This window comes from Nocardia niigatensis NBRC 100131 (assembly GCF_000308655.1).
In the GTDB taxonomy this organism is placed as follows: Bacteria; Actinomycetota; Actinomycetes; order Mycobacteriales; family Mycobacteriaceae; genus Nocardia; species Nocardia niigatensis.
Window position 1 is genome coordinate 56681 of record NZ_BAGC01000048.1, and the last position, 56871, is coordinate 113551.

At 68.3% G+C, this 56871-nt stretch carries 56 protein-coding genes and 1 tRNA gene (2 of these 57 only partly in view); 20 read left to right on the forward strand and 37 right to left on the reverse strand.

Annotated features, from left to right (window positions below; translation table 11 throughout):
• Together ON33_RS39895 and ON33_RS44470 are read left to right on the forward strand one after the other, a co-directional pair.
• Positions 1–143 carry the 3' portion of a DUF3117 domain-containing protein gene (locus ON33_RS39895; RefSeq protein WP_083869218.1) on the forward strand. The gene continues 25 nt to the left of window position 1, outside the view, so 143 of the gene's 168 nt are visible here — the last part of the coding sequence; its start codon lies off the left edge, out of view; its stop codon occupies positions 141–143.
• Between the two features lie 107 nt (positions 144–250).
• Positions 251–1477, forward strand: a complete 1227-nt coding sequence (locus ON33_RS44470) for a putative RNA methyltransferase (protein WP_051152672.1) — start codon at positions 251–253, stop codon at positions 1475–1477.
• 60 nt (positions 1478–1537) lie between these two features.
• On the opposite strand, the gene ON33_RS23120 is transcribed toward ON33_RS44470, so the two are convergent.
• Positions 1538–2443 carry a LysR family transcriptional regulator gene (locus ON33_RS23120; RefSeq protein WP_051152673.1) on the reverse strand — a complete coding sequence of 302 codons (906 nt, stop codon included), beginning with the start codon at positions 2441–2443 and terminating at the stop codon, positions 1538–1540.
• 69 nt (positions 2444–2512) lie between these two features.
• Between ON33_RS23120 and ON33_RS23125 the strand changes: the two genes are divergently transcribed.
• Positions 2513–3022, forward strand: a complete 510-nt coding sequence (locus ON33_RS23125; RefSeq protein WP_218001498.1) for a GNAT family N-acetyltransferase — start codon at positions 2513–2515, stop codon at positions 3020–3022.
• Positions 3023–3034: 12 nt separating this feature from the next.
• Here the strand turns inward: ON33_RS23125 and glgA are convergent, their stop codons facing one another.
• The gene (gene glgA / locus ON33_RS23130) at positions 3035–4204 is read right to left on the reverse strand and encodes a glycogen synthase (protein WP_040861222.1); all 1170 of its coding nucleotides are present in this window, start codon (positions 4202–4204) and stop codon (positions 3035–3037) included.
• Positions 4205–4351: 147 nt separating this feature from the next.
• Between glgA and glgC the strand changes: the two genes are divergently transcribed.
• Both glgC and ON33_RS23140 read left to right on the forward strand, forming a co-directional pair.
• The gene (gene glgC, locus ON33_RS23135) at positions 4352–5566 is read left to right on the forward strand and encodes a glucose-1-phosphate adenylyltransferase (protein ID WP_040861146.1); all 1215 of its coding nucleotides are present in this window, start codon (positions 4352–4354) and stop codon (positions 5564–5566) included.
• Positions 5567–5694: 128 nt separating this feature from the next.
• On the forward strand, positions 5695–6879 hold the full coding sequence (locus ON33_RS23140; RefSeq protein WP_040861147.1) for a DUF7373 family lipoprotein: 1185 nt from the start codon (positions 5695–5697) through the stop codon (positions 6877–6879).
• 18 nt (positions 6880–6897) lie between these two features.
• On the opposite strand, the gene ON33_RS23145 is transcribed toward ON33_RS23140, so the two are convergent.
• The 6 genes from ON33_RS23145 to ON33_RS23170 form a co-directional block, all read right to left on the reverse strand.
• Positions 6898–7374: a hypothetical protein gene (locus tag ON33_RS23145; RefSeq protein ID WP_157184682.1), complete on the reverse strand. Its 477-nt coding sequence runs from the start codon at positions 7372–7374 to the stop codon at positions 6898–6900.
• A 60-nt stretch (positions 7375–7434) separates the two neighbouring features.
• Complete coding sequence (locus tag ON33_RS23150; RefSeq protein ID WP_040861149.1) at positions 7435–7653, reverse strand: hypothetical protein; 219 nt, start codon at positions 7651–7653, stop codon at positions 7435–7437.
• Between the two features lie 213 nt (positions 7654–7866).
• Complete coding sequence (locus ON33_RS23155; protein WP_040861150.1) at positions 7867–9528, reverse strand: ABC transporter permease; 1662 nt, start codon at positions 9526–9528, stop codon at positions 7867–7869.
• Positions 9525–10466 (reverse strand): ABC transporter ATP-binding protein, encoded by a 942-nt coding sequence (locus ON33_RS23160; RefSeq protein ID WP_040861151.1) that lies wholly within the window; start codon positions 10464–10466, stop codon positions 9525–9527. Before ON33_RS23160 ends, ON33_RS23155 begins: the two co-directional genes overlap by 4 nt.
• Before the next feature lie 34 nt (positions 10467–10500).
• Positions 10501–11136 (reverse strand): TetR/AcrR family transcriptional regulator, encoded by a 636-nt coding sequence (locus ON33_RS23165; protein ID WP_040861152.1) that lies wholly within the window; start codon positions 11134–11136, stop codon positions 10501–10503.
• Between the two features lie 229 nt (positions 11137–11365).
• A complete protein-coding gene (locus tag ON33_RS23170; RefSeq protein ID WP_169336835.1) occupies positions 11366–12013 on the reverse strand; it encodes an O-methyltransferase in 648 nt (215 codons plus the stop codon).
• 233 nt (positions 12014–12246) lie between these two features.
• Between ON33_RS23170 and sigE the strand changes: the two genes are divergently transcribed.
• From sigE to ON33_RS23195, 5 genes are all read left to right on the forward strand, one after another.
• Positions 12247–12939, forward strand: coding sequence for an RNA polymerase sigma factor SigE (sigE, locus tag ON33_RS23175; RefSeq protein WP_040861153.1), 693 nt, complete (start codon positions 12247–12249; stop codon positions 12937–12939).
• A gap of 92 nt (positions 12940–13031) precedes the next feature.
• Positions 13032–13436: a hypothetical protein gene (locus ON33_RS23180; RefSeq protein WP_040861154.1), complete on the forward strand. Its 405-nt coding sequence runs from the start codon at positions 13032–13034 to the stop codon at positions 13434–13436.
• A 10-nt stretch (positions 13437–13446) separates the two neighbouring features.
• A complete protein-coding gene (locus ON33_RS23185; protein WP_051152675.1) occupies positions 13447–14994 on the forward strand; it encodes a S1C family serine protease in 1548 nt (515 codons plus the stop codon).
• 151 nt (positions 14995–15145) lie between these two features.
• Entirely contained in the window at positions 15146–15583 is a 438-nt protein-coding gene (gene tatB, locus ON33_RS23190) for a Sec-independent protein translocase protein TatB (RefSeq protein WP_040861155.1), read from the forward strand.
• Between the two features lie 59 nt (positions 15584–15642).
• A complete protein-coding gene (locus tag ON33_RS23195; RefSeq protein WP_040861156.1) occupies positions 15643–16479 on the forward strand; it encodes a hypothetical protein in 837 nt (278 codons plus the stop codon).
• A 7-nt stretch (positions 16480–16486) separates the two neighbouring features.
• On the opposite strand, the gene ON33_RS23200 is transcribed toward ON33_RS23195, so the two are convergent.
• The 6 genes from ON33_RS23200 to dapE form a co-directional block, all read right to left on the reverse strand.
• The gene (locus tag ON33_RS23200; protein WP_040861157.1) at positions 16487–17410 is read right to left on the reverse strand and encodes a glucosyl-3-phosphoglycerate synthase; all 924 of its coding nucleotides are present in this window, start codon (positions 17408–17410) and stop codon (positions 16487–16489) included.
• Positions 17407–18279 (reverse strand): dihydropteroate synthase, encoded by an 873-nt coding sequence (folP, locus tag ON33_RS23205; RefSeq protein ID WP_040861158.1) that lies wholly within the window; start codon positions 18277–18279, stop codon positions 17407–17409. Before folP ends, ON33_RS23200 begins: the two co-directional genes overlap by 4 nt.
• A 74-nt stretch (positions 18280–18353) precedes the next feature.
• Positions 18354–20123 carry a long-chain-acyl-CoA synthetase gene (locus ON33_RS23210; protein WP_040861159.1) on the reverse strand — a complete coding sequence of 590 codons (1770 nt, stop codon included), beginning with the start codon at positions 20121–20123 and terminating at the stop codon, positions 18354–18356.
• Positions 20124–20233: 110 nt separating this feature from the next.
• Positions 20234–20782: an LOG family protein gene (locus ON33_RS23215; protein WP_444543765.1), complete on the reverse strand. Its 549-nt coding sequence runs from the start codon at positions 20780–20782 to the stop codon at positions 20234–20236.
• Positions 20779–21582, reverse strand: coding sequence for an LOG family protein (locus ON33_RS23220; protein WP_040861161.1), 804 nt, complete (start codon positions 21580–21582; stop codon positions 20779–20781). The genes ON33_RS23215 and ON33_RS23220 overlap by 4 nt, the downstream gene beginning before the upstream one ends.
• A gap of 141 nt (positions 21583–21723) precedes the next feature.
• Entirely contained in the window at positions 21724–22827 is a 1104-nt protein-coding gene (gene dapE / locus ON33_RS23225; protein WP_245550675.1) for a succinyl-diaminopimelate desuccinylase, read from the reverse strand.
• A gap of 109 nt (positions 22828–22936) precedes the next feature.
• Between dapE and dapD the strand changes: the two genes are divergently transcribed.
• Complete coding sequence (dapD, locus tag ON33_RS23230) at positions 22937–23899, forward strand: 2,3,4,5-tetrahydropyridine-2,6-dicarboxylate N-succinyltransferase (RefSeq protein WP_040861163.1); 963 nt, start codon at positions 22937–22939, stop codon at positions 23897–23899.
• 60 nt (positions 23900–23959) lie between these two features.
• On the opposite strand, the gene ON33_RS23235 is transcribed toward dapD, so the two are convergent.
• The 3 genes from ON33_RS23235 to ON33_RS23245 form a co-directional block, all read right to left on the reverse strand.
• Positions 23960–24274, reverse strand: a complete 315-nt coding sequence (locus ON33_RS23235; RefSeq protein WP_040861164.1) for a hypothetical protein — start codon at positions 24272–24274, stop codon at positions 23960–23962.
• 103 nt (positions 24275–24377) lie between these two features.
• Positions 24378–24746: a PPOX class F420-dependent oxidoreductase gene (locus ON33_RS23240; RefSeq protein WP_040861225.1), complete on the reverse strand. Its 369-nt coding sequence runs from the start codon at positions 24744–24746 to the stop codon at positions 24378–24380.
• Positions 24747–24780: 34 nt separating this feature from the next.
• Entirely contained in the window at positions 24781–26190 is a 1410-nt protein-coding gene (locus ON33_RS23245; protein WP_040861226.1) for an acyl-CoA synthetase, read from the reverse strand.
• A 135-nt stretch (positions 26191–26325) separates the two neighbouring features.
• Here ON33_RS23245 and ON33_RS23250 point away from each other — a divergent pair, with 135 nt between their 5' ends.
• Positions 26326–27180 carry an oxygenase MpaB family protein gene (locus ON33_RS23250; protein WP_040861165.1) on the forward strand — a complete coding sequence of 285 codons (855 nt, stop codon included), beginning with the start codon at positions 26326–26328 and terminating at the stop codon, positions 27178–27180.
• Positions 27181–27193: 13 nt separating this feature from the next.
• Here the strand turns inward: ON33_RS23250 and ON33_RS23255 are convergent, their stop codons facing one another.
• Positions 27194–27826 carry a TetR/AcrR family transcriptional regulator gene (locus ON33_RS23255; protein ID WP_051152676.1) on the reverse strand — a complete coding sequence of 211 codons (633 nt, stop codon included), beginning with the start codon at positions 27824–27826 and terminating at the stop codon, positions 27194–27196.
• Positions 27827–27972: 146 nt separating this feature from the next.
• Here ON33_RS23255 and ON33_RS23260 point away from each other — a divergent pair, with 146 nt between their 5' ends.
• A complete protein-coding gene (locus ON33_RS23260) occupies positions 27973–28836 on the forward strand; it encodes an oxygenase MpaB family protein (protein ID WP_040861166.1) in 864 nt (287 codons plus the stop codon).
• A gap of 13 nt (positions 28837–28849) precedes the next feature.
• Here the strand turns inward: ON33_RS23260 and ON33_RS23265 are convergent, their stop codons facing one another.
• The 7 genes from ON33_RS23265 to ON33_RS23295 all read right to left on the reverse strand — a co-directional run bounded on the left by ON33_RS23265 (position 28850) and on the right by ON33_RS23295 (position 37967).
• Positions 28850–29809 carry a proline dehydrogenase family protein gene (locus tag ON33_RS23265; protein ID WP_040861167.1) on the reverse strand — a complete coding sequence of 320 codons (960 nt, stop codon included), beginning with the start codon at positions 29807–29809 and terminating at the stop codon, positions 28850–28852.
• A complete protein-coding gene (gene pruA, locus ON33_RS23270; protein WP_040861168.1) occupies positions 29806–31443 on the reverse strand; it encodes an L-glutamate gamma-semialdehyde dehydrogenase in 1638 nt (545 codons plus the stop codon). Before pruA ends, ON33_RS23265 begins: the two co-directional genes overlap by 4 nt.
• Before the next feature lie 150 nt (positions 31444–31593).
• Positions 31594–33081, reverse strand: a complete 1488-nt coding sequence (locus ON33_RS23275; RefSeq protein ID WP_040861169.1) for a GMC oxidoreductase — start codon at positions 33079–33081, stop codon at positions 31594–31596.
• A gap of 402 nt (positions 33082–33483) precedes the next feature.
• A tRNA-Asp gene (locus ON33_RS23280) sits at positions 33484–33557 on the reverse strand.
• A gap of 70 nt (positions 33558–33627) precedes the next feature.
• A complete protein-coding gene (dapC, locus tag ON33_RS23285; protein WP_040861170.1) occupies positions 33628–34734 on the reverse strand; it encodes a succinyldiaminopimelate transaminase in 1107 nt (368 codons plus the stop codon).
• 8 nt (positions 34735–34742) lie between these two features.
• Positions 34743–35066: a ferredoxin gene (gene fdxA / locus ON33_RS42845; protein ID WP_040812194.1), complete on the reverse strand. Its 324-nt coding sequence runs from the start codon at positions 35064–35066 to the stop codon at positions 34743–34745.
• Between the two features lie 240 nt (positions 35067–35306).
• Positions 35307–37967 carry a bifunctional FO biosynthesis protein CofGH gene (locus ON33_RS23295; protein ID WP_040861228.1) on the reverse strand — a complete coding sequence of 887 codons (2661 nt, stop codon included), beginning with the start codon at positions 37965–37967 and terminating at the stop codon, positions 35307–35309.
• Between the two features lie 194 nt (positions 37968–38161).
• Here ON33_RS23295 and ON33_RS23300 point away from each other — a divergent pair, with 194 nt between their 5' ends.
• From ON33_RS23300 to ON33_RS23310, 3 genes are all read left to right on the forward strand, one after another.
• Positions 38162–39646, forward strand: coding sequence for a hypothetical protein (locus ON33_RS23300; RefSeq protein WP_245550676.1), 1485 nt, complete (start codon positions 38162–38164; stop codon positions 39644–39646).
• A gap of 184 nt (positions 39647–39830) precedes the next feature.
• The gene (locus ON33_RS23305) at positions 39831–40337 is read left to right on the forward strand and encodes a PH domain-containing protein (protein WP_040861171.1); all 507 of its coding nucleotides are present in this window, start codon (positions 39831–39833) and stop codon (positions 40335–40337) included.
• Entirely contained in the window at positions 40334–42112 is a 1779-nt protein-coding gene (locus ON33_RS23310) for a PH domain-containing protein (RefSeq protein ID WP_083869220.1), read from the forward strand. The genes ON33_RS23305 and ON33_RS23310 overlap by 4 nt, the downstream gene beginning before the upstream one ends.
• A 56-nt stretch (positions 42113–42168) precedes the next feature.
• On the opposite strand, the gene ON33_RS23315 is transcribed toward ON33_RS23310, so the two are convergent.
• The 6 genes from ON33_RS23315 to typA form a co-directional block, all read right to left on the reverse strand.
• Positions 42169–43473 carry an FAD-binding oxidoreductase gene (locus ON33_RS23315; RefSeq protein WP_040861172.1) on the reverse strand — a complete coding sequence of 435 codons (1305 nt, stop codon included), beginning with the start codon at positions 43471–43473 and terminating at the stop codon, positions 42169–42171.
• A gap of 94 nt (positions 43474–43567) precedes the next feature.
• Positions 43568–44065 carry a hypothetical protein gene (locus ON33_RS23320; protein WP_051152677.1) on the reverse strand — a complete coding sequence of 166 codons (498 nt, stop codon included), beginning with the start codon at positions 44063–44065 and terminating at the stop codon, positions 43568–43570.
• On the reverse strand, positions 44062–44220 hold the full coding sequence (locus tag ON33_RS42320) for a hypothetical protein (RefSeq protein ID WP_169336837.1): 159 nt from the start codon (positions 44218–44220) through the stop codon (positions 44062–44064). Before ON33_RS42320 ends, ON33_RS23320 begins: the two co-directional genes overlap by 4 nt.
• Before the next feature lie 12 nt (positions 44221–44232).
• Positions 44233–45126, reverse strand: coding sequence for an N-acetyl-1-D-myo-inositol-2-amino-2-deoxy-alpha-D-glucopyranoside deacetylase (mshB, locus tag ON33_RS23325; RefSeq protein WP_040861173.1), 894 nt, complete (start codon positions 45124–45126; stop codon positions 44233–44235).
• Positions 45123–46868, reverse strand: coding sequence for an ABC transporter family substrate-binding protein (locus tag ON33_RS23330; protein ID WP_040861174.1), 1746 nt, complete (start codon positions 46866–46868; stop codon positions 45123–45125). The genes mshB and ON33_RS23330 overlap by 4 nt, the downstream gene beginning before the upstream one ends.
• A gap of 251 nt (positions 46869–47119) precedes the next feature.
• Complete coding sequence (gene typA / locus ON33_RS23335; protein ID WP_040861175.1) at positions 47120–49018, reverse strand: translational GTPase TypA; 1899 nt, start codon at positions 49016–49018, stop codon at positions 47120–47122.
• A 169-nt stretch (positions 49019–49187) separates the two neighbouring features.
• Here typA and ON33_RS42325 point away from each other — a divergent pair, with 169 nt between their 5' ends.
• Both ON33_RS42325 and ON33_RS23340 read left to right on the forward strand, forming a co-directional pair.
• Positions 49188–49364, forward strand: coding sequence for a hypothetical protein (locus ON33_RS42325; protein WP_085996833.1), 177 nt, complete (start codon positions 49188–49190; stop codon positions 49362–49364).
• 20 nt (positions 49365–49384) lie between these two features.
• Positions 49385–49678 carry a 4a-hydroxytetrahydrobiopterin dehydratase gene (locus ON33_RS23340; protein ID WP_040861176.1) on the forward strand — a complete coding sequence of 98 codons (294 nt, stop codon included), beginning with the start codon at positions 49385–49387 and terminating at the stop codon, positions 49676–49678.
• On the opposite strand, the gene ON33_RS23345 is transcribed toward ON33_RS23340, so the two are convergent.
• Together ON33_RS23345 and ON33_RS23350 are read right to left on the reverse strand one after the other, a co-directional pair.
• Positions 49669–50355: a glycosyltransferase 87 family protein gene (locus tag ON33_RS23345; protein ID WP_051152678.1), complete on the reverse strand. Its 687-nt coding sequence runs from the start codon at positions 50353–50355 to the stop codon at positions 49669–49671. The genes ON33_RS23340 and ON33_RS23345 overlap by 10 nt on opposite strands.
• Positions 50356–50603: 248 nt before the next feature.
• Positions 50604–51836, reverse strand: coding sequence for a mannosyltransferase (locus ON33_RS23350; RefSeq protein ID WP_373281057.1), 1233 nt, complete (start codon positions 51834–51836; stop codon positions 50604–50606).
• Positions 51837–52177: 341 nt separating this feature from the next.
• Here ON33_RS23350 and ON33_RS23355 point away from each other — a divergent pair, with 341 nt between their 5' ends.
• Together ON33_RS23355 and ON33_RS23360 are read left to right on the forward strand one after the other, a co-directional pair.
• Positions 52178–52930: an Rv1157c family protein gene (locus ON33_RS23355; protein ID WP_051152680.1), complete on the forward strand. Its 753-nt coding sequence runs from the start codon at positions 52178–52180 to the stop codon at positions 52928–52930.
• A gap of 177 nt (positions 52931–53107) precedes the next feature.
• Positions 53108–53476 (forward strand): hypothetical protein, encoded by a 369-nt coding sequence (locus ON33_RS23360; RefSeq protein ID WP_040861178.1) that lies wholly within the window; start codon positions 53108–53110, stop codon positions 53474–53476.
• A gap of 23 nt (positions 53477–53499) precedes the next feature.
• On the opposite strand, the gene ON33_RS23365 is transcribed toward ON33_RS23360, so the two are convergent.
• The 4 genes from ON33_RS23365 to ON33_RS38455 form a co-directional block, all read right to left on the reverse strand.
• A complete protein-coding gene (locus ON33_RS23365) occupies positions 53500–54225 on the reverse strand; it encodes a DUF1906 domain-containing protein (RefSeq protein WP_040861179.1) in 726 nt (241 codons plus the stop codon).
• A gap of 295 nt (positions 54226–54520) precedes the next feature.
• A complete protein-coding gene (locus ON33_RS23370; protein ID WP_040861180.1) occupies positions 54521–55741 on the reverse strand; it encodes a hypothetical protein in 1221 nt (406 codons plus the stop codon).
• A 160-nt stretch (positions 55742–55901) separates the two neighbouring features.
• Entirely contained in the window at positions 55902–56555 is a 654-nt protein-coding gene (locus ON33_RS23375; protein WP_373281058.1) for a CHAP domain-containing protein, read from the reverse strand.
• Positions 56556–56631: 76 nt separating this feature from the next.
• Positions 56632–56871 carry the 3' portion of an ATP-binding protein gene (locus ON33_RS38455; protein WP_051152682.1) on the reverse strand. It continues 3507 nt past the right edge of the window, so the window shows 240 of its 3747 coding nt (coding positions 3508–3747); its start codon lies off the right edge, out of view; the stop codon is at positions 56632–56634.

A 56871-nucleotide genomic window follows, 5' to 3' on the forward strand; every position in this document is an offset into this window, starting at 1 on the left:
GGGACGGTCCCCTCGAGGCAACCAAGGAAGGGCGTGGAATCGTGATGCGGGTTCCACTCGAGGGTGGCGGGCGTCTGGTCGTCGAGCTCACGCCGGATGAAGCCGCGGCGCTCGGTGACGAACTCGTCAAAGTCACCAGCTGATCGATCGACTCGCCGGTGCCGGTGAGCCCTACTCCCGGGACTCTCAGGGGCTTCGCCCCCGAAACCCCTCGAGAATCCCGGGGGCTCCCAGGCTCACCGGTACCACGGTGAACAACAGCTCATATCCCCCCGAAGTCGGCACTGCCGAGCCATCCTCCGCGGATCGGCTCCTGGCCTGTGCCGACCTGCTGGCCTGCCCACAGTGCGGCGGGCCCCTCACGGCCCCCGTCGCGGGCGACCCCATCGCCCGCGCTCTGCGCTGCCCGGACGGCCACAGCTTCGATCTGGCCAAGCAGGGCTACGTCAGCCTCCTCACCGGCGCGTCCACCAAGATGACCGGCGACACCCCGGCCATGCTCGACGCCCGCACCGCCTTTCAGGCCGCCGGCCATTTCGCTCCGATTGCCGCCGCTCTCGCCGCGGCCGTCGCAGCAGGCATCCCCGGTATCGGCCGTGAACTCCACCCCGCGGCCCCACCCGAACCCCCCATCACCACTCCGCACCCCGTAACCGACGCCGACACACCAGTATTCGGAGCGGAGTCCCCGGCGGCTGCCACCCCCGCGGCCCTACCGCGGGCCGATGCGGTCGCGAATCGGACGAGCTCCCATCACCCACGCGAAACCGGCTCAGCCGCGTCGGCTCGTGCCGAGCGCCATCGTCCCGGAAGCACCGCGCCCGGAAGGTCCGTCGCCGCGTCCTCCGCAGCCCGGCTCGCCGCCACCCTCCTGTCAGCGCCCGCCGCACCCGCATCCGGGCACGCACCTTCGGCGGTGCTCGAGATCGGGGCGGGGACCGGGTATTACCTGGGTGCGGTGCTGGATGCGGTGGCCGGGGCGCGGGGGGTGGCGCTGGACGTGTCGAAGGCGGCGGCTCGGCGGGCGGCGAGAGCGCATGGGCGGGCGGGGTCGGTGCTGGCGGACGCGTGGCGGGGGTTGCCGGTGCGGGACGGGGTGATGGGGGCGGTGGTATCGGTGTTCGCGCCGCGGAATGCCGAGGAGGTGGCGCGGGTGCTGGCGGCGCAGGGGCGGTTCGTTGTGGTGACGCCTACCGCGCGACATCTGGGTGAGCTGATCGAGCCGCTCGGAATGGTGAGTGTGGATGCGGCCAAGGAGAATCGGCTGGCCGAGTCGCTCGGGGAGCGGTTCGAGCTGGTGGGGCGGGACGCGGTCGAGTACGAGATGGCGCTGTCGCACGAGGATGTGGCGAATGTGGCGGCCATGGGGCCGTCGGCGTTCCATCTGGCCGAGGGGCGCGCGGAACGGATTGCGGCCCTGCCCGATCCGATGCCGGTGACCGCCTCGGTGACGATCTCGGTGTATCGCCTTCGCTGAATCCGAAACTCTCCCAACGTCGTTCGTGGAGCGATACCCGGCGGCGGTCTCGGGACGCGGTTATCTTGGCGGTGACTGCGGACGGTTCGGGAGCAGGCCGAGCAGGTTGTGGACCAGGGGGCGGTCGTCGCCCGCCCGGGTGGCGATGTAGATCGTTGTGGCCGCGCCGGTTTCGGCGAGCGGGATGATGCGGACCGAATCGGGGGCGGTGAAGGTGGCGCTGCGCGGGGCGATGGTGACGCCGAGGCCGGCGGCGACCAGGTACAGGATGATGGTCCAGTTGGTGGCCTCCTGGACGATGCGCGGGCGGCGGCCGGATTCCAGCAGCGGCGCGAGGTTCTTCTCGTAGGCGAGTCCGCCCGCGACGCGCGGGAAGAAGACGAGCGGGTGGCCCGCGAGTTCGGCGCCGGTGATCACGGCGCGCCCGGCGTCGGGATGGTCAGCGGGAAGGACGGCCACGAACGGCTCGGTGATGAGCGGGACGGTCACCGTGCCGGGCCGGTCGTCGGGGTCGCGGACGATGGCCATGTCGAGGGTGCCGCTGGCGAGACGTTCCATCAGGTGGCTGGTGAAGCCTTCGACCAGATCGACCTGCACGAGCGGGAAGCGTTCCCGGAATTCACGGACCCCGCGCAGCGGTTCGAGCGGCAGCACCGAGGGGACGAAGCCCAGATAGAGCGTGCCCTGACTGCCCTGCCCGACGCGGGTGACCTCGGCCAGGTCGCGTTCGGCGTGGCCGAGCAGGGCGGCGGCGCGCTCGCGCAGCACGAGGCCGGCGGGGGTGAGGGCGACGGTGCGTGAGGTGCGGTCGAAGAGCCGGGTTCCGAGCAGGGTTTCCAGGCGCTGGATCTGCTGGGTGAGGGCGGGCTGGGCGATGTGCAAGCGGGCGGCGGCCCGGCCGAAGTGCAGTTCGTCGGCGACCGCCTGGAAGTAGCGCAGGTGCCGCAGCTCCACACCGGGGTTCATAAGCTGATCATATCGATCGCAGCTATCAAGTATTGGACGTTATGGTTCGACGTTCGACATGCTTTCGTGGTGACCCAGCAGCCGGAAGCCCGCGCCCCCGAACTCGATTCGATCGTGGTCGCGCCGATGTCCTCGCCCGCCGACGCCCGCGCCTTCAAGGACCTGAACCTGGAGTGGATCGAGACCATCTTCTCGGTCGAGCCCGCCGACCTGGCCACCCTCGACAATCCGCGGGCCATCGTCGAGCACGGCGGCGAGGTGCTGATCGCACGGCTGGACGGTGAGGCCGTCGGTTGTGTCGCCCTGGTCCAGGAGGAGCCGGGCGTGTTCGAGCTGTCGAAAATGGCGGTGTCGCCGCGTTTCCGGGGCCGCGGCATCGGCCGCGTGGTGCTGGCCACCGCCATCGAGCGGGTGCGCGAGCTGGGTGCGACGGAGTTCTTCCTGGCCAGCAATGCCCGGCTGGCCAGTGCCGTGCACCTGTACGAGGACATGGGTTTCGTGCACGTGCCGCCCTCGGAACTGCCGCCGAGTCCTTATGACCGTGCCGATGTGTTCATGCGGTATCCCCTGACCGCCTGACCCGGCGCCCAGCTACCCCTTGCGGACCTGGTCGTAGATGCGCGCGGTGCGCGCCGCGATCCGGTTCCAGTCGAAGGCGCCGATCGCCCGGTCGCGGCCGGCCACCCCCATCGCGGCGGCCATGACCGGGTCCGCCGCAACGGTGTTGACGGCGCGGGCCAGTCCGCGTTCGTAGTCGTGGGGCGCGGTCTCGTCGTAATGGACCAGCCGCCCGGTCTCACCGGGCACCACGACCTCGGGAATCCCGCCCACATCGGAGGCGACGACCGCGGTTCCGCAGGCCATGGCCTCCAGATTGACGATGCCCAGCGGTTCGTAGACCGACGGGCACACGAAGACCGTTGCGGCCGCGAGCACCTGCCGCACCAGCTCGGTGGGCAGCATCTCCTTGATCCAGAACACGCCGTCGCGGTCGCGCCGCAACGCGCGCACCGACTCCGCGACCTCGGCCTCCATGGCGGGCGTGTCGGCGGCACCGGCCAGCAGCACCAGCTGAATGTCCGGATCGAGGTGCCGGGCCGCGGCCAGGAGGTGCGGGACGCCCTTCTGCCGGGTGATGCGCCCGACGAACGCGGCGATGGGCCGCTCCTGCGACACGCCGAGTTCGGTGAGCACGTCGCGCGAGCCGGCCGCGGGTCCGCCCGGATGCCAGACGTCGGCGTCGATGCCGTTGTGCACCACGTGGACTTTGGCGGGATCGATGTCCGGGTAGGCGGCGAGCACATCCTCGCGCATCCCCGCGCTCACCGCGATGACCGCGTCGGCGTGGGTGATGGCATTGTGTTCCGACCACGAGGACAGCCGGTAGCCCCCGCCGAGTTGCTCGGCCTTCCACGGCCGCCGCGGTTCCAGCGAATGCGCGGTCAGCACATGCGGAATCCCGTACAGCTGCCCGGCCAGATGCGCCGCGAGTCCGGTGTACCAGGTGTGCGAGTGCACCACGTCGGCGAAGTTCGCCGCGTCGGCCATGCGCAGCTGCGCGGACATCATCTGCAGCGCGGAGTTGGCGGCGTACAGCATCGGATCCGGTTGGTGCACCACGGCATCCGTGCGCGGCACCCCCATGCAGTGCACGGTGACATCACACAGCTCCCGCAATCGCGGTACGAGTTCGGTGACGTGCACCCCCGCCCCGCCGTACACCTCGGGCGGGTATTCGCGGGTCATCATGGCCACTCGCAGTCCGCGAGCGCCGTCCGCGCGGTAACTCACGGGTCCAAACTAGACGTTAGCTCGGGGGCTAACCAATCGACGCGGCCCGCAAGATCGCGATGAACACGGCACATGCTGGACATTCGGTGTTCGGTCGCACGCGGTAGTTTCAGGGGTGTGAGGAGCCAGCCGCACGTACTCGGGATCGTGCTCGCCGGTGGCGAGGGCAAGCGACTCTTTCCGCTCACCAAGGACCGCGCCAAGCCCGCGGTTCCCTTCGGGGGCGCGTACCGGCTCATCGATTTCGTACTGTCGAATCTGGTGAATGCGGGTTACCTGCGTATTTGCGTACTGACGCAGTACAAGTCGCATTCACTGGACCGGCACATCTCGCAGACCTGGCGGCTGTCGGGCTTCGGCGGTGAGTACATCACCCCGGTGCCGGCGCAGCAGCGGCTGGGCCCGCGCTGGTACACCGGCAGCGCGGACGCGATCATGCAGTCGCTGAACCTGATCTATGACGAGGACCCCGAGTACATCGTGGTCTTCGGCGCGGACCACGTGTACCGGATGGATCCGGAGCAGATGGTGCAGGCGCACATCGACTCGGGCGCGGGCGTGACGGTGGCGGGGATCCGGGTGCCGCGCAGCACGGCGAGCGCGTTCGGCTGCATCGATTCCGACGAATCCGGCCGCATCATCGGCTTTCTGGAGAAGCCGGTGCATCCGCCGGGCACCCCGGACGATCCGAACGTCACCTACGCCTCCATGGGCAACTACGTGTTCACCACCAAGGTGCTGGTGGACGCGATCCGCGCGGACGCCGACGACAACGACTCCGACCACGACATGGGCGGTGACATCATTCCGAGCCTGGTGCGGTCGGGCGCGGCCGCGGTCTACGACTTCTCCACCAATGTGGTGCCGGGCGCGACCGAGCGCAGTCGCGGCTACTGGCGTGATGTCGGGACCATCGACGCCTTCTACGAGGCGCACATGGATCTGGTGTCGGTGGATCCGGTCTTCGACCTCTACAACAAGCACTGGCCGATTCGTGGTGCGGCCGAGAATCTTCCGCCCGCCAAGTTCGGGCGCGGCGGCCTGGCCCAGGAGTCGATCGTGGGTGCGGGCAGCATTCTGTCGGCGGCGACGGTGCGCAATTCGGTGCTGTTCTCGAATGTGCTGGTGGAGGACGGCGCGACGGTGGAGGGCAGTGTGCTCATGCCGGGCGCGCGCATCGGCCGGGGCGCGGTGGTGCGGCACGCGATTCTGGACAAGAACGTGGTGGTGTCGGAGGGCGAGATCATCGGCGTGGATCTGGACCGGGATCGGGACCGTTTCGCGGTGAGCAATGGCGGTGTGGTGACCGTCGGCAAGGGTATCTGGGTCTGACTACCAGGTGTATCAACTCGTCCGGGCGCACGGGCGACACGGATAAGAGTGGACAGTCGGACGACTGTGGTCCGAAAATCTGTGCATATGGAGCGCCGCCGCCGACGGGCCGCGCGGGAGGGATCATCATGCGCCGTCCGGCACGTGTCGTCACTGCCATCACCTGTCTCGCCTTGACCGCCTTGTTGTCCGGATGCGGTAAGTCCGGCACCGCGGTCGCGGGTGAGCTGGATGTTCGCACCCTGGACACCGGGACCTATCCGGTGAACCACTACACCTACGACCGCAACAACGGCGGCAAGGGCAACACCCTCGAGGGCATCCGCATGACCGCGGCCGTCGCCCCGGCGGTCAAGATCGACTCGAAACTCAATATCGGCCGCGGCGGCGTGGTGCTGTCCTCGGTCGACGACGTGGTCAACGTCAGCCACCTGTCCTCCGCGGTGAAGAGCGTGCTCAACAACCGCGGCTTCGTGGCCGGCTTCGCGGCCAGCGGCTCGGACCGGGAGGACGTCGACGACAATCCGGATCCGAACGGCACCACCATCACCACCCGCGTGCTGCGCTTCCCGACCGCCGACAGCGCCAAGCTGGCCGCCCGCGAACTCGAGGACGCCGACTTCAATGTCGCGCTGAACGCGAACCAGAAGCTCACCCTCCCCGACTATCCCGACGCCTACGCGCACTGGCGGCCGGGCGTGCCGAACATGGGATTGACCATGGCGCGCAAGGACTTCGTGATCTCGCTGTTCATCCTGCGGCCCAGCGCCGACCAGAAGGATCTGCTGTCCTGGGCCAAGAAGACCCTCGACGCCCAGGTCCCGACGCTGGACGCCTTCCAGGAGACCCCGAACGACCAGATCTCGCAGCTGCCGGTCGATCCCGATCGCCTGCTGGCCCGCACCCTGGTGACCGACCGCGACAAGAAGACCGTCGACGCCGACAATTTCGCGGTGTTCCCGGCCAATTGGCTCATCCTGCCCTCCGACGACATGACCTACTGGACCAAGCTGGTCGCCGATTTCGGCGCGGACGAAATGTCCAGCGCCGACGGCAATTTCGTGATCCGGCTGCGAGATGCCATGGCGGCCCCGGATTTCGTGACCGGCATGATCAGCAATCTGCAGGAGACCGCGACCAGCGGCCCGGACAAGGTGCCGGACACCAAGTGCGTGCACCGTAACTCGGACAAGACGCCGAGCCGCTGCTATGTCCGCTACAAGCAGTACGTGGGCGTGGTCAACGGGACCAATGATTCCGACGCCCAGAAGAAGGCAGCCGCACAGTACGCGCTGCTGGCCAACAGCCTGTAGCGGAGCCGTTGCGGCGCTTCAGAACCGGAGGATGCCCGCGTCCAGCGAACGCCACGCGGCGGGCCTGGACGCGGACCTGGAGGCCCGCTCCCCGGCGCACCGGCGGCACTCCGGTTCCGCTGCCGCGCAGTCGTTCTCACAGCCGTCGGGGCGCGCCGGGGCGACGCTGCGCGAGACGGCATGCCCGGTGCGGGTGAGCCCGCTGCGCGGTGAGCTGTCGTCGCGGAACCAGTAGTCGCGAAAGCCGAACGGCTGCAGCAGGGCTCGCAGGAAGGCCGCGCCGTCCTCGGGCAGCACGGTGCGGTTTTCGCCGAGGAGGTCGACGCCCTGGTGGTACCAGACGCGGGCGACCAGCCCCTCGACCGGGTCCACCGCCCGGAAGGTGGCGCGCCCATCCGCGGCGAGCCGGAATTCGGCGATGCGCCGCCACTGCCCGGCCTCGCGGAAGTACAACCCGACCACGGCCGGGATCCGCTGCCCCATGGGTACCCCCACTCGTCGAACTATTCCCGTGGAGTATCCGCGGCGACGGTCCGGAAACCTCTACGCGACCGTTCAGTTCGGATAGCCGGGTACCGGCGTGCGCGCCCCGCAGAACGGTTCACACGTGCTGGTCGTGGTGGGCACGTAGCGCGACGCGTGGTCGTCGAAACGGGCGCCGCTGATCAGGAGCAGTACCAGCAGCCCCACGAACAGGATGCCGCCGAAGAAAACCAGTGCGGGCCAGAGCCATCCCGTTGGCAGGTGTACCCCGAGGGCCAGTCCCTCGAACATATCCCCCACCTCCTAGCAGAAAATCGATCCCCTACTGCGTACCACCGCGTCACCGCCCGAATCCAGACCTCAGCACTGCCCCTGCACCGCCCACCCTGCCCGATCGCCGTACCCACACCGGCAACCGACGATTCGCTGTCGGACGGCCATGATGGCGGATGTGCGAACGGCCGCCCCCGATACCCGGGACGGCCGTTCGCGGAGGCTTCGCCCTCAGGCGGAGTGGAGATCTCGGCGGCGGAACGCGATCAGCCCCACCGTGAGCAATGCCACGTCCACCAGGAGCAGAATGACCAGCGGGGTGCCGGTGAACGGTTCGCCGGGCAACTTCGGCGCGTGCTCGAAGGGGTTGAGATCGCGGAACCATTGCGGCGCACCGGCCAGTGAGCCGAGCAGGAAGACGGCGATCGCGGCGGTCAGGAAACCCCAGACGACCGTGGTGAAGCGCGGCAGCAGGCCGAACAACGCGACGGTGAGCCCGACGAAGCTCCATACCGCGGGCACCTGCACCAGCGCGGCCCCCATCGTCCACCCCACCTTGCCGCCGACATCACCCGCGGCACGACCGTAGATCAGGCCCGCGAGCAGACCCGAGACCGCCAGCGCCAACACCGGGCCGAGCAGCGCGAAGGTCAGATGCGAAGCCACCCAACGGGTTCGGGAGACCTGGCCGGTGAGTACAGCTTCCGCGTGCGCGGTGCTCTCCTCGGCGTGCAGCCGCAGGGCCGCCGACACCGCGTAGGCGGCCGCACCCACCGCGACCATGGTGAAGGCATAGCTGATCAGGGACTTCTCCAGCGATTCCGAACCGCCCATGCGGGTGATCAGATCTCGGATGGTCTGACTGCTGCCCAGCTGATCGCCGACGCCGTGGGTAATGCTGCCGATCATCAACCCGTACAACCCGAGTCCGACCGTCCAGGACAACAGCGTCCCGCGCTGCAGCCGCCAGGCCAGTCCCAGCGGACCGGCCAGCGCGGGCCCGGCCACCAGCGGTCCGGGCCGTTCGGCGATCAGACCCGCACCGGTATCGCGGTGTGCCAGAAGGTAATACGCGATGACGGTCAGCACGACCGCGGTGAGCACGTGCAGCCCCAGCACCGCGAAGTGGTCGCCTGCGAACGGCCGCACCTGCAGCGACCAGCCCTGCGGCGCCATCCAGGTGAGCGGGCTGGTCGGCCCGGCCGCGGAGCGCACGTCACCGATGGCACGCAGTGTGAACGTCACGCCCAGCACCGCGAAAGCGATGCCCCGCGCGGTCCGCGCGCCGGCGGACAGCTGGGCGGCGACCGCCGCCACCGAGGCGAACACGATGCCCGACCCGGCCAGCGCCAGCCCGAAGGCCAACGATCCCGACTTCGGCACGGACGTGCTCGCGATGCTGGCGTATCCGATCAATCCGGCGAGCAGGGCCCCGCCGTAGGCCACGATCAGCGCGGCGGTCAGTCCGGCGAATCGCCCGACCCGAGTGGAAGCCAGCAGCTCGGTGCGCCCGGTCTCCTCGTCGGCGCGAGTGTGCCGGATGACGGTCAGGATGGTTGCCACGGCGATGAGCGTGTAGAACATCCCCGCCTTCCAGATGCCCGCCGCACCCAGGCTGCTGTCGTTGTATATCGGCCCGTACATGGCCAGCTCGGCCGGGTTGGACAGGACGCCGTTGGCGAAATCGTGGAAGTCGGAGGGCTGGTGGTAGAGCTTCTGGATACTCTTGACGTACACGCTGCCCAGCGGCAGCGACAGCAGCAGAATCCACAGCGGCAACACGATCCGGTCGCGCCGCAGATACAGCCGCAGCAGCTTCCCGGTCCCGGTGAAATCCGCCGCGAATGCCGGTGTTTCGAAGGTGCGCGGTGCGGCGGCGGTGACGGCGGTCATTTCGACACCTTCTCAGGTTCGCGCTCGTCGGCCGCGCCCCGATCGTCGAGCGAATAGTGGCGCAGGAACAGTTCTTCCAGCGTCGGCGGCTGGCTGACCAGGCTGCGCACCCCGGCGTCGCCGAGCACCCGGATGAGCTCGCCGAGGTGCTCGCTGTCCACCTGGCAGTGCAGGGTGTGGTCCTCGATGCTGATGTCCTCGACGCCGGGAATGCGACTGAGATCCCCGGGGCTGCCGATCATTTCGGCGGTGATGGAGGTGCGCGACAGATGCCGCATCTCTGCCAGCGTGCCGGTTTCGACGGTCTTGCCCGCTCGGATGATGGTGACCCGTTCACACAGTCTCTCCACCTCGGACAGGATGTGGCTGGACAGCAGCACCGTGGTGCCGCGCGCGACCGCCTCGGCCACACACTCGTTGAACACCTGCTCCATCAGCGGGTCCAAGCCGGAGGTCGGCTCGTCCAGCAGGAGCAGCCGCGCATTCGACGAAAAGGCCGATACCAGAGCGACTTTCTGCCGATTGCCCTTGGAATAGGCGCGCGCCTTCTTGCTCGGATCCAGCTCGAACCGCTGGATGAGCTCGGCCCGGCGCTGCTGATCGATACCGCCGCGCATGCGCGCCAGCAGGTCGATGGTCTCGCCGCCCGACAGCGACGGCCACAACGTGACATCGCCTGGCACATAGGCGATGTCGCGATGCAGCGAGACCGCGTCGGTCCACGGGTCCCGCCCCAGCACCACGGCCTCGCCGGAGGTGCGGGTCAGAATACCGAGCAGGACGCGGATGGTGGTGGACTTGCCCGACCCGTTCGGGCCGAGGAAGCCGTGCACCTCGCCCTCGGTGACCTCGAGGTCGAGGCCGTCCAGGGCGCGCACCCGCCCGAAGTGCTTGTGCAGATCCCGGACTTCGATCACCGGGGCAGCAGAGACGTTCATCGAATCTCCTTGCAGGAAAACGACGTTGATGGGGTTATTGCTCGGCGTGAGTGGTCAGTGCGTCCAGCGCCGTGGAATCGGTGAGCATGCCGTGGGTGTAGATCTCCAACGCGGGCAGCATCATGCGGTCGGCGTATTCGCGCAGTGCCTTGCGGAAATCGATGGGCCCCGGCTGCTCGGCCGCGTAGAGCTGCAGGAACATCATCATGCCGCCGCCGTTGTTGGTGGCGACATAACGGGCCGTGGCCCGCACGTCGCGCAGCGGTTTGATGGACCCGCCCGCGATGCCCGCGCGCAGGTACTGCTCGGTGTCCTCGACCATGTGCTCGAAGAACGTCGTCATCAGCGACCCGCCCGCCTGGAAGCTGCGCATCAGGTACGCCATGCCCGAGGCGAACTCCTCGATCTCGGCCAGCTGCCGCATGAGCCCGCCGGGCGAGGGATTCTCGATGTACTCCATCTTGGCTGCCCGGATCGTCTCCCGGACCCACTCGTCGCACGCCTCCCGCAGCCCGTCCTTGGACCCGAAATGGTGATTGACCAGCCCGGGAGAGACTCCCGCCGCAGCCGCGATGGCCCGCACGCCGACCCCGAACCCTTGCTCCCCGAACACGGTGATCGCGGCGTCGCGAATCCGTGCCCGGGTTGTCAGATCGTCGGTTGAACGCATGTTTAATAGATTAAACACGTGTTCAAGACGAGGGCAAGGGCCTTTCGGCTCGAGTCGCGAGGATTTACGAAATCCAGACGCCCGGGCACTTCGTCACCGGAGAATTTCCGCGCCGGGAAAGCTCTCCGGCTGCAGTTATTGCCACGCGGACTATCGTCGCGCGGAACGCCACGGCGGAATCGAATTCGACACCGGGCATTGAGTTTTCACCCGCACGAGGCGCTGAATCTCACCCGCGCGAAGCGCAGAGCAGCCCGTCACCGACCGGGATCAGCACACTCGTCAGATCCGGGTCCTCGGCGATGGCACGGGTCGCCGCCCGCACGGCCATGGTCTGCGGATCACGCTGGGCGGGATCCGGCACCCGCCCGCCGAGCAGGGCATTGTGCAGCAGGATCGCGCCGCCCTCCCGCAGCAGCCGCACCGCCTGCTCCACATACTGCGGATGCTCGAGCGGCGCGGCATCGATGAAGACGAGGTCGTAGGCCCCGTCTGCCAAGCGCGGCAGCACATCCAGGGCCCGTCCGTTGATGAGCCGGGTGCGCGCCGGCGCGATCTCGGCCGACCGGAACGCCTCGCGGGCCGCGCGCTGATGCTCGGGCTCGGAGTCGATGGTGGTCAGGGTGCCGTCCTCGCGCATGCCGTCCAGCAGCCACAGGCCGCTCACCCCGGCCCCGGTGCCGACCTCGACCACGGCCCGCGCCCCGAGCAACTGGGAGTACATGCTGAGCAGCGCGCCGACCGCCGGGGCGACCGGGGCCGCACCGAGTTCGAGGGCGCGCTCGCGCGCACCGACGAGGATGTCGTCCTCGGCGACGGATTCCTCCACGTAGGCGAGGTTGCGCTGCAGGTTCTGTGCCGCGGGAGTCTGGCTCACGCAGTAGAGGCTAATGGCGATACACCGGTAAGGCGTGGCGGTGACCGGCCGGTGTGGCGATTTTTCTCAGGTGTCCCTCAGCCTCTGCATACAGCGGCCACATCACGACCGACCAGAGTAATGCTCACGCCAGGCCAGCGACCGCGGGCTCGGCATCGGGAACAGCTGATCCAGCCGATGGGTTGTCCTCGATACCAGGTTCACGGTCCCGAGTAGGAGGTAACCCCATCCACATGGTCGACGCGGCGCGTGAACACGCCAACACTCTGCACCCGCAGATCAAGCCGCTGGACAGCGAAACCCCGCTGGACGGCGAATTCCTTCTATCCCCCGCCGACGACGAGGCCGCCCTGTCCGGGACCGCCGCCTTCGACGCCACCGGCGATCGTTCCGTCATGCCGACCTGGGACGAACTGGTCCGCGAGCACGCCGACCGCGTGTATCGACTGGCCTACCGTCTCACCGGTGACCCGCAGGACGCCGAGGACCTGACCCAGGAAACCTTCATCCGGGTCTTCCGCTCCCTGCAGAACTACCAGCCCGGCACCTTCGAGGGCTGGCTGCACCGCATCACCACCAACCTGTTCCTGGACATGGTCCGCCGTCGCAACCGCATCCGCATGGAGGCGCTGCCCGAGGACTACGACCGGGTTCCCTCCGAGGGCCCGGGTCCCGAGCAGGCCTATCACGATGCCAACCTGGACCCGGATCTGCAGTCCGCGCTGGATTCGCTGGCCCCGGAGTTCCGTGCCGCGGTCGTGCTCTGTGACATCGAGGGCCTGTCGTACGAGGAGATCGGCGCGACGCTCGGCGTCAAGCTGGGCACCGTGCGCAGCCGCATCCACCGAGGACGTCAGGCACTGCGCGAACACCTCGAGCATAATGGGATTGAGCGGCGATTCGCCGCCACCGAAAAGGTCGGGTGAGCCGCGGGTACTGCGCCCGCGCTTCCTGGGCACCGTCCGTCCGGGCTGGTGCCGCCCGAACAGCTCGAGTCGTCCGGAAGGGTGTGCAGCGTATGAGTGGCGAGGACCGACCGCATCGTCGTCCCCCGCGTTTCGCCCCCACCGAGCATCTGGCCAGTGAGGCCATCGCCGCCTACGTGGACGGCGAACTGCGGATGAACGCGTATCTGCGTGCCGCCCACCATATTTCCGTGTGCCGCGAGTGCGCGGCCGAGGTGGATGCCCAGCAGCAGGCCCGGATCGCGCTGCGGCAGTCCTCGGATCAGATCTCCGCCCCGCTGAGCCTGCACGACACGCTGAGCCGAATTCCGCGGGCGCTGCTGCAGGAGTGCGGCAATCATCAGGCGCCCGATCCCGCCGAACGCGATCGGGGCCCGCTGGCGCGCGGCATGAGTTCCTTCGGCCTGCGCCAAGATTCGTTCGACAGCAGGCGGTGGACCTCGTGGTGGCGCAAGTAGAGTCCATAGCGTGACCACCGAATCGAAGAACACGGGCTCGGGGCCCGAGCGGGATGCGGCTTCCGATTCGGCGGCCAATCGGGGGAACCTGAGGCCGTCGGACGCACCGGTGCTGGGGCCACGGCCGGTCATGCGGCCGCATGTGGACAAACACACCGCGCGCGCCTTCCGCCGCCCGGACGGTCAGCGCGGCTCGTTCGCCGCCCGCGCGGCGAGTGCCGCGGCGGCCGCGGCGCCGGCGGATACCGAGATTCGGAATCGCCCGCCGGACGCGGTGCTGGCGGAGGCGTTCGGTCGCCCGGAGGGTTCGACCGACCTGTTGCAGCGGGACCCGGAGGCCACGACAGAGGCGACCGCCCCGGCCGCGCCCGCCGATCCGTGGCGCGACCCGAATTCGGCTGCGCGCCTGGGCACTCCGGCCGTGGCCCAGGCGCAGCCGCGGCCGTTGACGCCCGGTTCCAAGCTGGGTGCGCGGGAGGTGCTGTTCGGTGGCCGGGTGGCCTGGCAGGCGCTGGCGCTGCTCGCGGTCGTCGCCGCGTTCATCGGGTTGCTCGGCGGGTTCGTCGGGGCGTTCACCGGCTCGTCGGCCTCCGCGCTGACCTCGCGCAAGGTGGCGCTGCAGTCCGCGCCGGCCGGCAGCGAATCGCACAATCAGATCACCAAGGTAGTCAATGCCGTCATGCCCGCGGTGGTCACCGTGCGCGCGTGGCTGGGCGACACCGGGTCCACGGGATCGGGCGTGGTGATCGACGGGGCCGGCTACATCGTCACCAACAACCACGTGATCTCGCTGGCCGCCAATGACAAGTCGGGCAAGGCCAAGCTGGATGTGGTGTTCTCGGACGGCTCGCGGGTGCCGACCCAGATCGTGGGCCGCGACACCAAGTCGGACCTGGCGGTGCTCAAGGTCGACGTGAAGAACCTGGCGGTGATCCAGCTCGGCAATTCCAGCGACGTGCAGGTCGGTGACGACGTGCTGGCGCTGGGTTCGCCACTGGGACTCGAGAAGACGGTCACCTCCGGCATCGTGTCGGCGCTGCACCGGCCGGTGAAGGTGGGCGGTGAGGGCACCGACACCGACGCCACCCTGGACGCCGTGCAGACCGACGCGGCCATCAACCACGGCAACTCCGGCGGTGCGCTGGTGGACATGCAGGGCCGGCTGATCGGCATCAACTCGGCGATCAAGTCCGAGAGCGGCGGTTCGGTGGGCCTGGGTTTCGCGATCCCGGTGGATCAGGTCAAGCGCATCTCGCAGGCGCTGATCCGGGACGGCTCGGTGCACCACCCGCGGCTGGGCGTGAGCGCCAAGACCAAGATCGTCGCCAATGACGTGATGAGCGGTGCGGCGGTGGCCGATGTGCAGGCCGGGAGCCCGGCGGCCAAGGCGGGCATCGTCGAGGGCGACGTGATCGTGAAGGTCGGCGACCGGGATGTGTCGGGTCCGGAGGAACTGACCGTTGCGGTGCAGCAGCACGAGATCGGCCAGACCGTGACGGTGCGCCTGATTCGTGACGGCCGTGAAGTCGACGTCCCGGTCACCTTGGAATCCGACTGACGGTAAGCAACATGAACATGAAGTTCGCGGCCCGTCTCGATTCTGGACTGAGCGGAGCGGAGGAGCGCAGCGGGGGAGCGGAGGGAGGGAAGAATCGAGACCTCGGGGGCCGCGAACCGCCCGTAGCGAAGCGAAGGGCAAAATAGACACCGTGTTCAGCAATATCGGCTGGGGCGAGATGCTCATCCTGCTCGTCGCCGCACTTGTGATTCTGGGCCCGGAGCGACTGCCCGGCGCCGTTCGCTGGACCGCGCACGCCCTGAAGCAGGCCCGCGATTACGCCACCGGCGCAACTCAGCAATTGCGCAATGAGCTCGGTCCGGAATTCGACGAGATCCGGAAACCATTGGAGCAGTTGAACGAACTGCGCAGTATGAATCCTCGGTCGATGGTCACCAAACACCTGCTCGACGGGGACGATTCGATCCTGAACAGCTTCAATGACCTGACCAGTTTCGACAAGCCGGTCAGCTCCCCGAACAGCGGAAACGGTTCCACCAATAGCGGATCCGGCCCGATTTCGATGCCGAAGGAACAAAAACCGCTGGAGCGCAACGAACGTCCGCCGGTGGACCCGGACGCCACCTGAGATCAAATATGTCGAGCGGACTTGACGCATGATGCTGTCCAGCTATCTAGACTGCGCACATGTCGGCCGACGAGGTGGCCCGGGTATTCGCGATCGAGGACAAGGTCGAACGCCTGAAAGCCGCCACCGAAGGCGTGGCAGCCGCGCAGCAGCAGATCAATGAGCTGACTCGCATCCGCCGCGCCGTTATCCGCGAACTGCATGCCGAGGGCTGGACGTTCGCGAGAATAGGTGCGGCCGCGGGGCTTTCCCGCGCCCGCATCCATCAGGTGAGCACGCAAGGGCCGGTACCCGAAGGTTTGTTCTTCGGGCACGGTCCGCTCACCATCCTGACCCCGGATGTCCGCAGCACCACGCGCGCCATGGCGCTCGTGGGCGCGCCGGATGCCGCGGCCCCGCACCGGCTCGTCGAGCTGCTGAGGGAACTCGGCTTCACCGCCACTGTGCAGCGCTTCCTGCCGGGCCGCCCGCTCGACCTCGACCGGGACGGCCTGATCGTGCTCGGCGGGCCCGAATTGTCGCCCAGTCTGCGGTATCTGGTAGCCGCCGACCCGCGCCTGCGCCGCACGGTGGCGCGCGCCGGGCGGGTGCGCCGGGGCATCGAGGACCGGGCCGCGCGGCGCGTCTACCGCCCGGGCGGCACCGAGCCCTACGACATCGCCTATCTGGCCCGCCTCCCGCGCCCGGACGGCAAGGGCAGCGTGCTGGTCATCGACGGCCTGCACCCGCCCGCCTCGCTGGGCGCGATCCGGTTGCTGGCAACCAGACTCGCGACCCTGCACGAGCGCGCGAGCACCCACCCGTTCTCGGCCGTGGTGGGCGTCCGCTACGACCGTTCCACGGGCGAGCCCATCGAGGCGGACCTGCTCACCCCGATCTACCGGCACGACCGGTGAAATCACCTCAGGCGGCGGCCTCTTCGGGGCGCAGCGTGTTCATGGGCGGGCGGTCGGCCAGCGACACCTCGGTCGCGTGCGCGATGAATTCGCCTGCGACCATGGGGAACTGGGTCAGCGCCGCGCCGGAGTCCTGAATTCCGCTGCGGCCCAGGACCGTGCCCAGGATCTGGCGGCTCATGACGCCCAGGTCGGCCAGCGGGCGGTTGCGGTGCTGGCGGACACCGAGATTGACCTGCCCGATGCTGGACAGGCCCAGCAGGTCGTAGGTGTCGAGCAGCAGGCCGATCTCGACGCCGTAGCCGGGCGCGAACGGCACCGAGGCGAGCAGCTCGCGGGTGCCGGCGTACTCGCCGCCCAAGGGCTGCAGCACATTCGACAGTTCCGGGCGCAGCGCGGCCAGCAGCGGGCGGGCCACCAGTTCGGTGACGCGGCCGCCGCCGTGGTGGTCCACCGACTCGCCGGTGCGCAGCGGGCGGCGGTAGTACGCCTTGACCAGGTGCATGCCGTCGACGGTGAGCAGCGGGCCCAGCAGCTTCGGGACGAAGTTCGGGTCCGGGTCGATGAGGTCGGAGTCGACGAAGGCGATGAGGTCGCCGCTGGTGACCGCCAGCGAGCGCCACAGGCATTCGCCCTTGCCGGGGACGGGGTCGAGTTCGGGGACGGCCTGTTCCCGGGTCACCACGGTCGCTCCGGCGGCCTGTGCGCGGGCGGCGGTGGCGTCGGTGGACCCGGAGTCCAGGACGACGAGTTCGTCCACCAGCGTGCCGAGCAGGGGCCGGATGCTGGCCACCACGGCGGCCACGGTGGCTTCCTCGTTGAGGGCGGGCAGCACCACCGAGACGGTGCGGTCACCCTTCGCGGCGATGAGTTCAGGGACCGTCCAGTCCGGGCGGTCGAAGGTGTTGGTGTTCACCCAGTCTGTTTTCATGCGAGACCTCGCAGCGTACGGGCGGGTGGGCGGTGACCCTGGATGGCGGCGATCATGTCCACCACCCGGCGGGTGTGAGCCACCTCGTGCACTCGAAAGACGCGAGCACCCGCTGCGGCCGACCAAGCAGTCGCTGCCAATGTGCCCTCCAATCGTTCGGACAGCTCGACACCAAGAGTCTCTCCGATGAAATCCTTATTGCTCAGCGCCATCAAGACGGGCCATCCGGTTTTCACAAGAACGTCTATCGCACGCAACAATTCGAGCCCGTGATAGGTGTTTTTGCCGAAATCATGGGTCGGATCGATCAAAATCGAGTCCTTGGCCACCCCTGCCGCCGCAGCATTTTCGGCCGCGGCCACCACCGTCTCGGTGACCTGGGTCACCACATCCGCGTACCGGACCCGGTGCGGACGGGTCCGCGGAATGGCGCCCCCGGTATGTGAGCACACGATTCCCGCGCCCAGTTCGGCCGCGACGCCGACCAGATCCGGGTCCGCCCCCGCCCAGGTGTCGTTGATCAGATCCGCGCCCTCGGCGACCGCGGCCCGGGCCACGCCGGCACGCCAGGTGTCCACACTGATGAGCAGCTCCGGGTAGCGCTCGCGAATGGCCGCCACGAACGGCACCACCCGGCGGGCTTCCTCGGCGGCGTCCACCTCGGAGCCGGGCCCGGCCTTCACCCCGCCGATGTCGACCAGGTCCGCACCCTCGGCGACGGCCTTGTCGACGGCCCGCATGGCGGCCTCGTCGGTGAACGTCGCGCCCTGGTCATAGAAGGAGTCCGGCGTCCGGTTCACGATCGCCATGACAAGCGCCCGATCCGTCGCCACCGGCTTCCCGCACAATGTCGGCAACGGCGCACACATGCCCCCGACTGTACCGAGGGCCGTGACGCCACTGCTGGGCAGCCGACCGGAATCGGGCCCCGACCGGCTGCTGTTCAGTTGCCGGGCGCGCGGCCCGCGGCGACGTCGGCAGCATATTCGGGGTACGCGGGAACGTAGCCCTCGGTACGCCCGGCGAGGACGTAGAGGACGGTCTCACCGTCGGGGGTATAGCCCTGCTTGCGAAGTTCGACCTTCCGGTTCTTGAAGGTGGAGGTCTGCTCCAGCTGCGGCACCACGCGGATGAACAGCGGCACGGCGTAGGTCGGCAGCCGGTCGTAGAGCACCTTGGCGGCGACCTTGCCGTCGAAGTGCCCGCCCTCGTGCAGCGTCACCGCGGCCATGCCGGCCTTGCCGTCGGTGCCGGGGATGTCGACGCCGAAAACGACTGCCTGCGTGACCGAGTCGATGCCGTCGAAGGCGCCCTCGACCTCGGTGGTGGCCACGTTCTCGCCCTTCCAGCGGAAGGTGTCGCCGAGCCGGTCCACGAACGCGATATGACTCCAGCGCTGATCGCGCACCAGGTCGCCGGTGTCGAACCAGCAGTCGCCCGCCTCGAAACCGTCACGCACCAGCTTGGATTCGGTGGCCGAGGCGTCGGTGTAGCCGTCGAAGGGCGAGCGGTCGGTGACCTTGGCGAGCAGCAGGCCGACCCCGCCCGCGGGCACCCGGCGCAGGCGGCCGTCCGGGTGGCGCAGCGCCTTGCCAGTGGCGTCGTCGTATTCGACGACCGCGAAGGGCAACGGCGTGAAACCGGCGGTCCGGGCCACGGAGAAGGCGTTGATGAAGGCGATGTTTCCCTCACTGGCGCCGTAGAACTCGACGATCCGCTTGATGCCGAAGCGCCGCTGGAATTCGTCCCAGATCTCGGGGCGCAGGCCGTTGCCGACGCAGAGCCGGACGGTGTGCGCGCGGTCGGCGGGCTTGGCGGGCTGGTTGAGCAGGTAGCGGCACAGCTCTCCGATGTAGATGAAGGCGGTGGCCTGGTTGGCGATGGCCTCGTCCCAGAAGCGGCCGGCCGAGAACTTGCGGCCCAATGCGAAGGTCGCGCCGCCCGCGATGACCGAGGACAGGGCCACCGTCAGCGCGTTGTTGTGGTACAGCGGCAGGCAGCAGTAGAGGGTGTCGCCGCCGTCGAGCCGGACGCCGAGCCCGCCGATGCCGGCCATGGATTTGGTCCAGCGCAGGTGGGTCATGATGCTGGCCTTGGGCAGGCCGGTGGTGCCGGAGGTGAAGATCAGGAAGGCGCGCTCCTTCGCCGTGATCTGTTCGGTCACACTGGGATTCGAGGCGTCGGCGGTGCGGGCCTCGGTGGCCAGCTGCTCGGACCAGAGCAGCGCGGGCCGGGCCTCGGCGAGGGTGTCGAGGGCGTCGGCGCATTCCTCGCCGATCACGTCGAGCACCGAGTTCAGCAGCCCGAAGCTGTGCTGCAGCACCACATCTCGCTGATTGTGGTTGAGCAGGCCGGCGGTGGCGCCGAGCTTCACGGTGGCGAGCACGGTGAACAGCGCTTCGGCGCGGTTGGCCATCAGGATGCCGACCACGTCGCCGCGGTCGACGCCGTGCGCGGCGAGGACCTTGGCGTACCGGTTGACCTCGGCGTTGGTCTCGCCCCAGGTGTACACGCGCCCTTCGAATTTCAGGAAGGGCCGGTCAGGATGCCGGGCCGCGCCGCGCTGGAAGAACAGCCCGATGGATGCCCTGTCACCGGATTTCACCAGCATGTGCCCGATATTGCGGAGCATACCGGGGGCCTGCATCGCCATGCCGGGCAGACTGCGGGCCAGATCGATCAGGCTCACGGTCGAACGGGCATCCGTAGTCACTTCGCTGTGCTCCTCACCCGGGCGCGGTCACGCCCTGAGCCCAGCCTTACCGATTCGCCCGATCTTGTCGAGTGGAACCAGACGGTTTCGATATCGGATTCACCGGCGGCTCAGCGGCTCGGCCGCAGGGCGGCGAAGGCGGCGTCGAAGTCCTTGGTCACCAGCACTCGTTTCAGCGCGTCCCGGCCCGCGTACCCCCGCAGCCGCAGCTCCTCGATCCAGGTGAACAGGCCCGCGTAGTGGTCCTGCGGATCGAGCACCACCACCGGCTTGGCGTGCACGCCCAGGTAGGCCCCGGTCCAGGTCTCGAAGAACTCCTCGAGCGTGCCGATGCCGCCGGGCAGGGTGAGGAAGGCGTCGGCACGGTCGTCCATGACCTGCTTGCGTTCGCGCATGGTATCGGTAACGACCAACTCGTCGGCATCGGTGTCGGCGACCTCGCGGTGCACCAGCTTCTTCGGGATCACCCCGACGGTCCGGGCGCCCGCGGCGCGCGCGGCCTGCGCGACCGCGCCCATCATCGACACATTGCCGCCGCCGGACACCAATTGCCAACCGCGACGGCCGATCTCGTCGCCCACCCGGGTGGCCAGGTCCAGCGCCACCGGATCGTCCACACTGGCCGAGCAGTACACACAGACGGCGTAGGCCGTACTCACCACTGATCCTCCACGCCCGCCTCGGCCAATTCCTGGCGCGCCTGCGCAGCCTCCACCACGATACGCACCACCTCGTCCACGCTGTCGGTGACGTGCAGCAGCCCCAGGTCGCCGGGGGCGATCTTGGCCGAGCCGAGCAGCGAGTCGCGCATCCAATCCATCAGTCCCGACCAGTGTTCGGTGCCGAACAGGATGATCGGGAAGCGGGTGATCTTGCGGGTCTGCACCAGGGTCAGCGCCTCGAACAGCTCGTCGAGGGTGCCGAACCCGCCGGGCAGGCAGACGAACGCCTGGGCGTACTTCACGAACATGGTCTTGCGCGCGAAGAAGTACCGGAAGTTGATGCCGAGGTCGACCCACTCGTTGAGGTGCTGTTCGAAGGGCAGCTCGATGCCGAGGCCGATGGAATACCCGCCCGCCTCCGACGCGCCCCGGTTGGCCGCCTCCATGGTGCCCGGCCCGCCGCCGGTGATGACCGCGAAACCGGCTCGGGCCAAAGCGCTTCCGATGGCCGTGCCGGCCTGGAATTCGGCCGATTCGGCGGGGGTGCGGGCCGAGCCGAAGACCGCCACCGCGGCCGGCACCTCCGCCAAAGCGCCGAAGCCCTCGACGAATTCGGCCTGGATGCGCAGCACGCGCCAGGGGTCGGCGTGCACCCATTCGGCCCGGCCGCGCTCGTCGAGCAGATGCTGATCGGTGGTTCCTATCCCCTTCTTGCGATCCCGCCGCAACATGATCGGCCCGCGGAACCGTGGCGTCTTCGGCGAACGCACACCCTCGTACTCGGCGTCAGGAGACATGCAGGCAGTATCCAATTTGCCCTCCGCTCCGCTACGGGCGGGGTTCGCGGCGCTGGAGGTCTCGATTCTTCACTCACTCCGCTCCCCCGCTCCAGAATCGAGACGCGCCGCGAACCTTCGGGGCTTCCAGCTGCTGGTTCGTCAGCCTTTGGCGCCGGTGAGGTAGCTGCGCAGCATCGACGTCACCTGGGTGATCTGGTCGACGGGCAGGTGCTCGTCGCGCTTGTGCGCCAGGTTCGGGTCGCCCGGGCCGAAGTTCACGGCCGGGATGCCGCGGGCGGCGAACCGTGAGACATCGGTCCAGCCGTACTTGGCGCGGACGCCGCCGCTGCCGTACGCGTGCACGATCTCGATGAGGTCCTTGGCGGCCGGATTGGACAGGCCGGGCAGGGCGCCGGGCGCGCCGTCGGTGCGCTCGAAATCCAGTTCCAGACCGGCGAACACCTCGCGCACATGCTCGGTGGCCTGGTCCAGGGTGCGGTCGGGGGCGAAGCGGAAGTTCACGTCCACGCTGGCCACATCCGGCACCACATTGCCGGCGACGCCGCTCTCCACGCGGACCGCGGACAGGCCCTCGCGGTAGGTGCAGCCGTCGATCTCGACCGCGCGCGCCTCGTAGTGGGCCAGCCGCTCCAGGATCGGGGCGAGACGGTGAATGGCGTTGTCCCCCAGCCAGGCTCGCGCGGTGTGCGCCCGCACGCCGGAGGTGGTCAGGCGCACCCGCAGGGTGCCCTGGCAGCCCGCCTCAATCCAGCCGCCGGAGGGCTCGCCGAGAATGGCGAGATCGCCGTCGAGCCAGGCGGGCAGTTCGCGTTCGATGCGGCCCAGGCCGTTGAACTCGGCCGCGATCTCCTCGCCGTCGTAGAAGATGAGGGTCAGGTCGTGTACCGGCTCGGCCACCGTGGCGGCCAGGTGCAGGAAGACCGCGTCACCGGATTTCATATCGACGCTGCCGCAGCCCCACAGCTGCCGTTCACCGTCCGCCGTGGTCGTGAAGTGGCCGGGGACATTGTCGGCGATCGGCACGGTGTCCAGATGCCCGGCGAGGATGACGCGGGTGGGCAGGCCCCGATTGGTGCGCGCCAGCACGGTATTGCCGTGCCGCAGGATTTCGAATCCGGTGGTCTGTTCGTGCAGCGCTTTTTCGACGATGTCGGCGATGACCTTCTCGTTCTGAGACACGCTCGGAATGTCCACGAGCGCGGCGGTGAGTGAAATGGGGTCGGCACTCAGATCGATGGTCACTTGATCCACCATAAAGGAGGAATAACCTCCGTTCTTCGCACGGTCGCTGCGATGGCACAAATCGGCACCGCATGAGGTATGAATTCACAGCCCGGTAACGTACGGGGGCGTGAGTACACAGGGAGCATCTGCAGTCGGCCTAGCCACCATCACCGTCAACGGCACAGTCCTGGACACCTGGTACCCGTATCCCAGCCTCGGGACCTTCTCCGCGGACGAGGTCGGCACGGTCCGGCTGGACGCCTCCGATCCGGAATTCGCGAAGCTCGCCGCCTCGGCCGGTCCGGACGAGGACCGCCGGGTCGAGATCGTGGTGGTGCGCACCGTGATCGCCGATCTGGACGCCGCGCCGATCGACACCCACGACGTATACCTACGGCTGCACCTGCTCTCGCACCGGCTGGTCCGTCCGCACGGCGTGAATCTGGACGGGCAGTTCGGCCTGCTCGCCAATGTGGTGTGGACCAACTACGGGCCGTGCTCGGGCGAGGAGTTCGAGCTCACCCGCACGAAGCTGCGCGCCCGCGGCCCGGTGACCGTGTACGGCGTGGACAAGTTCCCGCGCATGGTCGACTACGTGCTGCCGTCGGGCGTGCGCATCGCCGACGCCGACCGCGTGCGCCTGGGCGCGCACCTGGCCTCCGGCACCACGGTCATGCACGAGGGCTTCGTCAACTTCAATGCCGGCACGCTCGGCAATTCCATGGTGGAGGGCCGGATCTCGGCCGGTGTCGTGGTCGGCGACGGCTCCGATGTCGGCGGCGGCGCGTCCATCATGGGCACCCTGTCCGGCGGCGGCAAGCAGGTCATCTCGCTCGGCGAACGCTGCCTGCTCGGCGCGAACTCGGGCCTGGGCATCTCGCTCGGCGACGACTGCGTGGTGGAGGCGGGCCTGTACATCACCGCAGGCACCAAGGTCGCGCTGCCGGACGGCCAGATCATGAAAGCCGGTGAGCTGTCGGGCAAGTCGAACCTGCTGTTCATCCGCAACTCGGTGACCGGCGCGGTCGAGGTCCGGCCTCGCAAAGGCACCGGCATCGAGCTGAACGCGGAACTGCACGCCAACGACTGATCCTGAGCACGCGAAAACCCCTGTCGACTGCGAGCGACAGGGGTTTTCGTCATTTCGCGCTCAGTGGTACAGGCCGCACCAGGGCGCCGCGGAACCGTCCATGACGGGGAACGGAATGGCGCCGGAGTTGCACTGGCCCGAGCCGGTCTGGAAGGCCTTGATCAGGTTCGACGAGCCGGTGGGCGACGGGTCGAACGAGCCGGTGCCGGTGGGTCCGGTGTTCACCGAACCGGTGAAGCTGGGGCCGCCGGCGATCTGCTCGGTGGGCTGCGCGGGGGTGAGGGGCAGCGCGTCGGCGGCCGCCACGGCGGCGGGGGCGAGTAGGCCGGCGAAGACCGCGGTAGCCGCGACGGTGGTGCGCAGAGGGAGGTGCATCGGGCGAATCTCCTTGGGATCTTTGATCTTTCGATTCCAGAAACTAGATGTTCGCGCTCGGGCCCGACGAGACCCCGAAAACTCCGGCACCGGAACTCAGGTGTCAGATGCCGAAGGCGATGACACGTTCGGGTGTGATGCGGATCAGCTCCGGGGACAGCCCCGGATACCACGGTTCCGCGTCCCGCACGGCTTGTGCGGTGCCGCGGATTTCGAGGCACCGCACCGTCCACGGGTCGACCGAGGGCACGTCGTCGACGACGAAGGCGACCCGCTCCTCCTTCAGGAGATTGCGGAACTTCTGGCTGGCGCCCAGGTCCCGGCCGCCGATGTCGATGGTGCCCAGGGCCGCGTTCCAGCGGAAGCCCACCGGATTGTTCTGCGGTGAGCCGTCGGGGCGGATGGTGGCCAGCCGCCCCAGTCGCTGGCTGTTCAGGTACTCGATCTCGGCAGGCGACAGTGATGCGGTCATGCCGGTCACGCTATGACCTCGAGTGCACTCGAGGTCAAGACAGCAGTTTCTTCTGAACCTTGCCCATGGCATTGCGCGGCAGGCCGTCCACCACCCGGACCTCACGCGGCCGCTTGTGCGCCGAAAGTTCGCCCGCCACATGGGCGATGAGCTCGTCGGCGATCGAGTCGCCCGCCCCGTCACGGAGCACGACGTAGGCGACGATGCGCTGGCCCAGATCGTCGTCCGGGACGCCGACGACCGCGGCCTCGGCCACGGCCGGATGCCCCAGCAGCGCGGTCTCGATCTCGCCCGCGCCGATGCGGTAGCCGCCCGACTTGATGAGGTCCACCGATTCCCGGCCCACGATGCGGTGGAAGCCGTCGGCGTCGATCACCGCCACGTCGCCGGTCTTGAACCAGCCGTCGCCGGTGAAGTGCTCGGCGGTGACCTCGGGCTTGTTCAGATAGCCGTCGAAGAGCATGGGGCCGCGCACCTGGAGTCCGCCGACGCTCTCCCCATCGTGCGGTACCGGATCGCCGGCCTCGTCGCGCAGGCGGGTCTCGACGCCCGCGACCGGGATGCCGACCCAGCCCGGGCGGCGTTCACCGTCGGGCCGGGTGGAGAGGGTGATCATGGTTTCGCTCATGCCGTAGCGCTCGATCGGGGCGTGACCGGTGAGCTCGGCGAGCCGTTCGAACACCGGCACGGGCAGCGGCGCGCTGCCGGAGATCAGGATCCGCGCCTTCACCAATTCCCGTGCGGCGTCGGGGTCTTCGGCGATCCGGGACCACACGGTCGGCACGCCGAAGTACATGCTGCCGTGCGCGTCGGCGTACGCCTTCGGGGTGGGCTTGCCGGTGTGGATCAGCGGGCTGCCCGCCCGCAGCGGGCCCAGCACGCCGAGGATCAGGCCGTGCACGTGGAACAGCGGAAGACCGTGCACCAGCACGTCTTTCGAGGTCCAGCCCCAGGCCTGGATCAGTGCGTCCAGACCCGCCGCGATGGCGTCGCGGCTGAGCATCACACCCTTGGGCGCGCCGGTGGTGCCCGAGGTGTAGAGGATGAAAGCCGTTGCCTTACCGGCGGGTTCGGCGTATCGATGCCAGGAGCGCGCGTGCTTGCGCACCGGGATGACCGGCAGGTCGGAGTCCGCGGGCGCATTGCCCAGCCAGGCCTGGGCGCCCGAGTCCCGCAGGATGTGCGCCAGTTCCGCGCTGCCGGAGTCCGGCGGCACCGGCACCACGGTCACGCCCGCGATCAGGCAACCCACCACGGCCAGCACGGTGACGACGGTCGGTTCGGCCAGCACGGCCACCCGGCGCGCCTGGGCGACCCGTTCGGCGACGGAGGTGGCCGCACCGAGCAGATCACTGCGCGACAACGTCTCCCCGTCGATGGTGACGGCATCCGGGATATCGGCTCCGGCGGCGATGGCGGCCGGGTTCAGCGAGCTCAGCAACAGCGGCGACACGGGCCCACGCTACCGGAGCCGCGCTCGGCAACGAATCGCTTGCGAAGCCGCCCAGTCGGTTGACAGGTAACCCGAGTGGGTAAGACAGTTTCTGTATAACCTTCTCACCAGAGGATGTGGTCAACGATGACCAGGCCGCTTCACGACCGTGTCGAATCCGCAGCCCCCACACCGGAGATCGATGTCCGCCGCTACCTCGACGGCGCGGCCGGCTTCTTCGGCGCCGCGGCGAACGTGATCATGCAACTCTCCAACCCACCGGTCGGCTACGGCGTGGTGGAGAGCCCGGTGGAATCCGGGAACGTCATGATCCATCCCTTCAAACGGCTGCGCACCACCCTCACCTACCTGGCCGTCGCCCTGCTGGGCACCGAGGCGGACCGCGCGGCCTACCGGGAGGCCGTCGACTCCGTGCACAAGCACGTCCGGTCCCGCGCGGACAGCACCGTCAAATACAACGCCTTCGATCCCCGGTTGCAGCTGTGGGTCGCGGCCTGCCTGTACTGGGGCGCGCGCGATCTCTACGAGCGCATGCACGGGCCGATGGACGAGTACGACGCCGAAGCCTTCTACCTCTACGCCGCCCGGCTCGGCACCACCCTGCAGGTGCGCCCGGACATGTGGCCCGCCGACCGCGCCGCCTTCGACCGCTACTGGGACGAGAACCTCGCACGGACCCGTATCGACCCCAAGATCAAGGCGTACTTCGAGGACCTCATCGACCTGAAGATGCTGCCCCGCCCGTTCCAGCCGGCCTTCGGCGGCGTGCACCGCTTCTTCGTGACCGGTCTGCTGCCGCAACATCTCCGGGACGAGATGGGCATGACCTGGACGCCGCGCCAGGATCGCGCGCTGGCCCGGATGATGCGACTGGCCGGTGCGGCGGAGTCGGTGGTGCCGGCGCCGCTGCGTGCCTTCCCGCTCAACGTCTATCTCACGGATATGCGGTTGCGCCGGAAGCTGGGGCTGCGGCTGGTGTGAAAGCCGTTGCCGGTCAGACGATCCGGAAGCCGGGGACGATGTGGTCGCGGGCGAACTGCCGCAGCGCGTCGGGATCGTCGAGCGGGATGACCGTCTGCGGAGTCAGCGCCAGTGACAGCGCGGCGCGGGCGATCATCTCGGCCAGCGGCAGCGGATCGTACTGCGGCAGTTTGCCTTCCGCCTGCAGCCGGGCCATGAACTCGGCCAGGTAGTCGCGGCCCAGTTCGATGACCGGCGCGCCCTGCACGGTCAGATACGGCAGCACGATCTCGGGTTCGGTCTTGAGCAGCCGGCCCAGCAGCTGGTTGCCGCGCAGGCCCTCGATGAAGGCCACGAAAAGCGCGATGATCTGGTCCTCGGCGCTCTCGTCACGTTCGATCGGCCCCTGCACGGCGGCGTCGACCTCGTCGACGAGTTGGCGGGCCTGCCGTAGCCCGACGGCCTGGATGAGATCGTTCTTGCCGGCGAAGCGTCGGTACAGCGTGGCCAGGGACAGGCCGCCGCGGCGGGCGACCTCGACCATGCTCGTGCGTTTGATACCGAAGTCCAGGAAGGCCATGAGCGCGGCGTCGAGGACTTTGGCCTGGTTGTGATCCTCGGGGCCGGATCCACGCACGAGCGGCAGCAGTTTGGCCAGTTTGGCCATGGTCCGGGCCCTTTCCAGTCGCAAAGAAACGGTGAGGCACTAATCTTCGCACATTGACACGACCACCCCACGGTGAGAAGGTGAGGACAAATATTTCTCACACTCTCCTCATGGGTGAGGAGTGACGACGAGGAGCCGTGTCAACGATGACCGCACCCCTGCGCAAGTTCGACGAGTTCCCCTCGGCCTACGAGCCGATGACCCCCGAATCCGTGCGTGAGCACATCGACGGTGTCGCGGCCTTCCTCGGCGGCGCTGCCAATGTCGTGATGCAGCTGTCGCTGAAGCCGGTCGCCTACGGCGTCATGGAAAGCGACGTCGACAGCGGCAAGGTGACGCTGCACCCGTTCAAGCGGCTGCGCACCACCCTCACCTATCTCGCGGTCGCACTGCTCGGCGATGACGACGACCGCCGCGACTATCGCGAAGCCGTGAACCGGTCGCACCGCAGCATCCACTCCAAGCCCGGCAGCGCGGTCAAGTACAACGCCTTCGACCCCACGCTGCAGCTGTGGGTGGCGGCCTGCCTCTACTGGGGCGTCGACGACCTCTACCACCGCCTGCGCGGCCCCATGGAACCCGAACTGGCGGAAGCTTTTTACCAGTACTGCGCCCGTCTGGGCACCACCCTGCAGATGCGCCCCGAAATGTGGCCCGCCACCCGAGACGACTTCTACGTCTACTGGGAGGAGAACCTCGCCACCAAGTCCATCGACGCCCCCACCCGCAAATACTTCAACGACCTCACCGACCTCAAAATGCTCCCCTGGCCCCTGCAGTTCGCCTTCGGCGGCCTCCACCGCTTCACCGTCACCGCCCTGCTCCCCCAGCACCTCCGCGACGAAATGTCCATGACCTGGTCCGCGCGAGACGAGCGAATCTTCACCACCCTGCTCCGCCTCATCTCATCGGTCTGGACCCACCTCCCCACCCCGCTCCGGCTCTTCCCCTACAACTTCTATCTGGCCGACATGCGCCTCCGCCGCCGCCTCGGCCGTCCTCTGGTCTGAGCCGCAACGGCTTTCAGCCGCGGTCGGCCAGCGCGCGGAGGAAGAACGCCACATTGGCGGGGCGTTCGGCCAGCCGGCGCATGAGGTAGCCGTACCACTGGGTGCCGTAGGGGATGTAGACGCGGAGGGCGTGACCTTCGGCGACGAGGCGGCGTTGTTCGGCGTCTCGGATGCCGTAGAGCATCTGGAATTCGAAATCGCCGGGGGTGCGGTTGTTTTCGGCGGCGAGGATGTGGGCGGCAGTGATCATCGCGGGGTCGTGGGTGGCGATCATGGGGTACCAGGCGGTGCGGAGGAGGACGTCCAGGCAGCGGAGGTAGGAGGCGTCCACCTCGGCTCGGCGCCGATAGGCGACCGTGGGTGGTTCCTGGTAGGCGCCCTTGCAGAGGCGGACCCGGGTGCCGTCGGCGGCCAGGTCGCGGGCGCGGTCTTCGGCCTGGCGGAGGTAGGTCTGGAGAGCTACTGCCAGCCAGGGGAATTCGATGCGGGCCTGACGGACTGCCTGCAGGGTATCGGCGGTGGTGGTGTGGTCCTCGGCGTCGACGGTCACCCAGACGTGGCGTTCGGCGGCCTTGGCGCACAGCTTGTGCAGATTCTCCGCCGCGATGGCGGGGCCGTCCTGGCCCAGGGACCGACCGAGGGCGGACAGTTTGAGCGAGACCTCGACGCGGGGGATGTCGGAGTTCCCGCCGGGCACGATCCGGTCGGCCTCGGCGAGGTCGTCGATGAGCGAAAGATATTCCGCCACCGCGGCATTGGCTTGGGTGTGGTCGGTAGTGTACTCACCGAGGAAGTCGACGCTCACCGAACGGCCGGTGGCCAGCAGTTCCCGTGCCACGGGTACCAGCTCGGCGCGGGTCTCCCCGGCCACGAAGCGCCGGACCACCGCGGCGGTGACCGGCACCCGGGTGATCGCCTGCTTCATCCGCGCCGATCCGGCCGCGGCGAGGATCGCGGGCCGCAGCGGGTTCATCGCGCCTCCATATGGGGGTAGCGGTAATCGGTTGGCGGAACGAAGGTTTCCTTCAGGGCACGGGGCGCGACCCAGCGGAGCAGATTGAGGTAGGAGCCGGCCTTGTCGTCGGTGCCGGAGTTGCGGGCCCCGCCGAAGGGCTGCTGACCGACGACCGCGCCGGTGGGCTTGTCGTTGATATAGAAGTTGCCGGCGGCGAATCGCAGTGCTTCAGAAGCGGATTCGACGGCCTTGCGGTCGCGGGCGAAGATCGCGCCGGTGAGGGCATAGGGCGAGGTTCCGTCCACGACCTCCAGGATCTCGGCGAACGAGTCGGGGACGCTGTCGTCGTAGACGTACACCGACAGGATGGGCCCGAAGTACTCGGTGGCGAAGGCCTCGTCGCCGGGATCGTCGCCCAGCAGCACGGTCGGCCGGACGAACCAGCCCTCACTGTCGTCGTAGCCGCCGCCCGCGGCGACCGCGGAACCCCGGTCCTTCGCCTTCATGATGGCGGCCACGCACTTGTCGTAGGCGCGGTCATCGATTACGGCCCCACCGAAATTCGACAGATCGGCGACATCGCCGTAGGTCAGCGAGTCCACCTCGGCCAGGAAGTCCTGTCCCATCCGCTGCCATACCGACCTGGCGACATAGGCGCGCGACGCGGCCGAGCACTTCTGCCCCTGATACTCGTAGGCCCCGCGAATCATGGCTGTACGCAGCGCATCCGGATCGGCGGACGGGTGGGCGAGGATGAAATCCTTCCCGCCCGTCTCCCCCACCAGCCGCGGATACCCGTGGTAGTGGCCGATATTCGAGCCGACGCTCTGCCACAGGTACCGGAAGGTGCGAGTGGAACCGGTGAAATGGATCCCCGCCAGCCGCGGGTCGGTCAACGCCACCTCCGACAGCTGCGCCCCGTCCCCGGTCACCATATTGATGACCCCGGGCGGCAACCCCGCCTCCTCCAGCAGCTTCAACGTGAAGTACGCCGAAAGTGTCTGCGCCGGTGCGGGCTTCCAGATCACCGTATTGCCCATGAGCGCGGGCGCGGTGGGCAGGTTCCCGGCGATGGCGGTGAAGTTGAACGGTGTGATGGCGTAGACGAAGCCCTCCAGGGGCCGGTAGTCCATCCGATTCCACACGCCCGCCGCGGATTCCGGCTGGTCCGCGAGAATCTGCCGGGCGAACGCGACATTGAATCGCCAGAAATCGACCAGTTCGCAGGGTGCGTCGATTTCGGCCTGCTGCACCGTTTTCGACTGTCCGATCATGGTGGCGGCCGCCACGGTCTCCCGCCAGGGCCCGGCCAGCAGATCGGCGGCCCGCAGCAGGATGGCGGCCCGCTCCTCGAAGGGCATGGCCCGCCAGCCGGGCGCCGCGGCCGTCGCCGCCGCGATGGCGGCGCGGGCTTCGTCGTGAGTGGTGTTGGAGTAGGTCCCGAGCACATGGCGATGCCGGTGCGGCATCACGATATTGTGCCGTTCCCCGCCACCCGGCTGATGCTTGCCGCCGATGACCAGCGGCACCATGGTGACTTCGGCGGAGATTTCGGCGAGCCGGCCGGCCAGCAGCTCGCGTTCGCGGCTGCCGGGGGCATAGGAGTGCACCGGTTCATTGCCAGGAGTAGGGACAACCGTGACAGCGTCCATACCCAAGGCTAGCCCGCCTCGCCGCATATTCAGCGGACGGCTGAGCGGCGTTTACCGCCGGCAACCCGTGCCGGCGGTAAACGCCGAACCTATTGCGGACGTCCCCGGTGAGTTACCCGCACCTGGCGAAACCGGTCGTCACGTTCGGATTCAGTGGAAATCCTGCGCGATGATCGTCTCGATATTGCGCTCCGCCAAGGCCGTGATGGTGACGAACGGGTTGACGGTGGTGAGGCCCGGAATCAGCGAGCCGTCGATGACGTACAGACCCGGGTACTGGGTGAGCCGCCCGTAGTTGTCGGTGGACACGTTCAGCACGCAGCCGCCGAGCGGGTGGTAGGCGAAATCATCACCCCAGGTCTTGTATTCGCCGAACAGGTCGGTCCGGTAGATGGTGCCTTCCTTGCTGTTGATCTTGTCGAAGATCCGCTTGGCACAGTCGATGCTGGGCTGGTTCCAGGCGGTCTGCCAGTTCAGGTCCACGCCGCCGGATCCCGAGTTGTAGGTGAAGGTGCCGCGATTGGGGTTCTTGGTGATGGCGAGGTACAGGCTGGCGAAGGTCTCGATGCCGGCCGGGAAGGGCGACACCTCAGCGAAGGCCGGACCGCCGCTGTCGGCCCAGTTGTCGATGCCGACGCACGGGATACAGGACTGCAGGCTGCCGGTAGCGTCCCAGGCCTGGTTCTGCCGGGCCACCATCACATTGCCGTTGTTGCCCCAGCCGGCGCCGATCGAGTCCGGCAGATTGGGCAGCTTGCCGGTGGCCTTCTGCGTAACCAGCAGCTTGCTGGTGCCGACACTACCGGCGGCGAAGAAGACCTTTTGCGCCGTAACGGTTTTCGCCTTGACGGTGTTGCCGCTGGTGTCGATCTGGTTCATCGACACCGAGTAGCCGCCGCCATTGGCCGGCGCCACGGTGGTGACCGCGTGCTGCGGCACGATGGTCACCTTGCCGGTGCCTGACGCTGCCGCCAGATAGGTCTTGTCCAGCGAGTTCTTCCCGTAGTTGTTGCCGTAGATGACCTCGGCGTTGAGCGCCGACCGCGGGGCGGTGCTGGCCTGTTCCTGCTTCATGTAGTTGAAGTCGTAGACGTTCGGCACGAAGGTGTACGCGAACCCGGACCGCTGCGCCTGCTTGATGCCGACCCGCGCGAACTGATAGCAGTCCGCGCCCTGGAACCAGGTCTGGTCGATGTTGTTGACCTTGAGCGCGGCATTGGCGCGCGGGTAGTAGGTGCTGTACATCGAGCCGGCGTCCACCGACGGCAGGATGCTCGCGAAGTTCTCCTGCTTTGGCGTCACCGCCATACCGCCGTTGACCAGCGAGCCACCGCCCACGCCGCGGCCCTGGTAGATCCGGATCCCGCTGAACTGCTCGGAATCCAGCACGCCGGTGTAGCTGGAGATGGACTTGTTGTAGGGCGCGCCCATGAAGTGGTTGACCGGCTGGTCGGTCTCGGTGCGCAGCCAGAACGACCGGCCGTCCGGGTTGAGCATGTTGCAGAAGACCTTGCCGTCGGACCCGGGCTGGGTCCAGGACATGCCCTTCTCGACCATGATCACGTTCTGCCCGGCCTGCGCGAGCCGCAGCGCCGCGACCGCCCCGCCGTAGCCGGTGCCGATGACCAGGATGGGCATCGTGTCACCGTCATTGATCGATCCGGTGGGTAGGGCGCGAGCCAGAGGCGCTTTCGGTAGTAGCGCAGCCGCCCCCAAAATGACACCTGTTGCAGCTAGGAACCCGCGGCGGCTGACATTGCTGCCATAGACACTCTTACCGGGGGTTTCATAAGACAGACCACGCACTGAAAGACTCCTCATCGAGTTGCGATGAGAACCTGTTATAGAGGTAGTGAAGAGAACGTGTGTCAGTTTTGGGCAAAATTAGGGAGGCGACAACCGATTTCGTGAGATGGGGGTGACTCCCCGGGGACGGCCAGAATAGGGTTGGCTCCCAATCACCGGCACGAGTTGCCAGCAGTGAACGGCTCTCGGCCACCCGCTGAAGATGCGGGGAGGCGGAACCGTGAGACAGAACTGCGACCCTGACGGGACTCGAACCCGCGACCTCCGCCGTGACAGGGCGGCGCGCTAACCAACTGCGCCACAGGGCCATGCAAATCGCTTGGCCACCAGGCCTTGCAACGTCGTAGACGCTATCACGGGCCCGGCGGTAACGGGAAATCAGCTGGTCAGGCGATCAGCCGCAGCGGTGATGCGCTCGTCCGTGGCGGTAAGGGCAATGCGCACATGCTGATTCCCGCGCGGGCCGTAGAACTCGCCCGGCGCCGCCAGGATGCCGCGCTCGGCCAGCCAATCCAGGGTCGTGCGGCATTCCTCACCGCGGGTCGACCACAGGTACAGACCCGCCTCGGAGTCGTCGATCCGGAATCCCGCGCGCTGCAGCGCATCTCGCAGCATGACCCGCCGCGCCCGATAGCGGTCCTTTTGCTGAACCTCGTGCGCGTCATCGCTGAGGGCCGCGGTCATGGCCGCCTGAATCGGGAAGGGCAGCATCATGCCGGAGTGCTTGCGCACCTCCAGCAACTCCGCCACGAGTGCCGGATCACCGGTCACGAAACCGGCCCGGTAGCTCGCCAGATTCGAGGTCTTGGACAGCGAGTGGATGGCCAGCAGGCCGGTGTGGTCGCCGTCGGACACCTCGGGGTCGAGGATCGATACCGCGCGGCCCTCCCAGGCCAGGCCCAGGTAGCACTCGTCGGAGGCGACGATCGCGCCACGCTCGCGCGCGAACTGCACCACCTTGCGCAGGTGCTCGACGCCCAGCACCTTGCCGGTCGGATTGGACGGCGAGTTGAGGAAGATCAGCGCGGGCCGCTCGGGTCCCAGCTGCGTGGTGCCGTCGGCGCGCACGTAGCGGGTGCCGGCGAGCAGCGCGCCCACCTCGTAGGTCGGGTAGGCGATCTCGGGAATGACGACCAGGTCCTGCGATCCCAGGCCGAGCAGCCGCGGCAGCCCGGCGATGAGCTCCTTGGTGCCGATGGCCGGCAGCACCGCCGCCGGGTCCACCCCCGTGATACCGAAGCGCCGCTTCAGCGCCGCGACAACGGCTTCCCGCAATTCGGGCGTGCCGTGCGTGGTCGGGTAGCCGGGCACCTCCGCGACCGACGAGAGCGCCGTCCGGATCAGCGGATCCACCGGATCGACGGGCGTCCCGACCGAGAGGTCGACGATGCCGTCCGGGTGCGAAGCGGCCTTCGCCTTCACGGAAGCGATGGTGTCCCAGGGGAAATCGGGCAGCAGAGCGCTGACCCGGCCACGCGCGGTCAAGGCTCGTCCTACTCGCTCGCCATCGGCGGCAGCGCGGCGATGAACGGCGGGTCGTAGTCGACCTTGCCGACCTTGGTGGCGCCGCCCGGCGAACCCAGGTCGTCGAAGAAGTCGACGTTGGCGTTGACATAACCGGCCCACTGATCCGGGGTGTCGTCTTCGTAGAAGATGGCTTCCACCGGGCAGACCGGTTCACATGCACCACAGTCCACGCACTCGTCCGGTTGGATGTACAGCATGCGGCCGCCCTCGTAGATGCAGTCCACGGGGCATTCCTCGATGCACGCCTTGTCCTTCACGTCAACGCACGGTTCAGCGATGATGTACGGCACTGCCGTTCTCCTAGTCTGTCCTCACCTACGGGATACTCCGCCCGGCCAAACCCTATCCCGGCCAGCCAACATTACTACCGCACAGGCTGTCCTAATTTCCGCCCTCCGCTTCGCCGCGGGCGGGGTTCGCGCCCCGGTTACCTCGGCCTTCCCTCCTCCGCTCCTCCGCTTCGCTCCCCCGCTCCGTCGGTCCAGACCGAGGCGGGCGCGAACACTGTGTGAATGCGGTGGTGAGGCGGCTCATCCGAGCGCGAGCGAGCCTATCGGCGAGCGATACGCCGGCACACCGTAGGTGGTGGTGCGCTGCCGAACCGGACGGCCGATGCCCGACGCGATCTCCGTCAGTTCCTCGACCGTCTTCGCCGATCCGTGTTCGGAACCGGCCATGCGAGAGATCGTCTCCTCCATCAGCGTGCCGCCGAGATCGTTGGCACCGCCGTTCAACATTAGCCGGGTTCCCTTGATACCGAGTTTCACCCAGCTGGTCTGAATATTGTCGATCCGGCCGTGCAGCATGATCCGGGCCAGCGCGTGCGCGGCCCGATTCTCGCGCACGGTCGGGCCGGGGCGGGAGGCGCCCGCCAGGTAGAGCGGGGCGCTCTGGTGCACGAACGGCAGCAGCACGAATTCGGTGAAACCGCCGGTCTCGTCCTGGATTCCGCGCAGCACCCGCAGGTGGCCCACCCAGTGCTTCGGATTGTCCACGTGCCCGTACATCATGGTCGAGCTGGAGCGCAGGCCCAGCCGGTGCGCGGTGGTGACCACATCGACCCAGGCCGAGGCGGGCAGCTTGCCCTTGGTCAGCACCCAGCGCACCTCGTCGTCCAGGATCTCGGCGGCGGTGCCCGGAATGCTGTCCAGCCCGGCCTCTTTCAGCGCCGACAGCCAGTCGTGCACCGACTGGCCGCCGCGCGAGGCGCCATTGACGATCTCCATCGGGCTGAAGGCGTGCACGTGCATGCCGGGGACGCGAGTCTTGATGGCGCGCACCAGATCCGCGTAACCGGTGACGGGCAGTTCCGGATCGATGCCGCCCTGCATGCAGATCTCGGTCGCGCCCTCGACCCACGCCTCCCAGGCGCGGTCGGCGACCTCGGCGGGGCTCAGGCTGAAGGCGTCGGCGTCACCCTTGCGCTGCGCGAACGCGCAGAAGCGGCAGCCGGTGTAGCAGATATTGGTGAAGTTGATGTTCCGGTTGACGATGTAGGTGACCTCGTCGCCCACGGTGTCGCGGCGCAGCTGGTCGGCCAGCGCGGTCACGGCCTCCAGGGCCGGGCCGTCGGCGGCGGCCAGGGCCAGGTACTGGTCGTCGGACAGACCCGCGGGATCCTGCTCGGCGGCGCGCAGGGCGGCCATCACCTCGGCGTCGAGGCGCTCCGGGGCCGAAGCGGCCAGTTCGAGCACCTGCTCGCGGACGCTCTCCCAGTCACCGAAGGCTCCCAGCGAATCATCGGCAATACCTGCGTCGCTGCGGGATTCGGTGCGGCGGCCCTCGGTGTCGATCGCGGTGTTCAGGTCGATGCGGCCGGCCGATTCCCAATCCTGGTCGGGCTCCTGCCAGGGCAGCCCGGACGGCTTCACGTCGGCGGCCAGGCCGGTCTCCGGATCTCGCAGCGCGGCAACATGTTCGGCGATCCGCGGATCGATCCACGGATGGCCCGCCAGGACATACTTCGGATGGGCGGTGATGCGCTCGGTGAGCACGTATCCGCAGTCCGCGGTGATCTGCGCGAGGGTCTCCAGATTCGGCCACGGCCGTTCGGGATTCACATGGTCGGGGGTCAGCGGCGAGACGCCGCCCCAGTCGTCGATACCGGCCGCCAGCAGCGCCCGGCACTCCTCCAGCGACACCAGGTTCGGCGGGGCCTGAATGCGCATCTTCGGGCCCATCAGCAGCCGGGTCACGGCGATGGCGGCCCGGAACTCCTCCAGCCCGGCGTCCGGGGTGTGGCGCATGGCGGTGTTCTGCTTGGCCAGGAAGTTCTGCACGATGACTTCCTGGATATGCCCGAAAGCCTTGTGCACCTTGCGAATCGCGAGGATGGATTCAGCCCGCTCGACCACCGTCTCCCCGATGCCCACCAGGATGCCGGTGGTGAACGGCACTGACAGGCGACCGGCGTCGGTCAGCGCCCGCAGCCGCACCGCCGGGTCCTTGTCCGGCGAACCGTAGTGCGCCTGACCGGGTTCGGTGAACAGGCGCGTCGAGGTGGTCTCCAGCATCATGCCCATGGACGGGGACACCGGCTTGAGCCGCGACAGCTCCTCCCAGCTCATCACGCCCGGGTTCAGGTGCGGCAGCAGGCCGGTCTCCTCCAGCACGCGAATCGCCATGGCGCGCACGTAATCCAGGGTGGAGTCGTAACCGCGCTCGTCGAGCCACTGCCGGGCCTCGGGCCAGCGCTCCTCCGGGCGGTCTCCGAGGGTGAAAAGGGCTTCCTTGCACCCGAGTTCGGCGCCCTGGCGGGCGACCTCGAGAATCTCGTCCGGCTCCATGTACATGCCCCTGCCCTGCGCGCGCAGTTTGCCGGGCACGGTGACGAACGTGCAGTAGTGGCAGCGGTCGCGACACAGGTGCGTGATGGGGATGAACACCTTGCGCGAGTAGGTGATCGGCAGCGTCTCACCCGCGTACCCGGACTCCCGCAGCCCCGCGTCGCGCACCCGCGCGGCCGACCCGCAGAGATCTTCCAGATCGGCGCCGCGGGCCTGCAGCAGCACCACGGCCTCGTCGAGATTGAGCGTCGCGCCGTCCCGAGCGCGGCGCAGCGCGCGGCGCAGGGCAGACGACGAGGGAGCCGCGGAATCGGCGGGCACAGCGGAACCCGTGGGCATGACCGAACTGCCGGCAGCACTCGGCGGCAGGGTCGGGTTCGGTAGATCCGTCACGGTCTCGATCATGCGCCATCCATCCGGCTGGTCCGACTCGGGTGCCATGGAACGGGCCAACCTGCCACCCAGGTCCGGTATTCCGTTCCGCCTCCGCGAATCCCGGGAAATACGAATAATCGCATCGTTGGTTCCATATATTCAAATTTCAGTCCCGATGAAATAGCCTCGCGGGCGTCCGCTTCGCTGAGGAAGAGGGAGAGATCGTGCTCGCGAAAATCCGCCGCGCGGCCGTCGTCGCCGGCGTGGGCGCCACCGCCCTGCTGACCATCGCCACCAGCACCGCGTCCGCATTCGGACCGGTGCCGCCTGCCAACCCTTACCTGGGACCGGTCGGCACCGCGACCATGCACGGCGACGCCGAGGCCTCCGACACCACGCCCCTCCCCGGTGTCGGGACTGGCGGCGTCAATGCCGACTTCCACGAGGAGGGCGCGGCCTGCCCGACCATCCTGCAGGGCGCGGACGGCTTCCCCCAGGCGTTGTGCACGAAGATCACCGATCGCGCGCCGGAAGTGCTGCTGCTGGACCCCGGCAACGGCAACACCCTCGCGCGCCTCGACCTCACCAAGGGCAGCCTGCTCGGCGGGGTCTACGCCTACCTCGACAACCACGACCAGATGGTCACCGTGGACGGCTCGGGCAACCTGCTGCGCATCGGGCACCAGCGCGGCTCCGACGGCTCCTGGTCGCTGTCGATCGCCGCCAAAATCGATGTGACACAGGCGGTCACCGGCCACTGCGGCGGCGGCACCTGCGACGCCGTCAGCTCGGTGTCCCCCGATTACCAGGGCCGGGTGTGGTTCGCCACCGACAGCGCCGCCGCCGGCTTCGTCGCCACCGACGGCACCGCCCACTCGATCGTGCTCGCGCCCGGCGAGAACGTGGCCAACAGCATCGCCACCGCACCCCAGGGCATGGCCGTCGCCACCGACCACGCGCTCTACCTGCTGAACGTGGACGGCAGCGGCAATCCGCAGATCGTCTGGCGGCAGGCCTACGACCGCGGCCCGGCCCGCAAGCCCGGCCAATTGAGCTGGGGCACCGGCGCGACGCCGACCTTCTTCGGCCCCGGCGACGGCACCGAATACCTGGCCATCACCGACAACGCGGCCACCAAGGAGAACCTGCTCGTCTTCGACACCGGCACCGGCCGGCAGGTCTGCTCCGTGCCCGCCATCGACGGCACCGAGAACTCCCCCATCGGCTCGGGCAACAGCGTGTTCGTGGCCAGCACCTACGGCTACCCCTACCCGGCGCTGCCGCCCAACGCCGGCACCAGCCAGCCCGCCAGCGCACCGATCTCGGGCGGCATGACCCGTATCGACGTCACCGGCTCCGGCTGCACCGTGATCTGGACCAACACCGTGCCCTCCTCGGCGGTGCCCCGACTGTCCGTGGCGGACGGCAAGATCTACACCTTCACCCGGCACTCGCTGCTCGGCAGCGGCAGCGGCGCCCTCGGCAGCGGCAGCAGCAGCGGCAGCAGTGGTCTGGGCAGCGGCAGCGCGGGGGTGACCGACAACTACAGCTTCACGGTGATCGACGCGAACACCGGCAAGGTCGACACCGAGCAGTTCGTCGGCGCGACCACGGTGAACGACACCCTCGAAATGGTCGGCACCATCGCACCCGGCCGAATCCAGTACCAGGGCACCACGACCGGGCTCTACCGCATCACGCCACGCTGATCGTCAGACGGCACATGCAATGTGGTTTCGTGACAACTGATCTCGTGAGGCGAGGGTAACTCGCCGGGTACCACCAGAATGGTTTCGGCGCTCAACCGCCGGCACGGGTTTCCAGCCGTGAACGGCTCCCAGCCGCCCGCTGAAGATCCGGAGAGGCGGTACCGAGAGGCGGTACTGTGCCAGCATGTCCCAGCCCCTCGCCCCCGGCGGCATCCTCGCCGACCCGTCGCGGCGTCCCAGCCCACGCGCCAAACTGCTGTGGGCGCTGAGCGCCGCGCTGTCGTGGGTGGTGCCGATACTCGGGGTGGGGATCTGGGCGCTGTTCGACACGCACCGGCGTGGCGTGCAGGCACTGGTATTCGGAATCGTGCTGCTGACAGCGATATTCAGCATCGTGGCCATCCCGCTGTGGCGGTACGCCGTGCACCGGTGGGAGATCACCGACGAGGCCGTCTACACCCGCACCGGCTGGTTCACCCAGGAGAGCCGGGTCGCGCCCATCACCCGCGTGCAGACCGTCGACACCTACCGCGGACCCCTGGAGCGACTGCTCGGACTGGCCACCGTCACCGTCACCACCGCCTCCTCCGCCGGGGCCGTCCACATCAGCGCGCTCGCCCTGGCCGACGCCCGCGACACCGTCGCCCAGCTCACCGCCATCGCCGCACAGCACCGGGGGGACGCCACATGAGCCGGCCGCCGCAAGAGCCCGAGGAATTCACGGATTCCTCCCCGACAGAGGCGCTTTCACCGATCACCGCGCTCTCGGGGCCGGGGACGCCCCTCGGTCCGGACGCCCAGGGCTGGCAGCGACTCGACAAACGCATGCTGCTGGTCCACCCGGTCACCGAGCTCATCCGCTTCATCCCGGTTCTGATCGCCACCCTGGTCGCGGGCGCGAGCAGCGACAATCCCCGCTGGAGCCTCGCCGTGGTGGCGATCATCGTCGCCTTCGCGCTCACCCGCTGGTTCACCACCACCTACCGCATCACCCCCGACAATGTGGAACTGCGTACCGGACTCGTTCAGCGCAAACGACTCTCGGTGCCGCGCAACCGGGTGCGCTCGGTGGACGTGCAGGCCGACCTGCTGCACCGGGTCCTCGGACTGGCGGTGCTGTCCATCGGTACCGGGCAGCACGCGGAGAAGCGGGAGCAGTTCAAACTGGACTCGCTGGACGCCAAGCTGGTGCCGCAACTGCGGCTGGCACTGCTGGCGCACACCGGTGCCGGATCGGAAGCCGCCGACTCCCGGACGGCGACATCGGATTCCGGCACACCGGCGGCGAGCCACGGTCACCCGGCCGTGGAAATCGCGCACTGGCAACCGGATTGGGTGCGCTACGCCCCGCTCTCGCTGACCGGCTTCGCCATCATCGCACCGGTCGTGGGTCTGGCCTTCCAGTACGGATTCGCCCAGCTCTTCCTGAAATCCGGCACGGTCCAGGATGTCGGCCACCGCGGCTCGGCGGTCATCGCCGGCGTGATCGCACTGCTCGTCGTGATTCTCGTGGTGGTGGTCAGCCTCGCCGCGTGCGCACGCTACCTGATGACCTGGTTCGGGCTGAACGTCCTGGACGACGGCAAAACCCTGACCATCCGCCACGGACTGCTCACCACCCGCCAGACCACGCTCGACCTGGCCCGCCTGCGCGGCGCGACCGTCAACGAGCCACTGCTGCTGCGGCTGGCCGGGGCGGCCGAACTCGAAGCCATCATGACCGGGACCAGCCCGCGCCAGAAGATCCTGCCGCAGGCGCCCCGCACCGCCGTCCATCGCACTCTCACGCATCTGCTGGGCGCTGCGGCCGGCGCGCCCTCGGCAGGCGACGCGGCCGGTGTGCCCCCGACGGGCGAAGCCGCCTCCGCGACAACCGATCCCGAAAAACTCGCGACGATGGATACGGTCCATCTCCCGAAGGTGGATCAGAAATCCCTTTCCGCACCGGGCAACTCGGCGGCTCCGGACCAGCCGGCCCCCGCGCTGGTCACCGTCCCGCTGCGTCCCCACGGCCCGGCCGCCCACCGCCGCCGCTACACCCGCACTCTGGGCCCGCTCGCGGTCATCGCGGCGGTTCTGCTCAGCGTTTCCCTTGCGGGAGGCCATATCCCGACCTGGATGTGGATCGCCCTCGCCCTCGCCACCCCCATCGCCGCCGCTCTCGCCTGGGACCGCTACCGCGGTCTCGGCCACGCCGTTCTGCCTGCCGCCGAAGGCAAACCGGCCTGGCTCATCACCCGCCGGGGCTGCCTCGACCGCGACCGCGATTGCCTGGAAGCTCCCGGCGTCATCGGATGGACCGTCCGCCAGACCTTCTTCCAGCGCCGTGCGGGTGTGGCCACCGTGGTCGCGGCCTCGGCGGCGGGCAAGAAGCGCTACCGCGTCATCGATCTGCCGCTCGATCAGGCCTGGTCGCTCATCGAGGCCGTCACCCCCGGTCAGCTCGGCACACCCGTCCCGCGCTGAGCGCGGCACGACCCGCGGCGGATCGAATAATCCACGGCCGGGCCATGATTCGCGGGTCAGCCGAGGACCGGGTAGTTGGAGCGGATCACACCCTGCGGGTCGCGGTCCCGCTTGACGGCGCGCAGGCGATCCAGGGTGGCCGCGTCGAAGGCGGCCGCCGCCGACTCGCCGGGCGCCAGGAAGGTGAACGGCTTCTTGCCCGTCACCAGCGAGCCGAACTCCGCCACCAGCGCACTCGTCTTGGCGTGCACCGCATCTCGCAGCTGCGGCAGGCCGAGGCCGAGCGTCGACACCAGGTATTCGTCGGACAGCGCACCGCGCGCACCCGCCGCCGGGCGGGCCAACGCACCGCCGAGGTGACGGACCTGGACGCTGACGAGGGGGGCCAGGCCTTCACCGAGGATGATCTTCTCCGACTCCGGCGACAGGTCCGCCAGCAGCTCGCCACGCGTGATGGCCGGGCTGGGATCGGTCGGCTCGGTAGTGATGGCGCCCAGGTCGGCGGTCGACATGGCGGCACGGGTGTCGGCGACCGCGCCACCGAGACCGTCCAGCGCGGACACCAGCGCCCGGCCCTCCGCCGGGTCTCCCAGGTACGCCAGGTCCAGGGCCACCATCTCCGGAGCCTGCGGGAACCGGAAGCGGCTGAACCACACCGACAGCGCGTCGGGCGCCCCGGAGGTCAACGCGCGGAACGCATCCCATACCTCGGGCAGCCGCTCGGCGGACCAGGTGATGCGGCCGCCGTACAGGCCGGGAGCGGGGAAGAGCTCGAATTCGAGACCGGTCACGACGGCGAAATCGCCACCGCCACCGGACAGGGCCCAGAACAGGTCCGGATCACTGTCCGCCGTCACCCGGCCCGGATTGCCCTCGGCGTCCACGATCTCGAAGGCGCGCACCGCATCCGACGCCCAGCCGTGCCGGCGGCCGAACCAGCTCTTGCCGCCGCCCAGCGTGTAGCCGGTCACCCCGACCACCGGATTGCTGCCCGCCAGGCCGGTCAGCCCGTGCTCGGCCGCGGCCGCCTGGACGGCGCCCCACCGGACGCCCGCGCCGATCCGCGCGACCCGGGCCAGCGGATCGATCTCCAACCGGCGCAACGATCCGGTGCGCAGCAGGATCGCGTCCTCGACGCCGCCGGCCGCGCCGTGGCCCGTCGGCTGGGTCACCACCGGGCGGCCCGCGGCCCGCGCGTAGCGCACCACCGCGGCGACATCCTCGGTGTCGGCGGCCTCGGCCACCGCGGCCACCGGCTGTGTCACGGCGAGGCTCCACGGCCGCGCGACCGTGTCGAAGCCCGGGTCACCGGACTCCAGGACGCGGCCCCGGACGGTGTTGCGCAGTTCGTCGAATCCCATCGTCGTCCCTCGTTCCTGATCGTGATTTCGAATCACCAGGGTGACGAGACAGACCCGCGAAGTGTGACTCCGCGGCGGAAGGATATGACCGCGGTCACATTCCGGTCGTGACGAGACGGGCGGTCGCCCGGTAATAGAGGTACATGCCGGCAGGCAGCAATCCGCAGATGAGCAGCAGCATGGTCGGCCAATCGCCCATGAGCAGCGCGTACCCGCTCGGGCTGAAACCCGCGCAGATCAGGAAACCAAGCGTCCACACCAGAATCGGCAGGGCCATCACGCCGATCCGCTTGCTGATCACACCCATCCCCATCACCAGCAGCACGTTCACCACCGCGGCGGCCAGCGCCGTGAGCGGCACCGGAATCGCGCCGTCGGTCATGCCCGAGGCCAGCGTGCTCGCGGCCATCACCGGCGTCGGCTCCGGCATGTTCGCCCGGCCGGCGTAGATCGGCAGGAACAGCACCTCGAACCCGAGCGTGATCACCGCGTCGGTCAGCAGCAGCGTGCCGATCATCGCGGTGAGCACCCCGCGCAGCGGTCCCACCACCGATACCGCATCGCCCGCGCGGGCGTCGGCCGTCACCGTCACGGCACCGGCGGGAATCCGAGCAGGGTCAGCAGCTGACTCTGCATGTCCACGAAGCCGTAGAGCACGGAGAGATACAGCTGGTGCTGCCACTCGAAGTAGGGGCGCTGACTCTCGACGAACGCCGCGATCGCGTTCTGGAGATCCCAGTTGTACATAGCCTCAGTCTCTCATTCCAGCCCGGCGAGAAGATCATGTTCGCGGCCGTCGGGTCCGACCGGGCCGCGCTCGCCACGCACCAGAATGTAGTGCTCCTCCGGCAGCACCGGCTGGGCCACACCGTTCGACAGCGCGAACTCCCGGCCCGACGGGGCCACCGTCACCTGGGTGGCGTGCGCCCGCAGCGCCGCGCGCTTGGCGGACAGCACCTCCGACACGTCCACCGTGGTGGTCACGGATTCTGCGGGGACACAGGCCAATTCACCCGTGTGCGGCAGTCGCCAGCCGCGCGGCAGGGCGCCCGGCAGCTGATCCACCGTGCGCCGCTTCAACGCCTCCGTGTGCATGGCGAGCACCGCGCGGTCGGTGACCGTCCAGTACATCTTCGGGACCGTCCAGCCCCAATCCGAGGCCGCGTCGATGGCCGCCATGGTGATCTCGTGCGCGCGAATGTGATCCGGATGCCCGTAGCCGCCGCGCGGGTCGTAGCCGATCACCACCCGCGGACGCAGCTCCAGGATCACCTGCACCAGCGCGTCGGTCGCGGCGGTCCCGGAGTTCACGAAGGCGCGGGGATTGCGCGCCGACGGCGTCCCGGCCATGCCGGAATCCCGCCAGCGACCCGCCCCGCCCAGGAAGTGCGGCACCCCGGCATCCAATTCGGCCAGCGCCCGGGTCAATTCGAGAATGCGATAACCGCCCAGCTGATCGGCCTGCCCGGCCACCAGATGCGCGTAGTCATCGCCGACGACCTCGCCCTCCTCGCCGAGCGTGCAGGTCACCACGGTGACCGGAAGGCCGCGCTTGCGATAGTGGGCGATGGTGCCGCCGGTGGTGATGGACTCGTCGTCCGGATGCGCGTGCACCAGCAGCAGGCCGTGCCGCGACGCATCGAGAGGATTCAAGGCAACCTCCGCCAGTTGGCGGCATCACCGAAGATGCCGGTCTGGATGGCGCCACTCAGCGAAGCCCCGTCCACACGCGGGCCCGCCGCCGCCACCTGGGTGTCCTGCACGATCGGCAGCACCGTCGCCAGCTCCCACAGCTTCGGCTCGGTCTCACCGATCACCTTGCCGACGTCGATGCCACGCAGGGCGGCGTCGATACCGGGCTGCAGGGCCGGATCGCAGACGCCGGACACGTTCGAGGGCGACTTCTTGGCCCCGTCCGCGACCGTGGTGTCGGCGGTGTCACCGGGCGGCGCCACCGGCGTGCACCCGTAGCGCGACGCCAGCACCGTAGCCGGATCCTCGCCGGTCCGCTCCCAGCCGACCACCGCGTCGATCCCGACGTCGGTCAGCTCCTTGCCGTACAGCTGCGCGGCCGTGACGCTGCGCACGATGACATCGATTCCGGCACTGCGCAATTGGTCGGCGGCGGTATTGGCCACCGCCAGTGTGGTGGTGTCACCGTCCACCGCGCCGATCCGCACGGTCAACGACTTGCCGTTCTTGGCCAGCGACCGCGGCTGCGGGGCAGGCGAGGTCGCCGACTGGGCGGCCGGCGTCTCCGCGGCCCGCGCGAACCCGGCCTCGGCCAGCAGACCGAACGCCTCCTCCTGGCTCATCCGCCGCGGCTCGGTGGCCACATAGCCCGGATCCGACGGCGAAAGCACCTGCGCCCGAGCCGGTTCCACCCAGCTGCCGGTCTGCGCGCCGACCGTCGCCAGCAGCACCGGATCCAGCAGCGCCAGCACCGCGCGCCGCACCCGCACATCGGCCAGATCGCCGCTGCGGCCGTTCAACGCCAGCTGCATCTCCCGCGACTGCGGCATGGTCGCCGTGCGCACCGACGGGATCGCCGCCAGCTGCGCCTGCAACGCCACCCCGCCGTGCACCAGCGCCATCTGCGCGTCCCCGACACGCAGCGACTCGGCCACCTGCGCGGGAGTTCCACCGCGCCGCAACAGAATCTGATCCGGCACCGCGGGCTGACCCCAGTACCGGTCATTGCGTTCCAGCAGGATCTCCTCGCGACCCCGGTCGGCCTGCTTGATGCGGAACTGCCCGCCGGAGATCCGGATGGTGTCGATCAGGCCCTGCTCGAAACCCGAGTCCTTGATCAGATGCTGCGGCAGCAGATCCGAGAACAGTTGCCGCCAGGCCGGATACGGCTGCGTCATGGTGACCGTCACCGTCTTGCCGCCCGCCGACGAACTGATATCCGAGATCAGCCGGTAGCCCGCGGGATCCACCGTGCCCGGCTGCGTGATCATCTGTTGCCAGAGGTATTTGAAGTCCTCGGCCGCGATGGGCGCACCGTCGGACCAGGACGCCTCGTTCTTGATCTGGTAGGTGATGGTGAACGGCTCCTGCACCGTCACATCCGCCGACACCATGAGCGCCGGATCCAGACTCCAGTCGGTGCCGCCCGGCACACCCGGCGTCGGACCCGGCCGGAACGGGCTCGGCAGCACCATCGACGCGACCGCCGCCGTCGCCGGCGACTGCTGCGACCGCAGATGCGGATTGAACCCGATCCCGATGTCGTCCACCGCCACCACGACCGAGTTCTTCCCCGGCTTGGCGGGCTGAGTCTTCGGACTGTCCGTGGATTCGATGGGCGGCGGCGGATTCGCCGTGCAGCCGGTCGCGACCGTCAGAAGGGTCGCTACCAACACCAGCACCGCGCGCCACGATGCGCGCATCCTGGCCCCTGTTCTCACCTTCGGCACCTTACTGGATTCACCTTCCACGGCCCTACCACCGATGCCACCGCCGTGCCCCGCACTCGATCGCAGAACCCCGGTCCCCCACCGAGCACTACGGCGCTCGACACCCGCCCAAGGCTCGCGGCCCGCCCCGGTCTGGACTGACCGGAGCGGGGCAGCGAAGCGGAGGAACGGAGGGAGGTAAGACCGGGGTCACAGGGCCGCGAACAGCCGGAGCGAAGCGGAGGCTAATTGGATACAGCCTTGTCCCGAGCCTTGCGACGGGAGATCTCGCGCTGACGGTCGTTGGCGTTCAGGGTGACCTTGCGGACACGCACGATCTCCGGGGTGACCTCGACGCACTCGTCGTCGGTGCAGAACTCCATCGCGGACTCGAGATCCAGCTGCAGCGGCTTGGCCAGGGTCTCCAGCACGTCACCGGTGGCGGACCGCATATTGGTCAGCTTCTTCTCGCGGGTGACGTTGATGTCGAGGTCCTCGGCACGCGGGTTGATGCCGACCACGTGGCCCTCGTAGGTGTCGGCGCCCGGCTCCACGAAGAACTGGCCGCGGTCGGCCAGCTGGATCATGGCGAACGGGGTGACCGAGCCGCTGCGGTCGGAGACCAGCGATCCGGTGTGGCGGGCGCGGATCTCGCCGGCCCACGGGGCGTAGCCGTCGAACACGGCGTTGGCGATACCGGTGCCGCGGGTCTCGGTGAGGAAGTCCGTGCGGAAACCGATCAGACCGCGCGAGGGGACGATGAACTCCATGCGCACCCACCCCGCGGAGTGGTTGCTCATCTGGACCATCTTGCCCTTGCGGGCCGCCAGCAGCTGCGTGACCGCGCCCAGGTACTCGTCCGGGCAGTCGATGGTCAGCTCTTCGAAGGGCTCGTGCACCTTGCCGTCGACGGTCTTGGTGACCACCTGCGGCTTGCCGACGGTCAGCTCGAAGCCCTCGCGGCGCATCTGCTCGACCAGGATGGCCAGCGCCAGCTCACCGCGGCCCTGCACCTCCCAGGCGTCCGGGCGGCCGATGTCGAGCACGCGCAGCGACACGTTGCCGACCAGTTCCTGGTCCAGGCGCGACTTCACCATGCGGGCGGTCAGCTTGTGCCCCTGCACCCGGCCGACCAGCGGCGAGGTGTTGGTGCCGATGGTCACCGAGATGGCCGGCTCGTCAACGGTGATGCGCGGCAGCGCAACCGGGTTGTCGACGTCGGCGAGGGTGTCACCGATCATGATGTCCGGGATGCCCGCGATGGCGACGATGTCACCGGCCACGGCCTCCTCGCCGGGCTGACGCTCGACGCCGATGGTCTTGAGCAGCTCGGTGATCTTGACGTTCTTGACGCCGTCACCGTGCATCCAGGCGACGTTCTGGCCCTTCTTCAGGGTGCCGTTGTGGATGCGCACCAGGCCGATTCGACCCAGGAACGGGGAGGCGTCGAGGTTGGTGACGTGCGCCTGCAGGGTGGCGTTCGGGTCGCCCTTGGGGGCGGGGACGTACTTCATGAGGACCTCGAACAGCTCGTCGAGGTTCTCCGCGTCCGGCACCTGGCCGTTGTCGGGGCGGCTGGTGGAGGCGACGCCCGCGCGGCCGGACGCGTAGAGCACCGGCAGGTCGAGGGCCAGCTCGGCGGCCTCGGAGGCCTCGTCGTCGAGGTCGGAGGCCAGGTCCAGCAGCAGGTCGTGGGATTCCTCGACGACCTCTTCGATGCGGGCGTCCGGACGGTCGGTCTTGTTGACCACCAGGATCACCGGCAGCGAGGCCGCGAGAGCCTTGCGCAGCACGAAGCGGGTCTGCGGCAGCGGACCCTCGGACGCGTCGACGAGCAGCACGACGCCGTCCACCATGGACAGGCCGCGCTCGACCTCACCACCGAAGTCGGCGTGGCCGGGGGTGTCGATGACATTGATGACGGTGACCGATCCGTCGGCGTTATGCCGGTGAACAGCGGTGTTCTTGGCGAGAATGGTGATGCCCTTCTCGCGCTCGAGGTCACCGGAGTCCATCACTCGGTCGACGAGTTCGGCGCGTTCGGCGAACGCACCCGATTGCCGGAGCATGGCGTCGACCAGTGTTGTCTTGCCGTGGTCGACGTGCGCCACGATGGCGACGTTGCGGAACTCGACAGACGACACGTTTGATTCCTCCTGGTGAAAAAGTCTGTTGCCGACCCGGATGGGTCTCATGCGTGGGGCTGCCTACTACGAGACATGGCGAACTCCACCGGGCATGCGGCGAGCTACACATTACCGGGCGGACTTAGTCACATGGTTACTGGGCTGAGGTTAGGTTAAGCTAACCAACATGGGCAAGGTGAAGGCCAAGGACGTCTCGGGTCTGAAACCGAAGAAGAAATGCTGCCGCAAGAAGACGCGGTGCGTGAAATGCCCTGTCGTCATCATGCGCATGAAGAAGGCCGAGGCCTCCGGCTGCTGCGGCAAGGAACTCGAGAAGTGCCTCAAAGCCGCGCGGGCGGCCTGAATCCGGAGTACACCGGACTTATGAGTCCTGCGCTGCTCTCCGACGACGACATCGCCAAGGCCCTCACCGAACTGCCCGAATGGACCCGCGAGGGCGACAGCATCACCCGCACCATCGAGGCCCCCTCGTTCCTGGCCGGCATCGAACTGGTACGCCGGGTGGCCGCCGCGGCCGAGGCCGCCGACCACCATCCCGACATCGATATCCGCTGGCGGCGGGTCACTTTCGCGCTCTCGACCCACTCCGCGGGCGGTCTCACGCCACTGGATACGGCTCTCGCTCGCGAGATCGATCGGCTGCACGCTCAGGGCTGAGCCGCCCGGCCCGGATCATCCAGGCGAAGAGCGCCAATACACCGATCGCGTTCGCCGCGCCCAGCCAGGCGAGGTAACCCGGACGCGAGATATCCCACATCGACTTCTGCAGCGTGCCCAGCATTCAGGGCACGCCGATCCCCGTTACGAACAAACCAGTACGCGGCCATCAGGCGCGCACCGGCGGCCTCGCGCAGCGGGCCGTACAGCAGCCACAGGATCAGCGGGATCAGGCACACCCAGTGGTGCGACCAGGAGATCGGCGAGGCCATCGAGCCGAACAGCTGCACGATGATCAGCGTGCACAGGCGATCACCGGAACCCAGTGCGCGCCAGGCGAACAACGCGAGCACGGCCGTCACCGCGACGGACGACTTCCACAGCAGCCCGGACCCGATATCGTGGCCGGCCAGCCGGCTGAGCGCCCCGCGCAGCGACTGATCGATCACCGGACCAACGGGCCCGATGCGATGCGGGTCACCGACCAGTTCCCCGAAGTACCTGTCGGTCTCCCGCGGTGTGAGCAGGTAGGTCAGGCCGATGGTCCCGGCGAACACCACCGCCGACCAGATCACGGCGAGCCACTGGCGGCGCGCCGTGAAGTACAAACCGGTCGCCGCCGGGGTCAGCTTGACGCCCGCACCCAGGCCGACCAGCGCGCCCGCAGCCAAGTCCACGAGGATACGGTTGCTGGGCCAGAGCAGCGCCCACAGCAGGGCGGACCAGCACCGAGATGCCGAGAGCGGCGGCAGCCAGGCGGAAACGTCGATTCACCGCACGGACTTTCGGGTCGCGTCGATCACCGACCGGAATTGACGGCTGGCGCGCGGGTAAGCGTAGCCGGACCAACGAATACGCCGCGCTCCCCGAAAACTAAGGGCACCAACAACATTGGCAGTGTGAACCTCACACCGAGAAACTCATCTCACCGATCACACGGCGCTTGCTCAGGGGACCGATGGACCGGCCGCCCGGGACTGAGCCGGCCCGCCCGGATGATCCAGATGTAGAGCGCGAGTACGCCGAGCACGTCCACCGCGCCCAGCCAGGACAGGATGCCCGGCCGCGAGATGGTCCAGATCGAGTCCTGGAAGAAGCCCAGCACCCAGGGCACGCCGATGAGCGTGACCACCAGCCAGTAACCGGCCAGCAACCACGCCCCCGCCACCTCCCGCAGCGGTCCGTAGACCAGCCACAGGATGACCGGGATGAGCCAGATCCAGTGATGCGACCAGGAAATCGGCGACACCATCAGCCCGAACAGCTGCACGATGATCAGCGTGCCCAGCCGATCGCTGGAATCCAGTGCGCGCCAGGCGAAGAACGCGAGCACGGCCGTCACCAATGCGGCCGCGATCCACACCGGCCCCGACACCACGTCGTGGCCGAGCAGGCGGCTCAGCGCGCCGCGCAGCGACTGATTGGTCGCCGACCCGACCGGCCCGATGCGATGCGCGTCGCCGAGCAGCTCCCGGAAATACTTGTCGGTCTCACCGGGAGCGAACAGGTACGTCAGCAGGATGGTCCCGAAGAACACCAGCGCCGACCAGATCGCCGTGAACCAGCGTTTGCGCGCCGCGAAGTAAAGCCCGGTGACGGCCGGGGTCAGTTTGATGCCCGCCGCCGCGCCGACCAGCGTGCCCGACACCCACCAGCGCGTGCTGCGCACCGCGATCATGGCCAGCAGCACCAGGAACACATTCACCTGGCCGTAGTCGAAAGTCGACCGCACCGGCTCCAGCCACATGCCGATCGCCGTCCACGCCACCGCGGCGGTGCGCCAGAATTGTTCACGCATGGCCTCGCGACCCGCGATCATCTCCAGCGCGAACCACACCACTGCGAACAATGCCGCCACCGTGGCCAGCAACCATCCGATGGCTACCACGCCGAACGGCAGGAAATGCAGCGGATAGAACACCAGCGCCGCGAAAGGCGGATAGGTGAACGGCAGCGGAAAATCGGGCGTCTTACTGGAATCGGTGTAGTCGTAGAGGTTCCCACCGAACAGATTCGCCGAGCCGTCCACATAGACGTGCAGGTCCACGAAGTTCATGCCATTGGGCAGGAACAGGACCCACACCAGACGTGCCAGCACGGAAATACCCAGTGCCGCGGCGGCCATGTGGAAGTGTCGATTCACGGCACTGTCTTTCAGCTCGGTCGGGTCACCGGCCGGGTGCACGGCTGGCGAATGCGGCTTACGGGCCTCGCTACTGCGGCGCTATGGCCCCGGCAAGCGTAGTCGCCCGCGGAATGTGCCGCGCAGCGCGGACCCTCCGCTGTAACATTTGCATCACTGACCCCATCCGTAACACGCAGTCCGGTCGGTGGTTCGATAGCGTCAGCTGATCTAGTTCGCCAAGATCACACCGCGGCTGTACAACAAGGCAGCCCGGTCCCTAGAGTGGCGCGGAGCGATGGCTCCATCGCCGCTAGATGTCCCTGAAGGTAAGGACGGCTACACCAGTGCTTCGCACCCGAGGATCGCGGTTCGCAATGTCCGCGTTGGCCCTGGCGGCCTGCGCTACCGTCGCCGTGCCGACGGCCTACGCGAAGCCCGCGCCTGCTCCCCAGAGCACGTCGATTCCCATGATCCCCGAAGGGGTTCCGGTCGACGCGCTGGCCTCGCTGGTCCCCGCCATCATCGGCGCGGCCACCGGACCGGCGGATATCGCCGACGCGGGTCCCAAGAACGCCATCCTCGCCCAGGCCAAGCAGTTGCTGGAGAACAGCAACCTGCCGCCGCAGGTGAAGACCACGCTGCTCGCGGTCATCACCTTCCTGGACGGCAGCGGCGGTGGCGGCCCGGACATCCCGAAGGATGGCCCGGTCATCTCGCAGTTCCTGTGGCCGACCATCGGCAAGGGCTGCATCTCCTCCTCCGCCGACTCGGTGGGCACCGCGCTGGCCGTCGGCGGCCCCGCGCAGCTGCCCCCGCCCGGACCGGCGCAGGGCCAGGCCGGATTCGTGTTCACCGCGCTGGGCACCAAGCAGCCCACCGATGTGCAGCCCACCCCGATGACGGTGCAGTGGCTGAACCTCGACACGCGCGCCACCGGCACCCAGAACCTGACCAATGACGCGCACATCAACCCCGACGGCCCGGCCACCCTGTCGGCCATCGCCGACACCGGTTCGGGTCGTGTGGTCGCCATCGTCTCGGGTTCGCTGACCACCCAGGCCGATCCGGAGTCGCAGCCGATCACCTGCTCCTTCCTGCCGACCATCGGATTCTTCACCGTCGCCTAGCGGTACCGCCTCTCCGAATATTCAGCGGGCGGCCGAGAGCCGCTCGCTGTCAGGCATCCGTGCCGGCGGTTGAGAGACGAACCGATTTCGGACGTACCCGGTGAGTTACTCCGAAACTCACCAAATCAGTTGTCACGTTCCGTGCTGCCTCGGGGTGCTGTGTGGTAGACCGACACTATGGCCGCTGTGACCAACCCCGTGCGGGGACTGCATTCGCGCCGGTCGATCCTCTCGATACGTTCGGAGGGATCGATCCTGTCGATCGGCTCGGCCTATTCGATCCTGTCCATCGGCAGCGTGGGTTCGGTGCTGTCGATCGGGTCGGTGGGCTCGTTCGGCTCTCTCATCTCCTCGGCTTCCTTCGGCAGCCTCGGCTCCGCCTTCTCGGCGCTGTCCCGCTGGTCCCTGTTCTCCTGGAACGGGAATGGCGAGGTCTTCGCCGACGGTAGCGGCGAGCGGGAACACAACGATCCCCACCTCATGCTCCGGGTCGTCCCGGAGGAACCGGACCTGGCCGCGGACCCGACCTGCCACTGCCAGACCTAGCCCGGCCGCCTTTCAGGCGGGTTTCACCACCACTGCCCGTACTGCGGGGCCAGTACGGCATTGACGTCCACGGAGACGCCGTCGACCTCGCGCTTGTCGATCTCGAACTGGTGCAGGGTGGCGGCGGGGTGGACGTATCCCTTCGGGGTGCCCCAATTGTGCTGCCAGAACATGGAACACAGGCCCGCGTCGCGAATGTTGTCGATGGTCGGCGAGTTGGCGTAGACGCCGGTCCGGCCGTGTCCGATCACGGTCTCCCAGCCGCGCAGGTACGGCTCGATGAACTGCTCGAAATCGTCGTCGCCGGGGTTGTCGTCGATGGAGGCGTAGATGGGTGCGCTGTCGGGCCCGCCCGCAGCCTTGTGCAGGATCAATCCCCGTGCGGCGTGCTTCAATCCGGCCGCGTAGCCGCCGCGCCAGTCGGCGGTCGGGCCCTTGCCGAACTGGTAGCAGGACACCACCGTCAGGCCCGCGGCGCGTAGAGCGTCGACCTCCCGGGCGAGCAGCGGTTTGCCTTCCATCCATTCCGCGCCGGGCCGCCGGTCGGAGACGTATCGGATGACGCCGAGATGCCCGTCGTCGCTGATGGATTGTGCGGAAGGGACGCCGCCGGCGTAGTCGAGGAGGGTGCCGAGCTGTTGCCTGGCGGCCGCGGTGGCGGGTGGGAGGGTCAGTCCGGCGGTGATTCCGGCGGCGAGAGCCGTGGCCCCGGAGAGGAAGTTCCGTCGATTGACATGGGCAATACGCATCACGGGCTCCTTCGCACACACTCGCTGGTCGAACATTCCGGTCGTGACGATTGGGAGAGGGAATCTCACCGGTGACCGGTTGGAACTACTTGCGGCGTGCCCGGCGCACCTTCCCCGATGAAAACAAGATCATCCGTGCGCCGGGAGCCCTGAACGTGACCTCATTTCACCATATTCACATTGGAATCGCCAGGCTCATCGAGCACATCGGCACCATATGTCACATCGGGGCGAAACCGGGCAACGACCGGCCGATAGCGAATCAAGAGCTATCGAATTGCCGTGGCGGCGGACCTCAGACGCGGGTCGAGTCCAGCCGGGCGCCGACATCGATGGTCCGGCGCGACACATCGGCCACCTCCGCCCGCACGACCGTCGCCACCTGGGCCGCGATCTGTTTGCGCATGCCGGCCAGCTTGCTCAGCGCGGCCGCCCGCCAGCCATCGGCGGTCATCTCCAGATCGATGTCGCGGGCCCGCGGCGGCACCGCGTCGATCACGATCAGCAACGGCTCGGCGGCCCGTGCGGTGAGGGCCACCGGCACCTGCACCTCGGCGCGATAACGGTTGGTCTTGAGCACGTCCACGGAGATGTCGAGGCTCACCGGAATGGTCAGATCGAAGCGCACCAGCGCCGGATCGTGAGAGTTCGCGAGCGCCTCGGCCGCCGCGGCGGTTTCGGCCGCGGCATTGGGCAGTTCGGCGATCCGCGGCTCGGGCATCGGCGTGACGGTGACCGGTCCGGCGGCGGCGACCCGGGGCAGTCGCACACTGCCCTGCACCCAGACCTCGGCCTTGTTGCCGGGACCGGTGCGCAGCGGACCGACCGCGATGGGCCTGCCCGCCATGGATTCCACGACCTGCCGCACCCGTTCCGCGGTGACGATGCGCGCGAAGAACCGGCGGCCGAATTCGTCATAGCCGATCCACTCGTGGGTGGGCCGCCCGCGGTAGGCCGATTGGGTGCCGTCCATGATGGCCTGCACGTCGAAGGTGCGGCCACGCTGCGAATCCGCGTCGGCGAGAATGGCGTTGATGCGATTGGCGACCTCGCGCTGCACCAGTTTGGCGATGGGGTCCAGCAGCAGTTCCCAGGCCGTGCCGATGGCCTGCGCGCGCATGACGAAGCTGACGTCGCGCCCGGTGACCGGGGGAATGTCGATGACGATGAGCAGTGGATCGGCGGTGCGGGCGTGCATGGTGAGGTCGATCTCCACGACCGCCTCCAGCCGCAGCCGCTGCCCGCCGAGGGTGACGTCGACCCGGAGTTTCACCGGGAGCATGACGTCGAAGTGCACATGCGGCCCGCGCCGGATGACGGTGGGTTTGCCGATGCTGCCCTTGGCCACGAAGCGAGCCAGGCCCGCGGGCCCGATTCCGAAGGGGCCGATGGTGATACCGCGCCCCGCCACGCTGGAGACCGCTGATTCGATCCGGGTTTCCGTCACCGCCGCCGCCACGAAACGTTCGCCGAATTCGGCGTAATCGATCCAGGTCGGTTCCTCGGGCGACGTCATCCAGCTTCTTTCATCGGCGGGCGGGGACCCCTGTCCTGCCGATGAGGGGGCAGCAGGACAGGGATCAATCGACGACGCTGCCGGGCGCCGCCGAAACCCATCGTAAGCGGAAGGTGCGCTCAGTAGTACACCCCGCCCCGCGTGTTTCCAGAATGTGGAATCAGCGTGTTCCCAATCGCCCGAATCCGACCAGCCCCGAGGTGCCGGATGGGCGGAATTCGTGGATCGCGACACCGCCGGATTCGCCGGCCTCATTGCCGCCCACCGTGGTGATGGTATCGGAATCCGCTGAGATCACAATATTGGTGTGCTGATGGAACACACTGGAATCCGAGTACATCACCACATCCCCGGCGCGCGGTAGATAACCGTTGTTCGCCTGTTCGAAACGGTGCTGTCCTCGGTAGTACTCCTCCAGGGTGTATACGCCGGGAATCCGCCAGGATCCGGAATTCGGATTGCTCAGCGGTTGTCCGGACGCGCGCATCACCCAGCTGACGAAGTCGGCGCACCAGGGTTCGTCGATACCCTCGGAGTATTTGTCCCGGCCGCTCTGTTCGTCGAATTGCTGTCGCAGCACCTCGACCACCCGGGTCTGCTCCGGAGTCAACCCGGCGGAATCGATCTCCGGGAAATCGTGCAGCAGGCGTCCGTCCAGCTCACGCGGGCCGTAGGGTTCCTCGTGCCGGTGTTGGTGCTGCCACCACCGCACGCCGAGTACTCCCCCGGCGCTCAGCGCCGAAATCACCACCAGCGCAACGGTGCTCATGACCAGCCAGCGTCGCCGTCTCCGCTGCGGGCGCTCCAGCTCCAGTGTCATGCGTCCTCCCCCGTTCCGGTCGCTCGCCGGCCCTACCAAGTAGGACGTTCCATCGGACCGCGGAGTTCCCTCAGGATCGGCGCACCAGCCGGCTGCGGCCCATCGGCCCGAGGCGGCCGGCCTGCATGAGCCCGGCGCCGCGGGGCGCGAGTTCGGCCAGCTCGGCTTGCAGCCGGGCCTGTAGTTCCTCGGCCGCGGCCCGGTGGTCGGCGGCCCGCTCGTGGTCGCCGAGGTAAGTGGCCAGCTCAGCGAGGACGTAGTCCATGGGCCCGAGCACCGAGGCGCCGGTCTCCAGCCCGCAGACCGTGCC

What these genes read in the sequence shown, in the direction of transcription:
- ON33_RS23120 (WP_051152673.1), bottom strand. Translation starts at nt 2,443, where the DNA reads ATGAACCCCGGTGTGGAGCTGCGGCACCTGCGCTACTTCCAGGCGGTC.
- ON33_RS23140 (WP_040861147.1), top strand. Translation starts at nt 5,695, where the DNA reads ATGCGCCGTCCGGCACGTGTCGTCACTGCCATCACCTGTCTCGCCTTG.
- ON33_RS23150 (WP_040861149.1), bottom strand. Translation starts at nt 7,653, where the DNA reads ATGTTCGAGGGACTGGCCCTCGGGGTACACCTGCCAACGGGATGGCTC.
- ON33_RS23155 (WP_040861150.1), bottom strand. Translation starts at nt 9,528, where the DNA reads ATGACCGCCGTCACCGCCGCCGCACCGCGCACCTTCGAAACACCGGCA.
- ON33_RS23160 (WP_040861151.1), bottom strand. Translation starts at nt 10,466, where the DNA reads ATGAACGTCTCTGCTGCCCCGGTGATCGAAGTCCGGGATCTGCACAAG.
- ON33_RS23165 (WP_040861152.1), bottom strand. Translation starts at nt 11,136, where the DNA reads ATGCGTTCAACCGACGATCTGACAACCCGGGCACGGATTCGCGACGCC.
- sigE (WP_040861153.1), top strand. Translation starts at nt 12,247, where the DNA reads ATGGTCGACGCGGCGCGTGAACACGCCAACACTCTGCACCCGCAGATC.
- ON33_RS23180 (WP_040861154.1), top strand. Translation starts at nt 13,032, where the DNA reads ATGAGTGGCGAGGACCGACCGCATCGTCGTCCCCCGCGTTTCGCCCCC.
- ON33_RS23195 (WP_040861156.1), top strand. Translation starts at nt 15,643, where the DNA reads ATGTCGGCCGACGAGGTGGCCCGGGTATTCGCGATCGAGGACAAGGTC.
- ON33_RS23200 (WP_040861157.1), bottom strand. Translation starts at nt 17,410, where the DNA reads ATGAAAACAGACTGGGTGAACACCAACACCTTCGACCGCCCGGACTGG.
- folP (WP_040861158.1), bottom strand. Translation starts at nt 18,279, where the DNA reads ATGTGTGCGCCGTTGCCGACATTGTGCGGGAAGCCGGTGGCGACGGAT.
- ON33_RS23220 (WP_040861161.1), bottom strand. Translation starts at nt 21,582, where the DNA reads ATGTCTCCTGACGCCGAGTACGAGGGTGTGCGTTCGCCGAAGACGCCA.
- ON33_RS23235 (WP_040861164.1), bottom strand. Translation starts at nt 24,274, where the DNA reads ATGCACCTCCCTCTGCGCACCACCGTCGCGGCTACCGCGGTCTTCGCC.
- ON33_RS23240 (WP_040861225.1), bottom strand. Translation starts at nt 24,746, where the DNA reads ATGACCGCATCACTGTCGCCTGCCGAGATCGAGTACCTGAACAGCCAG.
- ON33_RS23250 (WP_040861165.1), top strand. Translation starts at nt 26,326, where the DNA reads ATGACCAGGCCGCTTCACGACCGTGTCGAATCCGCAGCCCCCACACCG.
- ON33_RS23255 (WP_051152676.1), bottom strand. Translation starts at nt 27,826, where the DNA reads ATGGCCAAACTGGCCAAACTGCTGCCGCTCGTGCGTGGATCCGGCCCC.
- ON33_RS23260 (WP_040861166.1), top strand. Translation starts at nt 27,973, where the DNA reads ATGACCGCACCCCTGCGCAAGTTCGACGAGTTCCCCTCGGCCTACGAG.
- ON33_RS23265 (WP_040861167.1), bottom strand. Translation starts at nt 29,809, where the DNA reads ATGAACCCGCTGCGGCCCGCGATCCTCGCCGCGGCCGGATCGGCGCGG.
- pruA (WP_040861168.1), bottom strand. Translation starts at nt 31,443, where the DNA reads ATGGACGCTGTCACGGTTGTCCCTACTCCTGGCAATGAACCGGTGCAC.
- ON33_RS23275 (WP_040861169.1), bottom strand. Translation starts at nt 33,081, where the DNA reads ATGCCCATCCTGGTCATCGGCACCGGCTACGGCGGGGCGGTCGCGGCG.
- ON33_RS23295 (WP_040861228.1), bottom strand. Translation starts at nt 37,967, where the DNA reads ATGATCGAGACCGTGACGGATCTACCGAACCCGACCCTGCCGCCGAGT.
- ON33_RS23305 (WP_040861171.1), top strand. Translation starts at nt 39,831, where the DNA reads ATGTCCCAGCCCCTCGCCCCCGGCGGCATCCTCGCCGACCCGTCGCGG.
- ON33_RS23310 (WP_083869220.1), top strand. Translation starts at nt 40,334, where the DNA reads ATGAGCCGGCCGCCGCAAGAGCCCGAGGAATTCACGGATTCCTCCCCG.
- ON33_RS23315 (WP_040861172.1), bottom strand. Translation starts at nt 43,473, where the DNA reads ATGGGATTCGACGAACTGCGCAACACCGTCCGGGGCCGCGTCCTGGAG.
- ON33_RS42320 (WP_169336837.1), bottom strand. Translation starts at nt 44,220, where the DNA reads ATGTACAACTGGGATCTCCAGAACGCGATCGCGGCGTTCGTCGAGAGT.
- ON33_RS23330 (WP_040861174.1), bottom strand. Translation starts at nt 46,868, where the DNA reads ATGCGCGCATCGTGGCGCGCGGTGCTGGTGTTGGTAGCGACCCTTCTG.
- ON33_RS42325 (WP_085996833.1), top strand. Translation starts at nt 49,188, where the DNA reads ATGGGCAAGGTGAAGGCCAAGGACGTCTCGGGTCTGAAACCGAAGAAG.
- ON33_RS23340 (WP_040861176.1), top strand. Translation starts at nt 49,385, where the DNA reads ATGAGTCCTGCGCTGCTCTCCGACGACGACATCGCCAAGGCCCTCACC.
- ON33_RS23355 (WP_051152680.1), top strand. Translation starts at nt 52,178, where the DNA reads ATGTCCGCGTTGGCCCTGGCGGCCTGCGCTACCGTCGCCGTGCCGACG.
- ON33_RS23360 (WP_040861178.1), top strand. Translation starts at nt 53,108, where the DNA reads ATGGCCGCTGTGACCAACCCCGTGCGGGGACTGCATTCGCGCCGGTCG.
- ON33_RS23365 (WP_040861179.1), bottom strand. Translation starts at nt 54,225, where the DNA reads ATGCGTATTGCCCATGTCAATCGACGGAACTTCCTCTCCGGGGCCACG.
- ON33_RS23370 (WP_040861180.1), bottom strand. Translation starts at nt 55,741, where the DNA reads ATGACGTCGCCCGAGGAACCGACCTGGATCGATTACGCCGAATTCGGC.